Source organism: Trinickia violacea (assembly GCF_005280735.1).
Lineage (GTDB): Bacteria > Pseudomonadota > Gammaproteobacteria > Burkholderiales > Burkholderiaceae > Trinickia_A > Trinickia_A violacea.
Genome location: NZ_CP040077.1, coordinates 3,487,104 through 3,543,117 on the forward strand (window position 1 = coordinate 3,487,104; position 56,014 = coordinate 3,543,117).

Here is a 56,014-nt window from a genome sequence, read left to right on the forward strand (position 1 = left end):
GCGAACATGCCGACCAGATGCCACTGGATGATCTCGGCGCCTTGGCCGATCGTGTGGCCGCATGCGACGGCGGCGATCGGCGTCGCCGTCATCACGAACATCATCACCGCGTAGCCGAGCGCGTTGTTCGCCAGCGCGGCGGCGAAGATCGGCTGGCGCACGATTTGCGCGAGCGGACGCGCGGCGGCCGTCTCCGCACTCGCCACGTGTGACGACGGCCCGTGGCTCCCGCCGGGCGCCGCGCCGTCGCGATACACCATCAGCAACAGCGCCAGCGACGCCAGCCCGAACACCGTCACGACCGCATATGACCCGGCAAACGCGACGGGCGCGAACCAGTCCCGGCTCCACGCCGCGATCGCCGGACCGAGCACCGCCGCGACGACACCGCCCGCGAGCACCGTCGAAATCGCGCGGCTCTTGGCCGCGAAGCCGACCGCGTCCGCCGCGGCGAGGCGGTAGTACTGCGCGAACGCCTGGAACACGCCGACAGTTGCGGTGCCGCAGCAGAACGCGATAAAGCTGTGATGGAAGATGGCCCAGACCGAGATCGCGCCGCCCGCCGCGCCGACGGTCGCGCCGATCACAAAGCCGAGGCGCCGGCCGATTTTCGCCATCAGGAACGAGGCGAAGACCGTCGTCAGCGCGGCGGCGACCGTGATCAGCGAAAACGGCAGCGTGGCAAAGGCTTTGTCGCTCGCGAGCGTGTAGCCGACGATGCCGGTGAGCGTCAGGTCGATCGATACCGACGAGGTGTAGAGCGCCTGGCACAGCGCGAGCACGCGCGTATTGCGCCGGCCGAGGCCGGCTGCGTCGGATGATGATGAGGAGGAGGATTGAGCGAAAGGCGGCATCGACGGCCTCGGAGCGGATGGACGGTATTCGGATCGTCCCACGCTCGTGATTGGCAGAAATGCCAATGATGCATCAATTGCTGCCAGAGCATCGCGCGCAGCCGAGAGCGGACGATGCGAACAGCCCTCGCCCGCGACGCGTTACTTATGGAAGGTGATGCCTTCGTCGATGGTGCCGTACATCTCGATGCTGCCCGAGCCGGCGCTCGGCCCCGGGCCGCCGCCCGCGCAGGCGCTGCAGAGCAAAGCGGCCAGCATCGCCGCCAGGAACACTTTCATGACTGCCCTTTGGTTCGTCGCGTTGCGCGAAGGAAGAAATCGATTCTAGCGCAGCGGCGCACGCGCACTCATGATCCGGGCCGGGCTGTGGCGCGTCAGACCATGTTCCGTCTCCATCCCGAAGCCGCATTCGACATTTCGATTTAGCCTGAAACATCGAATGCAGCGCGGCGGTAGAGTATCGACATGCGCCCTTCCTCGCGGTGGCGGCCACCTCGAACCATCAGACCGGCCGCGCGGCACCGCCCCTCGTCCCTACGGAGATCCGCCATGCCCGCCCCGCTGCCCGACCACAACGAAGGCCATTTCCCCGGCTTGAGCCGCATCGGCTCGCTGCTCGCCGATCCCGGCCGCGCCGCCATGCTCTGGGCGCTGATGGACGGCAGCGCGCGCCCCGCCGGCGAACTGCAATTGATCGCGGGGCTGTCGCCGTCGGCGGCGAGCGGCCATCTCGCGCGGCTCACCGAAGGCGGCCTGCTCGCGCTCGACGTGCGCGGACGCCACCGCTACTACCGGATCGCGACGCCCGACATCGCGGCGTCCATCGAAGCGCTCGCCAACCTCGCGCAAGCGAGCGCGCCGCAGCGCGCCGCGCCGCGTCCCGCGCGCACGGTGCCGCTCGAGATGCGCTACGCCCGCACCTGCTACGACCACATGGCGGGCGAACTCGCGGTGCGCGTCTTCGAGAAGATGATCGGCGAGCGCTGGCTCGTCCAGGACGGCGACGCGATCGAAGCGACCGACGCCGGCGCCGCGAAGCTCGCGAGCTTGGGCGTCGACGTGGGCATCGAACGCGGACGCCGCCGCCGCTTCGCCTGCAGCTGCCTCGACTGGAGCGAACGGCGCGCCCACCTCGGCGGCGCGTTGGGCGCCGCGCTGCTGGAAAGCTGGTCGGAGCAAGGCTGGGTCGAGCGCGCGGAAAAGCCGCGCGTGCTGCGCATCACACCCGCCGGACACCGCCAATTCGACGCCATTCTTTCGACTTGAAAGCCGTTGAATTACGGCCGGCTTCGCGGCGAATTACGAATTTAGGGCACGGACATTCTTTGTTACAGACGACGATGGGAGACTTACAAAACACAGCGCTTTGATACAGGGACGAAGGCTAGAGTGATCTCATGGAATGCCGTAGCATCCCACCCGTCTCGGACCACGGACCATCATGAAAACGCCAACCACATCGCCTCGACTAACCCTCCGTCGCTTGACGGGTTACGTGCTGCTCGCCACCGCGCCGTTCGCGCTGGCGTCGCACGCGGCCTTCGCACAAACCGAGCCGCCGCAGGACATGCCGCCGCAAACCGCACCGGCCGCACAGCAAGTCGATCCGCCCTCGCGCGTCGCACGCCTGAACTACATGTCGGGCGCCGTGACGACCGAGCCGGCCGGCGCAACCGACTGGTCGTACGCGACGCTCAACCGTCCGCTCACGACCGGCGATCAACTGTGGAACGACACGAACGCCCGCTCCGAGATGCATATCGGCTCGACGGCCGTGCGTCTCGGCGCCTCGACGAGCCTCGACGTCCTCAATCTCGACGACACCAACGCGCAGCTCAAGGTCGCGCAAGGCACGCTGTCGACGCACGTGCGCGAACTCGCGCCCGGTTCGTCGTATGAAATCGACACGCCGAACGTCGCGGTCGGCGTGACCGGCCCGGGCGACTATCGCGTCGACGCCGCGCCCGACGGCAGCACGACGACGGTGACGGTCCGCGAGGGCTCAGTCACCGTCTACGGAGACGGCGGCCAAGTGCCGATGCAGGCCGGTCAGCAGATCACGTTCTCCGGCACGAATCTGCAGCAGGTGGCCAGCAACGGCACGCCCCCGCCCGACGCGTTCGATCACTGGGCGATGGGCCGCGATCAGGCCGAGGACCGCTCGATCTCCGCACGCTATGTATCGCGCGACATCCCCGGCTACCAGGATCTCGACGCGAACGGCACGTGGAGCAACAGCCCGCAGTACGGCGCCGTGTGGGTACCGAATTCGACGCCGGCGGGCTGGGCGCCGTACCACGAAGGCCACTGGGTCTGGCAAGCGCCGTGGGGCTGGACCTGGGTCGATGACGCACCGTGGGGCTTCGCGCCCTACCACTACGGCCGCTGGGCGTACGACGACGATCGTTGGGCGTGGGTGCCGGGTCCGCTCGTCGAAAGCGCGCCGCCCGTCTATGCGCCGGCGCTCGTCGCGTTCGTCGGCGGCGGAGACGGCGGTGTCGACTGGGGCGTGAACCTCACGATCGGCGGCGTCGCCACGGCGGGCTGCGCGTGGTTCCCACTCGGCCCGGGCGAAGTGTGGCACCCGAGGGAGGGCGGCTGGAGCCCGCGCTACTACGAGCGCGTGAACCAGACGGTGATCGTCAACAACCGCAACGTGAACATCACCAATATCAACAACATCCACAACACGTACATCAACTATCGCGCTCCGGGCGCGGTGACGGCAGTGCCGGCGACGGCGTTCGTCCACGGCCAGCCCGTCATGCGCTTCGCGCAGAAGGTCGATCCGCAGCAATGGCATAACGCGCGGATCGCCGCGGGTGCGCCGGGCATCGCGCCGGTACGCGAGAGCTTCGGGCCGGGACTGCGTCAGGCGAACTATCGGCCGCCGCAAGCCGCGATGGGCCGGCAGATCGTCGCGACACGCAACCCGGTCGTGCCGGCTGCGTTCAACGATCACCTCGCGCAGCGGTTCGCGCAAGGCGGCCAGGTGCCGGGCGCCGGCGCCCCGGTCGTGCGCAGCGCGCCGCCGGCCGCGTTCCGCGAACAGGGTGCGCAGCAGGCGCACGGCGCGCCCGGCGGTGCGCCGGCACGCGACGTGCGGCTCGTCAACACGCGCTCGCCGGTGATGGCGCCGATGCACGGTCCGGCACAGGCGGCCGAGCGTCCGGCTCCGGGGGCGCCTAGCGGCGCGCGTCCGGAATTCGGGCAGCAATCCGCGCCGCACGCGCCGATGGCCGCCGAGCATGGTCAGCCGGGCAACGGCGTGCCGCGTCCGCCGCAATTGATGGGCAACGCGAATAGTCCGCAGCATGCGCCGGGGCCGATGGAGCAACGCCAGCCGATGGCGCAGCAGCGCGGCGAGCCGGGTGCCGCTCCGGGCCGCGAGGCACAGCCGCAAGTGCCGCATCCGGAAGCGCGTGCCCCGCAGGCGCCGCAAGGTGGCGAACCGCGTCAAGAAGCCCGCATGCCGCAAGCACCGCAGGGCGGCGCGCCGCGTCAAGAGGCCCGTATGCCGCAAGCACCGCAAGGTGGCGCGCCGCGTCAAGAGGCCCGTATGCCGCAAGCACCGCAGGGCGGTGAGCCGCGTCAAGAAGCCCGTATGCCGCAAGCACCGCAGAGCGGCGCGCCGCGTCAAGAGGCCCGTATGCCGCAAGCACCGCAAGGTGGCGCGCCGCGTCCGGAGTTCCAGCAGCGCGAAGCGCAGCAGCCACGTCCTGAGCAGCATGCCGCGCAGCAGCCGCAGGCTCGTCCGCAGCCGGCACGCCCGGAACCGCAACCGGTTCAGCGCGCTGAGCCGCGCCCGCAGCCGCAACCGCAGGTGCATCAAGAGCCGCGTCCGCAGCCCCAACCGCAGGCGCATGCGGAACCGCGCCCACAACCGCAGCCGCAGCCGCAGCCGCAGGCCCGCGCCGAGCCGCGTCCGGAGCCGGCACGCCCGCAACCGCAGCAGCAGCCGCACCCGGAACAGCACGCCGAGCAGCACAGCGGCGGCGGTCAAAACGAGCACAAAAAGGAATGACCGGCACGCTGTAAACGACAAAGCCCGCGGCATGGTCCGCGGGCTTTTTTACATCCGACGAATCAGCGATGACGGCAGGATCGCGGTACGGCGGCCAACGTCCGCCGCCCCCGCGCCCAATTTCGACAACGCGACGCGCCTTCAGACCGCCATCGGCGCCGTCAACGGATCGTGGTGCCGGTAGCCGGCCAGCGAGAAATCGGCCGGTTCGACCTTCTCCAGCCACTCGGGCTCGTAGACGCCCGTTTCCGCATAGCTCGGCACGCGCTCGGAAATCGTGAGCGTCGGGCTCTCGTACGGTTCGCGCTCGAGCTGCTTCTTGAGCATATCGAGCTGGTTCTCGTAGATGTGCGCATCGCCGATGAAATACGTGAACCAGCGCGGCGTATAGCCCGTCAGCCGCCCGACGAGCGACAGCAGCGCCGCGCCTTCGGTCAGATTGAACGGTGTGCCGAGGCCGACGTCGTTGCTGCGGATATAGAGGCACAGCGAAATCTCGCGGCGCGTCGCGTTCGGCAGGAACTGATACAGCAGATGGCACGCGGGCAGCGCAATCTGATCGAGCAGCGCCGGATTCCATCCGTGAAACAAAATGCGGCGGTCGCCGGGGTTCTGCATGATCGTATCGAGGCACTGGCGCAGTTGATCGACGGCCTTGTAGAGCAGGACCTTACCCTGCCCGTCTTCCTCGAACTGCGTGACGATGCGATAGCCGCGCCCGGTCGCATCGGCGATCTGCGCGGACGCATCCGCGTTCAGCAGCTTGTATGCGGGCCACTTGCGCCACTGCACGCCGTACACGTCGCCGAGGTCGTCGGGGCCTTCGCGGTAGGGGTTCGCGAGCCACTGCGGGTTGTCGTTCGCGTTCGCATCCCACACTTTGCAACCGAGATCGCGGAAATCGGCCGCGCTCCTCGAGGCGCGCAAAAAGCCGACCATCTCGCCGATCGCCGATTTGAACGCGAGCTTCTTCGTCGTCACAGCCGGAAAGCCCTGCTGCAGATCGAAGCGCATCATGGCGCCGGGGATGCTGATGGTGCGGATGCCTGTGCGGTTTTCCTGCCAGGTGCCGGTATCGAGGATCGTGCGGACGAGGTCCAGGTATTGTTTCATTCGGGGTTTCCTTCGGCGCGGCGGGAAGCCGCGGAGGTGGCGGTCTGCGGCAGCCGTGTGCCGCAGCTTTTTAGCGATAACCCCGATTCTAGCAAGCGGCGTTGCACCGCTCACGGCGCGCGCCCGGCGAGACACCGGGCGCCCATGTCATCGCTGTTGCCACGCGCTAGCAGCCCGACGCCGTCTCGGCTTCCATGTGACGCATGCCGTGCGCGCACAGCAAGCGATACAGCGTCACGCGCGAAATGCCGAGTTCCTGCGCCGCATCGCCGAGGCGTCCGCGATGGCGCAACAGCGCGAGCTCGATCGCCTGCCGCTCCGCCGCTTCGCGCGCCTGCGCGAGCGAGACCGGCACGATCTCGACGTACTCCGCGAGCTCCAGATCGCGCGCCGTGATCGAACGCCCTTCCGACATCACGATTGCGCGCCGCACGCGGTTGATCAGTTCGCGCACATTGCCGGGCCAGCCGTAGTTGTGGAGCGCAGCGATCGCATCGGGCGAAAAGCCGCGCAGACGCCTGCTCGCATCTTTCTTGAAGCGGTCGAGCATGTGTTTCGCGAGCAGCTCGATATCCTTGCCGCGCGCGCGCAGCGGCGGCTCGTCGATCTGCAGCACGCACAGGCGGTGATAGAGGTCCGCGCGAAATCGCCCTTCGAGCATCGCCTGATGCATGTCGACATGGGTCGCCGAAATGATGCGCACGTCGACCGGCACCGCCGCATGACCGCCGAGCCGCTCGACCGTGCGCTCCTGGAGAAAGCGCAACAGGCTCGCCTGGCTTTCGAGCGGCAGGTCGCCGATTTCATCGAGAAACAGCGTGCCCCCGTTAGCCGCTTCGACGCGCCCGATCTTGCGCTGATTCGCGCCGGTAAACGCGCCGCGTTCGTAGCCGAAGAGTTCCGATTGCAAGAGGTGCGGCGGAATCGCGCCGCAATTGATCGCGACGAACGGCGCCTCGCGCCGCGACGAGCGCTCGTGAATCGCGACCGCCGTCAGTTCCTTGCCCGTGCCGGATTCACCCGAGATGAACACCGGCGCATCGGTCATCGCGACTTTGCGGATCGAGCGGAAGAGCGCCATCATCGCGTCGCACGATCCCACCATCTCGCCTTCGCCGACATGCTCGCGTTCATTGGACGCCGCATCCGAATCGTCGAGCGACACCATGCCGTACGCGTGGCCGACCGAATCGACGATGCGGGTCTCCGCATAGGGCATCGTCACGTAATCGAAACAGTAGTCGCGTATCAAGCGGCGCACCGCGGCGTCCTGCAACTGGCCGGGCGACGTGGTCGCGACCCAGCCGACGTTCGGCATCGTGAGACACGACTCGAACGCCACGATCTCGTGTTGCTGAAAATGGCTCGACAGATCGAGCAGACCGCCCGCCGCCATATCGCTTTTTACGGCGCGGCGAACGTCGCGCGCGCACCCGACGACATCGACATGCCAGCCGCGTTGGTGGAACTCCGAATTCAGCTGTGCGCTGGGTTCCCGAGTAACGTAGATCAATTGCCGCAGTGCGGATTCCATTCTTCAGATCCTCTCGTCAACAAACGCCAAGGATGACGACGTGCTCGAATCACCTGTAGCGCGAGCCCGCTGGATCACCTCGATATTCGTATATCAAATACGATTACCGAACGGCCATTCCATTCCGTGTGGACAGCGGATCCCCGATATGCGGCGCGTGAAACGCTTATGACCGTGGCAATGGTCTTATTTTGAAGGCTGAAGCTGTTTTGAGAGCTTACTATACCGCCGGGTCTGCGAACACAATTATGCGAAGAAAATAATCGGAAACAGCCTTCCACAAGGGCCTTCGCGTAAAACCCTTCATTCTTCATACAACTAATAAAAGCATTTCTTCCCGATATTTCGGAGTCCGCTGAAGCCATTTCGAAAGCCCTTCCCAACACGAAATTCCGCTGCATTTCGACCCCCGTTTCAGCGCTGAAACACTTTCCCTGGATTTCGCGCATTCCGCATTGCGACATTTTTAAGCCCGCCAATTACGGCAATGGTTTCCGGGCGATGGCATAGCTCTCGCTAAATATCCAGCACACCGGAGACAACCTCATGTCACTCGCTTCCTTTTCTCCTACGCGCAAGCGTCCGCTTCTGGCCACGCTGTTCGCCGTGCTCGTCTCGCTTGCGCTACCGGTCGCAGCCAGCGCGCAGGAAGCCGCCGATGCGAACCCGCTGCAGATGGCGAATCTCGTCGTAGCCGAAACCTGGCCGACGCTCGCGCCGCTGCCGCAAAGCCTCATCGCGACGCGCGCCGTGCTCGAGTTCAACGCGGCGCCGGCAGCCGGCAACGACGCGCTGGATGCCGGCGACGACGCCTTGCCCGTCAACGCGCCGCCGCTCGACGACCAGGTGCTTTCGCGGCAGCGCGGCGGACGTGAGGGCATGGTGATGCTCGCCGCGACCCCGCAGCTCATGAAAGGCGGCAACGCCGTCACGCTGTGGGACGAAATCGCACCGCCCGCCCCGCTGCCCGTTCCCGTCGACTCGGGACGCGCCGCGCAAGGCAACGTCGCGAGCTACACGCGACAGTAAGTAAGCGCCGAAGGCCGCTGTCAGTAAGAAACGGAAAGTAACCAAACGAATTCGCGGGACCGATTTTTCAACGGCAGTCAATGCAATGCCGGGAAGGCCGGTCTTTCGCGGGGGAACTTCGATGACCGCCACACTCTTCGCCAAGCGCGTGCAGCGTGCGCTCGCGCTGATCCCGGCTTTCGCCGGCGCGTTGCTGATCGGCGCGGTCGGCATAGGTGCCGCCGGCAACGCCAACGCCCAGCAAAACGGCAACCCCGGCAACATCATCGTCGAGAGCACGGTCACGCCGCGCGACGCGTTCAATCCCGTGCCCAAGAGCGCGGACCCCGTCGCGGTCAGCGCTACGACGTTCCCGGCCACCACCTTCAATCCGACGATGGCCACGGTCGTCTCCGATCTCGACCTGACCGATGCGCACGGCTCGAACGGCGTGTCGACGGCCGGCATGAACGGCAGCGAAGCGGGCTTGCAGGCCGTCACGAAGATTCTTTCGGGCACGACGACGGGCAAGAACGTCGCCGTGGGCGCGAACGCGCTGCCGCAGCAAGGGGTGGGCGTGGGCGGCCAGATCTCGATGTCGGTGACGGGCGCGCTCGCGCCGCTCGGCTCCGTACTGGGAGCGCTGAAATGAACTCGCCACTTCACGCACAACGCCCGCGCTGTGCGCTCACCGCTTTCGCGGGGCTGACGACGACCTTGCTCGCGCTCGCCGCGCCCGCCAGCGTCTTCGCCCAAGAGGCCGTGGTCACCGGAAACGCGACGATCGCGACCGGTGCGCTCAACGGCTCGAATGGCGCGCTCACGGTCAACCAGACCGCGGGCTTGAACAACGTGCAAAGCAATCAAGCGGCAATCGTGAGCGGCACGGCCAACGGCGCCGCCTACAACGCCGGCTCGCAAAGCGCGAGCGCGATGGCGCGCGTGCCGAGCGCGAGCGCCAGCATCGAAGGCAACGCCTTTTCGAATACGTCCGGAGCGGTGATGGTGAACCAGTCTGCGGGCGCAGCGAATCTCCAGCGCAACAGCGTCGGCCTAGGCGCTGCGGCGACAGGAGTGGAGACCGTCTCGGATAGCGAACTATCCGCGACGGCCCCCAAGCAAGGAGGTTTGGGGCAACAAGCGGGAGCCCACGACGCACGCCAGGCGGTCATCAGCAACGACGCCTTCAAAAACGTCAACGGGGTCGTGCAAGTCAACCAGACGGCCGGCGCCGGTAATGCCACGGCGAACAGTTTTGTGCTCCGTCCCCCGGCGGGCACTTTTTTTTAACTTAGTCGTATCGGAGCGTAATCATGAAGCGCACTCTCATTGCAGTCGCAGTCCTTGCCGCCGTATCGAGCAGCGCATTCGCGCATGATCGTGACAAGGACTCGTTCGTCTTCAACTACACCGCGGTCGGCGAAAAGGTCGGCGTGGAAGGCTTGGTCGCGCTGTTCGGCTGCGTGCACGTGTCGGGCACCGCGGGCGCCGTCGTGCAGAACAACCAGAACGTCTGGGCCAACGTCGATCTCGACCCGATGCCGGGCTCCTATACGAGGGGCACGATCACGACCAAGATCGACAACAGCAAGTTCTCGATCACCGGCAGCGGCTCACAGTCCAAGTCGTCGTGGAGCAGCAGCGTCTCCGCGTCGGCCATGGCTCAGGGCTATGAAAGTGCATCAGCCTACGCCTACTCGGAAAAGAACAAGTCGGCTTCGAGCAGCGGCTACAAGTACAGCGACCAAAGCGCGTCGCTCGGCGGCTCGTTCCAGCATGACCAGCAAAGCTCGGGAGGCCATATCTCGGCAGGCGGCTCGATCGGCGGCAGCGTCTCCTACTCGTCCGACAACGATCGCAATCATGGCCACGACAGCTTCCACGCTCAAGGCGGCCTCTCGGCCGGCTATAAAGCGTCGAGCTATCAGAACGCCTCGAGCGTCGGCGGCAAGTTCAGCGTCGACGAAGGCTCCGGCCAAAGCGCGAAGTGGAGCTCCAACAGCAAGAGCGGCTCGGGCAGCCGCGCGTATGGCGAGGAATCCGCCGGCTACAGGATCGAAGCCTCGGCGTCGAAATCGAGCGAAGGCTCGAAGTGGAACTTCAGCGCGAACGTCGACAAGACGGATGTCTCCACCTATGGCTCGATCACGCAGCACATCGATACGCAGAAGCCCACCGTGATGGACGCCACCTCCGGCTCGGACGCAGGCAGCGGCATCTCGGGCAACGTCGGCATCAACATCACCGAAGGCGTCGACAACGCGCAAAGCAACGACGTGTCGCTCGCTTCCGTCGATGTAGGCAATGTGTTCGGCAACGCACAGATCTTCAACAACCAGAGCAGCGGCGGCGACGCTCACGTGAAGAACTACACGTTCAACGCATCGATCGGCGACCACTCGCTGGGTCAAGTGTCGGGCAACGTGGGCGTGAACGTGGCTTCGGGCGTGGGCAACGCGCAGAACAACAGCCTCGCCGCATCGACCTCGCTCGTGAGCCCGGGTAGCGCTTCGGCAGTCGCCATGGTCGCCACCGACGACAACGACCAGAGCGCCGGCATGAACTTCCACGGCTCGATGAACGGCACGGCGATGCTCGGCGCCAACTCGCTGCAAGGCTCGCAAGGCAACATCGGCGTGAACATCGCCGGTGGCGTCGGCAACGTCCAGCACAACGGACTCGCCATCGCTGCATCGAGCATCGGCCACTAAGCCGCGCGGCCAGCACCGAAGTAAGCAGTGAAATAAGCCGTTGGGAGTTCGCGCCGGCCTTCGTTATGAGGGCCGGCGCACATAGCTCTGCATGGGACCAGAGTAAGCGCTGAAGCGCTAACTCTGGTCGACAGGAGATCCAGTATGCCCGGGTTTGACCGGTTCTCGGCATGGCGGCTCACCGTGACGATCGCTTGCTGCACCGTGTGTGCGGCAAGCCACTCACAGTCCACCATCGATACGACTAATCTTGCAGGGGTGCCCTTTACCAAAACGGTGCGCTCGATGCGGGAGATTCGTTATAGCCATATCGTCAGCCAACAGTTCGACTTTAGCTGCGGCGCGGCTGCGCTTGCGACGCTGCTCAAGTTCGGCTATGGAATCGATATTCCGGAGACCGAACTGATTCGCCGCATGATGGCGTTCTCGAAGCCCGAGGTCGTCGTCAAGAACGGCTTCTCGATGCTCGACATGAAGAAGTTCGTCGAGACGATCGGGCTGCGCGGGCGCGGTTTCCGGGTCAACTCCGACGCGCTGTATCACTTGCAGATTCCCGTCTTGGTGCTGATGAACATCGACGGCTACGAACACTTCGTGATCGTCAAGCATGCCGAGGAAGGCCGCATCTTCATCGCGGACCCCGCGCTCGGCAACCGCATCGTCATGGAAGAGGACTTCGTGAAGAGCTGGAACGGGCTCGTGTTCGCGGTCCTCGGCAAACCGTTCAGGGAGGACTCCCCGCTGTTGCAGGGCAACGAGTCGCTGGCCTTGAAGCTGCGCGAGCGCGCACTTGACGCCAGCACGGCCGCGACTCCTTTTGTCGATTTCGGATTGTCCAAGGCAGACTGGTTCTGAATGACCATGAAGCTCCCACTTTCCCCTCTTAGCCTCGCGCTTTGCCTGACGGCGTGCGGCGTCGCAAGCGGTGTGATGGCATCGGAGAACACCGCCGCGGTGGCCACACCCGCGACGCCAGGCTTTCTTTCGACGAGCGCAGCCGCAACGCATGCCGTCAAATGGCAAGCGGTCGGCGACGACGTGCTCGCAGACCAGACCGGCAAACATGCCGGCGGCTCGATGATTTCCGGGTTCGTCCTGAACCTGCTTTCTCAATGGCAATTGCCAGACGGCGCGGCGGCAGTCGCGCAAGGCTCGCTCGCCGTCACCACGAACGGCAACGAGCAGATGTCGACGCAAGTGAGCACGTCGGCTCGCGTCTTCGACAAGAAGAAAGACCGCTCGGACGGCGCCAATCCCAATGCGATCGCGACCGGCGGCCAGAACCTCTCGGTCAACGGCGTTTCGCAGGTGACTCAAGTGGCAGGCAACGGCAACGTCGGCTCGAACTCGGCGACCATCGATTTCAGTAACGCATCGATTCCGTCGATCCCAGGCAGCACGAACTCGCCAACCGCAAGCGCGAGCAACGCATCGGGCAGCGTCAAGGCCGGCATCGCGTTCGGCAACGGCGGCGTGACGGTTGCGCTGCAGACGCGGGCCGGTCTCGCCACCCAGAGCATTGCCCCGAACAACACACAACAAGCCGGGGCGATCGCGCAACTGCTGCAGATTGCGGGCAACAACCAAGCCGTCGCCAATCAACTGCAACTGCATCTGCAGACCCAGCAGCTATCGGGCAACTTGCTGCGCCAGCTCGGCGTGATGCAAGCCATGCAGAACCGCGGCGGCATGCCGGGGCGATGACGTAACGCGGCGGGCGCAGCCCGCCACTTGCAGCGAACGAAGGACCGGGCAGCAGGAAGGACCGACAGCAGGACCCTCAGCAAGGCACCAAGCAGGACCGGACAGTACGGCGGCAACAAGAAGTTGAATGCGACGGCGCGCATGGGAGGAGACAAAGCGGCGCGCCGCCGCGGGGACCGGGGGAACACAATGACCAGGAAGTCAGCAAGGGGGGCGCCGTTGACGGCGCTCGCGGCGATACCTGCCGCAGTGCTGCTGTTTGCACTCTCACAGGGCGCACACGGACAGGAGCTTGCCAGTCAATCGCTCGATGAACGGCTCAACACACTAATGCGAGTCGTCGACGAGCAGCAACGGCAGATCCAGTCGCTCCAAAAGCAGGTGACCGAATTGGAAATGTCGCAACGGGGACGCGGCCTCACGGGCGGCGCCGCAGACGAGAATGCAGCCGTGGCTCAGCCGCCCGGCACGGACAACTTGCCCGTGCCGCTGCCGCCCTTGTCGCAGCTCGCGCAGACGACGCCGGGCGCGCCCGGGCCGAGCGGCGGCACGAGCACCGCAACCGGCGTGCAGACCAACCCGCCCGTGCCGCAATCGGCCGGCGCGTCCGGAAGCAGCCCGGGCGCCGCGGGCGACGGCACGATCGGCACCACGCAGAAAGCCGCGGAGCCGCAGCGAACCGAGGCGGAGAACGCTGTCGTGCAGCGTGAGCACGCGCCGCTCTTCGACCACAAGCTCACGATGGACTGGGGCATCAGCGACACCTACTACGACCGCCGCCAATTGCAGTTGTCGGGCTTCCTCGCGCTCGATGCGATCTTCCTCGGCAACATCAATCTCGGCGAGACGAAAGCGCATCAGGTGATGGCCGACCTCGACACGCGCTACGGCCTCACCGACCGCACGAGCGTCGACGTCGACGTGCCCTACATCTACCGTCACAGCAATTTCATCGTCGGCGGCGCGGGCGGCGCGGCGAGCCAATTGTCTGATGCATCCGCGAATTCGAGCGATATCGGAGATGTCAACTTCGGCATCTATTATCAGTTCCTGAAGGAGACCAACAGCCTTCCGGATGTGGTCGGCAGCTTGCGCGTGAAGGCGCCGACGGGCAGCTCGCCGTTCGGCATCAAGCTCGTGCAGGTCGACCCGAACAACACGAGCCTCGTCGTGCCGTCCAAGCTGCCGACCGGCACCGGCTTCTGGAACATCACGGCCGGTGTGTCGGTGTTGAAGACCTACGACCCGGTCGTGCTGTTCGGCAGCCTGTCGTACACGTATAACGTCGCGCGCTCGTTCTCCGACATCTCGGCCGTGCAGGGTCAGGTCGAGCCCGCGAAGGTGAAGCTCGGCGACATCATCCAGTGGGGCGGCGGCGTCGCCATCGCCTTCTCGGAGAAGGATTCGGCGAGCATCTCCTACACCATGGCGCTGGAGCCCGAGAGCGAGACGCAGGCGCCGGGCCAAGGATGGCAAAAGGTGCCGGGCAGCGAGACGGTCGCAGCGGCGTTGAATTTCGGTTTGAACCACGTGGTGAACAAGCACTTGACGATCGAAGGATCGGTGTCCGTGGGCCTTACGCCCGACGCGCCCAACTTCGTGGTCGGCGTGCGGTTCCCCTACACATTTTGATGTCTGACGAATACGGGGCCATCGTGCGCGAATCACCACACTTGACATCGGTAGCGCCATTAGCGGGGGCAGCCTCTCACCTGTCGATTGCGCATCCCAAGGAAGTCCCGACCGTGAATGGGCAATCCGAGCGGGCGCTGATCTACGTGGCGCGCGTGCCCGACGAGGCGCTCGTCGAACATATGAAGGCGCGCGGCTGGCATGTGTCGGTGGCTCGCACGGCCGCAGACGCGGTGCGCCTCATTCGCCCGGACACGCCCTATGCGGGCATCGTCGACATGACGCGCTTCGCTGCCCGTGAGCTCGCTTGCCTCGAAGCGAGCCTGCGACAGCAGCAGATCGGCTGGATCGCGCTCGCGAGCCCCGAGCAGCTCGAAGACCCCGAGGTGCGCCGCATCATCCGCCACTACTGCTTCGACTACGTGAAGCTGCCGGCCGCGGGCCAAACGATCGACTATCTCGTCGGCCACGCATGGGGCATGGTGACGCTGTGCGATCTCGACTTCGTCGCCGGCGTGGCGGCGGCGGGCGACGACGAGATGGTCGGCACCTGCGAGGCGATGCAGCAGCTCTTCCGCACGATTCGCAAGGTCGCGAATACCGATGCAACCGTGTTCATCTCCGGCGAATCCGGCACCGGCAAGGAACTGACCGCGGTCGCGATTCACGAGCGCTCGCCGAGGCGCAAAGCCCCGTTCATGGCGATCAATTGCGGCGCGATTCCGCACCACCTGCTCCAATCGGAGTTGTTCGGCTACGAGCGCGGCGCGTTCACGGGCGCCCACCAGCGCAAGATCGGCCGCGTCGAAGCCGCCGACGGCGGCACGCTCTTTCTCGACGAAATCGGCGACCTGCCGCTCGAAAGCCAGGCGAGCCTCCTGCGTTTCCTGCAGGAAGGCAAGATCGAGCGGCTCGGCGGCCGCGAATCGACTCCCGTGGACGTGCGCGTGATCTCGGCGACGCACGTCGACCTCGACGTCGCCATGCGCGAGGGACGCTTCCGCGCCGACCTGTTCCACCGCCTGTGCGTGCTGCGCGTCGACGAGCCGCCGCTGCGCGCGCGCGGCAAGGACATCGAAATCCTCGCGCATCACATCCTGCACAAGTTCAAGACGGACGGCTCGCGCAAGATCCGCGGCTTCACGCCCTCGGCGATCGAGGCCATGCACAACTACAGCTGGCCCGGCAACGTGCGCGAGCTGATCAACCGCGTGCGGCGCGCGATCGTGATGGCGGAGAGCAAGCTGATCTCGGCCGAGGACCTCGACCTCGAGCACTTCACCGCGCAAGAGGCGCTGACGCTCGCGCAAGCGCGCGAGGCCGCCGAGAAGCGGGCGATCGAAGCGGCGCTCCTGCGGCACCGGCACCGGCTCAACGAGGCCGCGCAGGATCTCGGCATCTCGCGCGTCACGCTGTACCGGCTGATGGGCGCGCATGGGCTGCGCGAAGTGACGGCGGCGGACGACAAGCCGTTCGCCGCAAGCGACGCCGATGGCGAGAGCGGCGTTCCGAACGGACCAAGCGGACCAAACGGCCACGGGCCAAAGTGAAGCGGGAGGGGCGGCAGCCCGCCCTGCCTGTACCTGTGCCACGCGGGACCGGCCCCCGCCTGGGCTCGGGTAGAATCGGAAGGATTGCCGCTCCCTCTCCTCACGATGACGACACTGACCCTGATCGTCGCTCGCGCCAGCAACGGCGTGATCGGCCGCGACAACCAGCTGCCCTGGCATTTGCCCGAAGACCTCAAGCACTTCAAGCGCACGACGATGGGCGCGCCCATCATCATGGGACGCAAGACGCACGAATCGATCGGCAGGCCGCTGCCGGGGCGGCGCAACGTCGTCGTGACGCGCGACGCGTCGCGGCGCTTCAACGGTTGCGATACGGTCACGGATTTGCCGGCGGCGCTCGCGCTCGCGGCGCAAGACCAGGCGCCCGAGGCGTTCCTGATCGGCGGCGCCCAGCTCTACGCCAAAGGCATGGACTTAGCGGACAAGCTGGTCGTCACCGAGATCATGGCGGACTACGAAGGCGATGCGACCTTTCCCGAACTCGATCCGAACGAGTGGGAAGAAGTCTCGCGCGAAGCGCATCACGCCAACGCGCCGAATGACTTCGATTACGCGTTCGTCGTTTATCAGCGTAAGAATCACGCGTAAAACCCAGGCGCAGCGTTGCACAGGCCCTGAGCAAGCGCTGAAGCGCAAACAGCTCTGCATGGGACCGGACTAGGCGCTAAAGCGCCAAGTCCGGATCGACAAAAAAAGACGGCTCGCAGTGAGCCGTCTTTTTGCTTTCAGTCCGCGGCGCGCTTACTGCCCCGCCACCGTCATCCGCTCGATCAGCACCGAACCGGTCTGCTTGGTGCCGCGCACGATCGTGTCGGCGCCGATCGCGACGACATGCCGGAACATCTCCTGGAGCGTGCTCGCGACCGTGATCTCCTCGACCGGATACTGGATCTTGCCGTTCTCGACCCAGAATCCCGACGCGCCGCGCGAATAATCGCCCGTCACGTAGTTGACGCCCTGCCCCATCAACTCGGTCAGCAACAGACCCGTGCCGAGCTTCTTGAGCATCGCTTCGAAATCGTCTTCGGGACGCGTTTGCGAACTCAAGAGCGAGAGGTTGTGCGAGCCGCCCGCATTGCCCGTCGTCTGCATGCCGAGCTTGCGCGCCGAGTACGTCGACAGGAAGTAGCCTTCGACCACGCCGTCCTTCACCACGGCGCGCTCTCTCGTGCGCACGCCTTCTTCGTCGAACGGCGCGCTGCCCATCGCGCGCGGCACGTGCGGGTCTTCGACGATCTGCACGTGCGGCGCGAACACCGGCTTGCCGAGGCTGTCGACGAGAAACGACGTCTTGCGGTAGAGCGCGCCGCCGCTCGTCGCCTGCACGAACGCACCGAGCAGGCCGGCGGCGAGCGGCGCTTCAAAGAGCACCGGCACCTTGCGCGTATCGAGACCCTTGGCGCCAATCCGCGCGAGCGCGCGCTCGGCCGCATAGCGTCCCACGGCCTCCGGCGCCGCGAGTTCGGCTGCGCTGCGCTTGGACGAATACCAGTCGTCGCGCTGCATGTTGCGCCCGCTGCCCGCGATCGGCGCGCACGCCACGTAGTGACGCGAGTACGGATAGCCGTGCAGGAAGCCGCGCGTCGTCGCGAGCACGAACTGCGAATGCTGCGCGGAAACGCTCGCGCCTTCCGAGTTGCGGATCTGCGGATCGGTCGCGAAGGCGGCGTCTTCGGCGCGGCGGGCCAGCTCGACCGCGTCGTCGGCCGACAAATGCCAGGGATGATACAAATCGAGATCGCGCGGCGCCGTCTCCAGCAGCTCGGTTTCGGCAAGACCCGCGCAGTTGTCCTCGGCGGTGAAGCGCGCGATGTTATAGGCCGCCGCGACCGTGTCGCGCAGCGCTTCCGGAGAAAAGTCCGAGGTGCTCGCATTGCCGCGCTTCGCCCCGATGAAGACGGTCACGCCGACCATCTTGTCGCGGTTGTGCTCGATCGTCTCGACCTCGCCGCGCCGCACCGACACCGACAAGCCATCGCCTTCGGAGATTTCGGTCGCGGCGTCCGTCGCGCCGAGCGACTTCGCGTGACGAAGAATGTCTGACGCGATCTCTTTCAGTTCGTCCTGGGTATGCGGAAAAAATCGCTGCTTGGCGTCCATGTCTGCTGCCATCGTTGTAGCCATCCGGTATTGCGCTGCTTATTGAGCTCTCGTTGAGCTATTGCCGGGCGGTGCCGCCGGGCCTCGAAAGGGGCCGCCGCTGCGCCCATCGGTGTTGCGTTGCGCGGTACGTCACGCATCCCGCGATCATAGCAAGGTCCGCGCCGGTTCACCTGCGATTCAATAGAGCGGTAAACCCGGTTCGCGGCGGCAGGCAGGGCCTTGGCCGAATGGCCGACGCCGCGGTCCGTCCGCGCGTCGACGGGCAAAAGACGCCGCGCGGCACGCTACAATGCGGGGATGACACGCAAAACCCGCATTCAACCCATCCATTCCGGCGACGCCGACGTCACGGATGACAACGGCTACGATCGCCCCAGCAAATCCCAGCTCAAGCGCGAAATGCACGCGCTGCAGGAGCTGGGCCTGGCGCTCGTTGAACTGCCCAAAGACGCGCTCAAGCGCATGCCGATGCCGGAGAGCCTCGCCGACGCCGTGCTCGAAGCGCGCCGCATCACCGATCACGAAGGCAGGCGCCGGCAGATCCAGTACGTCGGCCGCGTGATGCGCTCGCTGAACGAAGACGAAACCGCAGCCTTGCGCCAGGCACTCGACACCTACAACGGTGTCAACAAGGCCGAAACGGCCAAGCTGCACTGGATCGAGCGCACGCGCGACGCGCTCATCGCGAGCGACGACGCGTTGACCGCTTTCCTGAACCAGCACCCGGCCGCGGATGCCCAAGAAGGCCGCACATTGATTCGCAACGCGCGCAAAGAGGCGCAGCAAGGCAAGCCGCCGCGCTATTTCCGCGAACTGTTCCAATGGATCAAGACGGTCAGCGCCGCCGATGGCGACGCCGCTGACGATGACATCGACGACACCGCCGCCGAGGACGACGATGACGACTTCCGCGCGTAACCCCGTGCGAAATCGGGTGCGTAATCACCCCGACGAAATCCTGATCGGCCTCGTGTCGATCAGCGACCGGGCGTCGAGCGGCGTCTACGAGGACAAGGGGATTCCGTCGCTGGAAACATGGCTCGCCGGCGCGCTCAAGTCGCCCTGGCGCGGAGAAACGCGCCTGATCCAAGACGACGCCGCCACGATCACCGCCACCCTGATCGAACTCGTCGACGAAGCGGGGTGCGACCTCGTGCTGACGACCGGCGGCACCGGCCCCGCGCGGCGCGACGTCACGCCCGAGGCCACGCTGGCGGCGGGAACGAAGGAAATGCCCGGTTTCGGCGAACAAATGCGGCAGATCAGCCTGAATTTCGTGCCCACCGCGATCCTCTCGCGGCAGGTCGCGGTGATTCGCGAAACGCCCGATCACGCGGCGCTGATCGTGAACCTGCCGGGTCAGCCGAAATCGATTCAGGAAACGCTGGAAGGGTTGCGCGACGCGTCGGGCGCGGTGAAAGTGCCGGGCATCTTCGCCGCGGTGCCCTATTGCATCGATTTGATCGGCGGCCCGTACGTCGAGACGAATGACGATGTCGTGGCCGCATTCCGGCCGAAAAGCGCGCGTCGCGAAGCGAAGTAACCGGCGGGCCGCCCATTGTCCGAGCCGCCCGCCTTTTTCATCGAATGACCTCTTACGCGCCTTCAGACGGCTCGCTCGGCGCACTCGCTGCCGGAATCAAAAAGTGCTCGCGGTAATACTTGAGTTCGTCGATCGACTCGTGGATATCGGCGAGCGCGGTATGCATCGCCCGCTTCTGAAAACCCTTGTAGATCGCCGGCTGCCAGCGGCGGCAGAGTTCCTTGAGCGTGCTCACGTCGAGGTTGCGATAGTGAAAGAAGCGCTCGAGTTCCGGCATCCAGCGCGCCATGAAGCGGCGGTCCTGGCAAATCGAATTGCCGCACATCGGCGACTTGCCGGGCGGCACGTACGCTCCGAGAAACGCGCGGATCTGCTCGGCCGCATCGTCCTCGGTCACCGTGGATGCGCGCACGCGCTCGATCAGGCCCGAGCGGCCGTGCGTGTTCTTGTTCCACTCGTCCATCTTGCCGAGCGTTTCGTCGCTCTGGTGGATGGCCAGCACCGGGCCTTCGACGGCCACGTCGAGCGTCGAATTGGTCACGACCACGGCGATCTCGATGATGCGGTCGGTGTCGGGCTCGAGACCCGTCATTTCCATGTCGAGCCAGACGAGGTTCATCTCGCTGCGAACGAGCGTCGGCTCGCCGACGGATTCGAGAATGTCAGTCATGAATTGCAACCTTGTTTGATGAAGCGCTGTCGCGGCGACGGGGCAGAGCATGACCCGCGCCGGCCGATGTCCGCGAACCGCCGACCTGCCGCGATTCGGGTGCAAAAGCGCTCGCCGGATCGGCAAGCCCCTATAATTCTCGCATAGATACAACAGGTTCCCTCGATGTCCACTCTCGCCTTCACCATCCTGTTCGCGGCCGCCGTGCTGGCAATGGTCGGCACGAAGCTCTGGCTCGCATCGCGCCAGATCCGCTTCGTCGCGGCGCACCGCGGCCAGGTCCCCGAGCAATTTGCCGGCACGATCGCGCTCGCCGCGCACCAGCGCGCCGCCGACTACACGATCGAGCGCACGCGGCTCACGATGCTCGAAGTGATCGTCAGCGCCGCCGTGCTGATCGCGCTCACGCTGCTCGGCGGCGTCGCGGCGATCAACAGCTTGGTTTCGAACTGGCTCGGCGAGGGCTACCTAGGGCAGATCGGGCTCGTCGCGGTCGTCATTGCGATTACGAGCGCGATCGACCTGCCGTTCGACTACTACCGCCAGTTCGTCGTCGAGGAACGCTTCGGCTTCAATCGGATGACGAAGCGCATTTTCTTCACCGATCTCGCCAAGGGCATCCTGCTCGGCGCGGCGCTCGGCCTGCCGCTTCTGTTCGTCTTGCTGTGGCTCATGAACCAGGCGGGCAGCCTGTGGTGGCTGTGGGCGTGGGTCGTGCTCGTCGCGTTCCAGATGCTGGTGCTCGTGCTCTATCCGACGTTCATCGCCCCGCTCTTCAACAAGTTCGAGCCGCTGACCGACGATGCCCTGAAAAGCCGCATCGAAGCGCTCATGAAGCGCTGCGGCTTCGCTGCGAAGGGTCTCTTCGTGATGGACGGCAGCCGCCGCTCCGCGCACGGCAACGCGTACTTCACGGGCTTCGGCGCCGCCAAGCGGATCGTGTTCTTCGATACGCTGCTCGCGCGGCTCTCGGGCAGCGAGATCGAAGCGGTGCTCGCGCATGAGCTCGGCCACTTCAAGCGCCGCCACGTGATCAAGCGCATGATCGTCACGTTCGCGATCAGCCTCGCGATGCTCGCGCTGCTCGGCTGGCTCACCCAGCGCGTCTGGTTCTACGAGGGGCTCGGCGTGCAGCCGTCGATGACGGGCAGCAACAGCGGCCTCGCCCTCGTGCTGTTCTTCCTCGCGCTGCCGGTATTCATGTTCTTCGTGACGCCGCTTGGCAGCCTGAGCTCGCGCAAGCACGAATTCGAGGCCGACGCGTTCGCGGCAAGCCAGACCGGCGCGCAAGACCTGGTCAATGCGCTCGTCAAGCTGTATGAAGACAACGCGTCGACGCTCACGCCCGACCCGCTCTACACCGCGTTCTACTATTCGCATCCGCCGGCCTCGCAGCGGATCGACCGACTGTTGCGGCACGCATGAGCGGCCGCCCCGCGAAAACCGCGCGCAGCACGAACGCCGCTGCGCGCGCCGAAGGACTTGTCATCGCCGCACACGGACGCCACTACGTCGTCGCACCCGACGGCGACGGCGCGCTTCTGCAATGCTTCCCGCGCGGCAAGAAAAGCGAGGTTGCGGTCGGCGATCGCGTCGTCTACGAGTTGACGTCGGTGGATCAAGGCGTAATCGTCGAGATCGGCGAGCGCCGCAACCTGCTGTATCGCTCGGATCAATACAAGTCGAAGCTCTTCGCCGCGAATCTCGATCAGTTGCTGATCGTGCTCGCCACCGAGCCGCATTTCAGCGAAGACCTGCTCGGCCGCGCGCTGATCGCCGCCGAGGCCAATACGCTCAAGCCCCTGATCGTGCTCAACAAGACCGATGTCGAGGCCGCCCTGCCGGCGGCGCGCGCACGGCTCGAGCCGTATCGCGCGCTCGGCTACGAGGTACTGGAACTGTCGATCAAGACACAGCCCGACGCGGCTCGTGAAATCCTGGCCGAGCATCTGCACGATCACGCGACGCTGCTGCTCGGCCAATCGGGCATGGGCAAGTCGACGCTCGTGAACCTGCTCGTGCCCGACGCCGATGTGGCAACGCGCGAAATTTCGACCGCGCTCAACAGCGGCCGCCACACGACGACCTTCACCCGCCTCTACCCGATGTCCACGGGCGGCGCGCTGATCGATTCGCCGGGCTTCCAGGAGTTCGGCCTTTACCACCTGACCGAAGGCCGCCTGGAGCGCGCGTTTCCCGAGTTTCGGCCGCTCCTCGCGCACTGCCGCTTCTACAACTGCCACCACCTGCACGAGCCGGGCTGCGCGATACTGGAAGCGATCGCGGACGGTCGCGTCTCGCCCGAGCGGCATGCGCTCTACGCGCAACTGGTGCACGAGGCGAGCCAGATCGTTCGCTGAGTCCAGACGTAAGCGCTCGCCGCTTAGCTTCCCCAGCCCTTCGACAAAAGGCCCTCGCCCCCACCATGCTGCGATTGATGCACGCCCCCAATCCGGTCATCGGCCAGCACTGGGTCAACGTGCTGGCGGCCGCGGGAATCCCATGCGAGCTGCACAACCGCTATTTGAACGGCGCCATGGGCGAGATCCCGGCAGATCAGTGCGCGCCGGAACTGTGGCTCGTCGACGAGCGTGACGAGGCGCTGGCAAGAAGGCTGATCGAAGCGGCTTTAAAAGGGCCGCCGGCCGGTGCGGCGACTTGGCGATGCCACGCATGTGGCGAGACGCTCGAAGCGCAATTCACGCAATGCTGGCAGTGTGGAGCAACACGCGATCCGCGAGAGGAGTGAGAAACGATGTGCCGCCCCCTCTCGGCCGGCACATCGGTATGGAGCGTTCTCGACGGCTTACGACACCCAGACGGCGATCGTCAGCATCAGCAACAGAATCATCCAGAGGATGACCGCACGCCACACGAGCCCGACGGCCGATTGCAGCGTGCGCGGCGTGCAATCGTCGCCGACCGACATCGGGCCACCATCGCCGACCGCCAGCGCATCGAGGCTCGACGGCTCCGCAAGCGGTCCGGCGAGCCGTGCGCCTAGCGCCCCGCTGCCTGCAGCAAGCAGCACGCCGTCGTTCACATCCGGCCACTGGCGCGAATGATTGCGCCAGGCGTAAATCGCGTCTTCAAAATTGCCGACGATCGCAAAACCGAGCGACGTGAGCCGCGCCGGCACCCAATCGATCACAAAGAACGCGCGCTGGGCAAAGTTCGAAAACGCCACGGTACGCTCGTCCGTCGGCGCAGACCACGAACGCGCGAGATATTCGGCGATCCGGTACAGCACGGCGCCAGCCGGCCCGATCGGCACCAAAAACCAGAAGAACACGCCGAACACGTGCCGGTGCGATGCGACAACCGCATGAATCAGCGTATGCCGGACAATTTCGCCGACCGGCATATCGACGGTATCCATGCCGGTCCATTCGTTGAGAATTTCCCGCGCGCGCGGCACGTCGTCGTTATTTAACGCGAGGTGAATATCGGTGAAGTAATGGCTGAATTGCCGAAACCCGAGCGTGAAATAAACAATCACGACGTTCCAGAGAAACGCCAGGACGAAATTGATGTGATAAAGGACGTAATAGACGAGCGCGACAGCAAGCGTCCACGGCAGCACGACGACAAGCCACGCCAGAATCCCATGCTTTTTCTTGCCGGCGTCGAAGCCGTGCGCCGCCGACTCCGCATGATATTGAAGCAGCGCGAACACCGGATTGTTCGGCGACAGCGCACGCATCTGTTCGATTATTAGAGCCAGCAATACGGAGAAAAAAGTCATGCGAAGCGCCGTGCTATTTCGGGTTTTTGCGGTTGTCGTGTAACGATATCACAGGGTCAGAGCATTGGAACGAACGGCGCCGCGCGACCTCGGCGAATACGGCCGGCTCAAGTCGATTCAAGCGGCGAGAAACCGATAGAAATTGCGCAACATGCCGGCAGTTGCTCCCCAAATGAAATAGTCCCCGCCCACTTCGCCGCGCGGATAAGGCATTGCAAAAAAACGACGCTCGCCGCCGTCCCAGCGCACGAGGCGCACTTCGTGATGGGCAGGGTTCATCAGGAACGCGAGCGGCACCTCGAAGATTTCGGCGACTTCGAAAGTATCGGGGTGCAAGGTGAACGGCGTATGCACGAGCCCGACGACAGGCGTCACGCTAAACCCGGTGCCCGTCAAATAGTCGGGCAGCGCCCCCAGGACCTCGACTCGCTCCGGCGCCAGCCCCACTTCTTCCTGCGCCTCCCGCAACGCGGTGTCCGCAGCGCTGGTGTCCTCCGGCTCGCGCCGGCCGCCCGGAAAACTCACTTGACCGGCATGATCGTTTAGATGATCGGCGCGCTGCGTGAGCAGCACAGTCAACCCCGATTCGCGCACGACGATTGGCACGAGCACCGCCGCTTCGCGCGGGTCGCCGTCTTCCGGCAGCCAGCGCACTTCCCTCGGTTCCGGCTCCCAGTCGAGTGGCGCGTGAAAGCGCGCACGCAACCAGTCCGCGGTCAGGCGCTCAGACGCGAGAGCCGGCAAATCGGCGCCGGTGGATTCGATGGACTGGATTTCGGGATTAAAAATGGGGCGCGGACGAATCAACGGCGGTCTCGTGACGATCGTTTGGGATAGTGGCTATTGTGACCCACCAACAAAAAAAGCACCCGGGACGGGTGCTTTTTCTTACAGCTTTTACGCTCAGGACGCTTCGCGGTCTTTCGACACCAGCTTTTCCTTGATCCGGGCCGACTTGCCCGAACGCTCGCGCAGGTAGTACAGCTTCGCGCGACGGACGTCGCCGCGACGCTTCACAACGATGCTTGCCAACAGCGGCGAGTACGTCTGGAACGTACGCTCGACGCCTTCGCCCGACGAAATCTTGCGGACGATGAACGACGAGTTGAGACCGCGGTTACGCTTCGCGATCACGACGCCTTCGTAGGCCTGAACACGCTTACGGGTACCTTCAACCACGTTCACGTTCACGATCACCGTATCGCCAGGGGCGAATTCGGGGATGGTCTTGCCTGCGAGCGAACGCTCGATTTCTTCCTGCTCGAGTTTTGCAATCAGATTCATCACTGACTCCTAATGCCATCTTGTCGGCGTTCGTACCTGCCTTGCACCAAGTCCAGCCAGCGCGCGGCACGGCCCCGATAGAGGATGGGTTCACATCTGGCACCGCACACGCATGTGCGGCACCGCCTATGTCTTGCGAACGAGTGCCGAAGGGGTCAAGCCTTCGGTGCCTCTTTCGCCAGACTTGCGAGCCATGCCTCATCGGCACGGCTCAACATCTTGTTGCGCCTCGCGCGCTCGATCAAATCGGGCCGCTTGGCAAACGTATTTCTGAGCGCCTCGCGCCGGCGCCACTGCTCGATCTCCGCGTGATGGCCGCCAAGCAGTACATCCGGCACGCGCATCCCGTCGTATTCCTCGGGCCGCGTATAGTGCGGACAGTCGAGCAAGCCGTCGACGAAGCTGTCCTGCACCGCCGATTGCGCATCGTTGAGCACGCCGGGCAGCTGCCTCACAACAGCATCCATCAGCGCCATCGCGGGCAGTTCGCCGCCCGAGAGCACGAAGTCGCCAAGACTCACTTCTTCGTCGACGCAACGATCGAGCAAGCGCTGGTCGATCGCCTCATAGCGCCCGCACAGCAACACCAGCCCGGGCTCTTGCGCAAAACGCATCACGCGATCGTGATCGAGCCGCGCGCCTTGCGGCGACATCATGACGACACGCGTACCGGCGATGCCCTGCTCCGCTTGCGCCGCCTTCGCGGCACCGATCGCCGCTTCGAGCGGCTTGGCCAACATCACCATGCCCGGACCACCGCCGTATGGGCGATCGTCGACCGTACGGTAGTTGTCGGTCGTGAAATCGCGCGGATTCCACGTACGCAACCCGAAACGACCCTGCTTTGCTGCGCGGCTGGTGATACCCCAGTCGGTCAGCGCGCGAAACATATCGGGAAAGAGCGTAACGACATCGAACTGCACCGCTCTCTCCGTTGGTTCAATCGTGTTCAATAATCGGCTTCCCAGTCGACGACGATTTGCTTCGCCGCCCGATCTACCGTTTTGACGTACACACCGACGAACGGAATCAGGCGTTCGCCCTTTACCTCGCGGCCATCCTTGGCCGTCGTCGGATACTCGATGCGCAAAACCGAATGCACGCCGTTGTCGATCATGCCGACGACTTCACCCAGCGCTACGCCCGCCTCGTTGACGACACTCAGGCCGAGCAAATCGACCCAGTAATACTCGTCGGCACCCAGCGCCGGAAAATCGCTGCGCCGTACGTGCACGCTGCAACCGCGCAATGCGAGTGCGGCATCGCGATCGGCAGGGCCGCCCAGATGAGCGACGATGCTGTCGCTGTGCGTCTTCGACTGCAGCACCGCAGCCGATTTGCGCTCACGGCCCTTCACGAGCCACCAGCGCTTAGCGCTCAAGAGCGCATCGCCGCCTTGCCCGGCGTCCGCATGCGCGGCCACCTTGACCCACCCCTTCAGACCGTACGCATCGACGATCGCGCCGACTTCGACCGCGTCGTCAGGCCAGGTTTCTGCCGATTCGACGCGAATCTGCGCCGCTTCGGATTCCGCACCGGACACACTGCTTGCGGCTGGCGTAGGGGCGGCCGGCTTGCGGGCGACAGGCTGCCGGACGAACGCACCAAACGATGCTTGCGTGCGAGCCCCGCCTTTCGCGCGGCTTGAACCGCCAGATTCACGGTCAGACATCAGTCAACCTCGCGCCCAGCGCCAATACAACGACCTGCCGAAACGAAAGCAGCGCATCTGGCATGCCGAGCGATTTGCTCAGACGCATGGCAGATGCGCGCATTGAGTAGCCGAAGCCGAACAACACAGGCCTTGCGGCCCCAACTGCCATTAAGCAGCCGGCTGCGCCTTTTGCGCTTGCTTCACGAGACGCTCGACGGTCGGCGACAGTTGCGCGCCAACGCCTTGCCAGTACGTGAGGCGGTCTTGAGCGATACGCAGCGACTCACCCTTCGTAGCGACCGGGTTGTAGAAGCCAACGCGTTCGATGAAGCGGCCGTCACGACGGTTGCGCGAATCGGTTGCGACGATGTTGTAGAACGGGCGCTTCTTCGAGCCGCCACGAGCCAAGCGGATGATGACCATACTAGAATCCTTGAAAACCGGGGTTCGGAACCACGAAACACGCGATTATAGCGGGAAACCGAAGCCATAACAAACACTTACCTGAAAAACTGGAAGCACGGGTGGTGCGATACCGACACACCCCTTGATCAGGGGGCGGGGGAATAGCCTGCAAATCGTGCGGAAAGGCATATAAATGCTCGCTTTCCTCCGATCAAACGGTGCGAACTGCCGGCGGTAGAACCGGACGTATCCTGGGCACTCGCCCGTCGAAACCGTCACAAGAGCCCGCAATATCATCACGCCTCTCCTGAAGCTGCGGCTCGCCACATGCTCCCGCACGCCGGCTCGGCGTAGAATGCGCGCTCGGCAGCGGCGCGCCTGGTTTTGCGTCGCCGCCCGTCATTCGTTCCGTCGCCCGCCTCTTGCAAGACGCCTATGTCCGCCAACGTTTCGTCCGCCTCACCCCGCTTTCGCTCGAAGACCCTCACCGCCGCGCTCGCCTTCCTTTTCGGCAGCCTCGGCGCACATCGCTTCTATCTGTACGGCTTTCGCGACGTGTTTGGCTGGGCACATCTGGTTGGCACGATCATCGGCATTCCGGGCGTCCTGCTGCTCGCCGCGACCCAGCGCGCCGCCACGATCGGCTGGTGGCTCGCGGTTCCCGGCGCGGTTTCGCTCTTTGCGGCGTTCCTCGCCGCGATCGTCTACGGCCTGCGCCCCGATCAGAAATGGGATGCGCAATTCAACGCGCAAACCGGCAAACACAGCCGCTCTGGCTGGACGGTCATCTTCGTCGTCATCTTTTCGCTGTTTTTTGGTGCCTTCCTGCTAATGAGCGGACTCGCGCTTTCTTTCCAAACCTACTTCGAATCGCAAGTCGAGGCGGCGAAGTCGCTTTCGCAATAACAATCTCAATCGCGGCGGGCCGGCGCAGGCCATGTGCCGGCCCATCAGAAGAGGCTCAACTGCGGATTGTCCTGGGGTGGCTCGGACGGCCGCGTTCCGGCTAACAACTGCGTGCGGAACTGAGAGATATCGAGAATTCCGCGCCTGCGCTCATTGAGACCCAGCCGGCGCACCGCGTTGTGAAAGCGCTGCTTCAGCAGTTCCGCCCACAAGCCCTCCCCCTTCATCCGCTGCGCGAACGACGCGTCGTAGTCCTTGCCGCCCCGCATGTCGCGCACTCGCGCCATCACGCGCTCGGCGCGGTCGGGGAAATGCGCGGTGAGCCAATCCTTGAACAGCGGCGCCACTTCCCACGGCAAGCGCAGGATGATGTAGCTCGCACTCGACGCCCCCGCCTCGGCGCATGCTTCGAGCACGCGCTCCATGTCCGGCTCCGTGACGAACGGGATCACGGGCGCGATGCTCACGCCAACGGGAATGCCTGCCTCGCTCAAGGCGCGGATCGTGCGCAGCCGGCGCGACGGCGTCGCGGCGCGCGGCTCGAGCGTGCGGGCGATATCGGCATCGAGCGTCGTGATGGTCACTGCGGCCATGACTTGATTGCGCGCCGCCATCGGAGCGAGCAGATCGATATCGCGCTCGATCAGCGATGACTTCGTAATGGCCGCAAAAGGATGACCTCGTGCGTGTAGCACCTCGATCACGCGCCTCGTGATGCGCAATTCGCGCTCCGCAGGCTGATACGCGTCTGTGTTGACGCCGAGCGCGATCGGCTCCGGCACATAGGTCTTCTTCGACAACTCGCGTTCGAGCAACTCCGCGGCGTTCACCTTCGCGTAAATGCGGCTTTCGAAATCGAGCCCAGGCGACAGGCCGAGATAGCTGTGCGTCGGCCGCGCAAAACAATAGATGCAGCCGTGCTCGCAGCCGCGATACGGATTCAACGAAACGCTGAAGGGAATATCGGGCGAGGTGTTGCGCGTCAGGATGCTTTTCGCGCGCTCCTCGAAGACCTGCGTACGCAGCGCGGGCGCTTCGCTTTCGTCGTCCTCGGATCTCACCCAGCCGTCGTCGACCTTCTCGCGCTGGTCGACTTCGTAGCGGCCCTGCAGATTCGTGACGGCCCCGCGCCCCTTGCGAGGCACGGGCAAGGCAATCGGAAACTCGGAATCGTCCATGGCTCGAGCTTGGGTGGGGCATATACTGTATAAATATACAGTATCGCCTTGCATCATGCCAAGCCGCTCGCCGGGTTTGCGAGGCCGTCTCCATCGGCCTCAGCGTCCCTACTCGCCCACAGCGATCGTCAGCGACTCCTTGATTTCCTCCATCACGACATAGCTCTTCGACTGCACGGCCCCCGGCAACTGCAGCAGGATGTCGCCGAGCAGCTTGCGGTAGTCGGCCATCTCACCGATGCGAGCCTTGATCAGATAATCGAAATCGCCCGATACGAGGTGGCATTCGAGCACTTCGGGAATCTTCTGCACCTCGCGGCGAAACTGGTCGAACATGTTGCCGCTCTTGTGATCGAGCGTGATCTCGACGAATACGAGCAGCGCCGCCCCGAGCTCCACCGGATTGACGCGCGCGTAGTAGCCCGTGATCACGCCATCGCGCTCCATGCGCTTCACCCGCTCGATACACGGCGTAACGGTCAGCCCGACCTGCTCCGCCAGATCCTTCATGGCCATCCGGCCATCCGCCTGAAGTAATTTCAGGATCTTGTGATCGAGCTTATCGAGTGTGCGAACCGGCTGGCGTTGCGTTCTCATGGGCTTTTACCAAAAACGTAAAAAATACGATAACAAAAACTAGAGATACCTCAATAGTATAGCGATTAACACTAGACCAACCGGGCTCACCAGGGTTATTAACCGCCTCGGCCCGAACAGCAGAAAAAACCTACTGGGAGCAGCTATGCGAGTCGTCGTTTTGGGGAGCGGGGTCGTCGGGACGACGACTGCTTATTATCTAGCGCGTGCGGGGCACGAAGTCACCGTGATCGATCGCGAGACCGGCCCGGCGCTGGAAACCAGCTTTGCCAATGCCGGCCAGATCTCGCCGGGCTACGCCGCGCCGTGGGCTGCGCCGGGCGTGCCGCTCAAGGCCGTCAAGTGGATGTTCCAGAAGCACGCGCCGCTCGCCATCCGGCTCGACGGCACGCAATTCCAACTGCGCTGGATGTGGCAGATGCTGCAGAACTGCACCGCCGAGCGCTATGCCGTCAACAAGGGCCGCATGGTCCGGCTCGCCGAGTACAGCCGCGACTGCCTCCAAGTGCTGCGCGCCGACACCGGCATTCAGTATGAAGGCCGCACGGGCGGCACGCTCCAGCTTTTCCGCACGCAGCAACAGCTCGATGGCGCCGCGAAGGACATCGCCGTGCTCAAGGACGCCAACGTGCCGTTCGAGTTGCTGAGCCCGAGCGAGCTGGCCCGCGCCGAACCGGCGCTCGCGGCCACGTCGCACAAGCTGACCGGCGGCTTGCGCCTGCCCGGCGACGAAACCGGCGACTGCCAGCTGTTCACGACGCGCCTCGCCGCGCTCGCCGAACAACTCGGCGTCAAGTTCCGCTTCAACACGCCGATCGACGCGCTCGCGATGTCCGGCGACCGAATCGCCGGCGTGCAGTGCGGCGCCGAAATGGTCCGCGCCGACGCCTATGTCGTCGCACTCGGCTCGTATTCGACGCAGTTCCTCACGGGCATCGTGAAGATTCCGGTCTACCCGTTGAAGGGCTATTCGATCACGGCGCCGATCGTGGACGCATCGGCGGCGCCGGTGTCGACGGTGCTCGACGAAACGTACAAGATCGCGATCACGCGCTTTGACGACCGGATTCGCGTCGGCGGCATGGCGGAGATCGTCGGCTTCGACAAGACGCTGCGCCAGGCGCGCCGCGAAACGCTCGAAATGTGCGTGAACGACCTGTTCCCGGGCGGCGGCGATACGACGCAGGCCACGTTCTGGACCGGCCTGCGTCCGATGACGCCGGACGGCACGCCGATCGTCGGCCGCACGCCGGTGTCGAACCTGTTCACGAACACGGGCCACGGCACGCTTGGGTGGACGATGTCCTGCGGCTCGGGCCAACTGCTCGCCGACTTGATCTCGGGCAAGCAGCCGGCGATTCAATCGGGCGATCTGTCGGTGCATCGCTATCTCGGCGACACCGGCGGCACGGGTCGTCCGGCTTACGCTTGATACGGCTTTAGCCAGCGAATTTCGCTACTTTTCGCTGCTACAAGGCTGCTGGCTCGACGGCATGAAAGCACAAAGGGCGCCTGATCCGACGATCAGGCGCCCTTTGCGATGAGCTAGCTACGTGACGCGTACCGTCAGAACTGATCCTCGGCCAGCGCAAGCACGCCTTCCCCGCCCTTCGCGCTGACGATCGACGCTTCGAACGCGCCCGCCTGCGGCAACACATGCTCGGCATAGAAGCGCGCGGTCGCCATCTTCGCGCTATAGAACGACGGGTCGCTCGCCTCGTTCGCTTCGGCCGCCAGAAGCGCACGCGCCATCTGCCAGCCGCACAGCACGACGCCCGCGAGCTTCAGATACGGCACGCTGCCGGCAAAGACCGCATTCGGATCGCTCTTCGCATTGGCGAGCACGTAGTCGACGGCCGCGCCCAGCGCACGATGCCCGTTCGCGAGCTGCTCGCGCATCGAAGCGAATGCCGCGCCTTGGTGAGCCGCGAGCGCTTCAACGGTCTGTGCGACGTCCGCGAGCAGCTTCTTCGCGATCGCACCGCCGTCGCGCAGCGTCTTGCGGCCGATCAGATCGTTGGCCTGAATCGCGGTCGTGCCTTCGTAGATCGTCAGGATGCGCGCATCGCGATAGAACTGCGCCGCGCCCGTCTCTTCGATGAAGCCCATCCCGCCGTGCACCTGCACACCGAGACTCGCGACATCGATCGACATCTCCGTGCTCCAGCCCTTTACGACCGGCACGAGATATTCGTAGATCGCCTGATGCTCGGTGCGCACCGCTTCATCGGCGTGGCGATGCGCGATATCGCAGTGCGCGGCGGCCACATAGGCGAGCGCGCGAGCGCCTTCGGTCAGCGCACGCATCGACGCGAGCATGCGGCGCACGTCGGGATGATGGATGATCGTGACCGGTTGCTTAGCCGTTCCGTCGACCGGACGGCTCTGCACACGCTCCTTCGCGTAGGCCACGGCCTTCTGATAAGCGCGGTCCGCGATGCCGATGCCCTGCATGCCGACGGCGAAGCGCGCCGCGTTCATCATGATGAACATGTACTCGAGGCCGCGATTTTCCTCGCCGACGAGATAGCCGATCGCGCCGCCATGGTCACCGAATTGCAGCACTGCGGTCGGGCTCGCCTTGATGCCGAGCTTGTGCTCGATCGACACGCAATGCACGTCGTTGCGCGCGCCGAGCGTGCCGTCGTCGTCGATCATGAACTTCGGCACGATGAAGAGCGAAATGCCCTTCACGCCTTCGGGCGCATCCAGCAGGCGCGCGAGAACGAGGTGGACGATGTTGTCCGCCATGTCGTGCTCGCCCCACGTGATGAAAATTTTCGTGCCGAAGACGCGGTACGTGCCGTCGCCTTGCGGTTCGGCGCGCGTGCGCACCAACGCGAGATCGGAACCGGCCTGCGGCTCCGTAAGGTTCATCGTGCCGGTCCACTCGCCGGAGATCAGCTTCGGTACATAGCGCTGCTTTTGCTCTTCGGTGCCGGCGGTCAACAGCGCTTCGATCGCGCCGTCGGTCAGAAGCGGACACAGCGCAAACGACAAGTTCGACGCATTGAGCATCTCGACGCACGGGGTCCCGATCAGCTTCGGCAAGCCCTGCCCCTCGTATTCCGTCGGGTGCTGCACGCCCTGCCAGCCGCCTTCGGCGAACTGCCGGAACGCGTCCTTGAAGCCGGGGGACGCCGACACCACGCCGTCCTTCCAGCTGCTCGGGTTGCGGTCGCCTTCGACGTTCAGCGGCGCCAACACCTCGCCGCACAGCTTCGCGGCTTCGTCCAGCACGGCTTGAGCCGTCTCCGATGTGGCGTCCTCGAAACCCGGCAACGCTGCGACGTCATCGAGGCCCGCCAGGTCCTTCATCACGAACAGCATGTCCTTGATGGGCGCGGTGTAGCTCATTGTGTCCTCCAGTGGATAGCCTTGTATGGGACCCGAGTCAGTGCTCTCTCGGGCCGAGCGCTGTGGGCCTGGAGTAAATGCTGAAGCACTAACTCCAGGCCCACACCATGGGCCCCGAGTAAGCGCTGAAGCGCTAACTCGGGCCGACAAAAAAGGGGCGCGTACTGCGCCCCTTCGCTTGATTAGTCTTATATTTCCGGACGCCGCATGAGACGGCGCTGCCCTCGATCAGCCGAGTTCGCTGACGAGTTCCGGCACGACCGTGAACAGATCGCCAACGAGGCCATAATCAGCCACGCTGAAAATCGGTGCTTCCGGGTCCTTGTTGATCGCCACAATCACCTTCGAGTCTTTCATGCCAGCCAAGTGCTGGATCGCGCCCGAGATGCCGACCGCCACGTACAGCTGCGGCGCAACGATCTTGCCCGTCTGGCCCACTTGGTAGTCGTTCGGCACATAGCCCGCATCGACCGCCGCGCGCGACGCGCCCAGCGCCGCGTTCAGCTTGTCCGCCAGCGGCTCGAGCACCTTCGTATAGTTCTCGCCGCTGCCCAAGCCGCGCCCGCCCGACACGACGATGTGCGCGCTCGTCAATTCGGGGCGGTCCATCTTCGTCACTTCACGGTTCACGAACTGCGAAATGCCTGCGTCGGCTGCGGCTTCGATCTTCTCGACGGCTGCGCTGCCGCCTTCGGCTGCCACCGCGTCAAAGCCCGTCGCGCGCACCGTGATCACCTTGATCGGATCGCTCGATTGCACCGTCGCGATCGCGTTGCCCGCGTAGATCGGACGCTCGAACGTGTCCGCCGAATCGACGGCCGTGATTTCGCTGATCTGCGCCACGTCGAGCTTCGCTGCCACGCGCGGGGCGATGTTCTTGCCGTAGGCCGTCGCCGGCGCCAGGATGTGCGAGTAGTTCTTCGCGATGTTCAGCACCGTCGCTTCGACGTTTTCCGCCAGGCCCTCGGCCAGTTGCGGCGCGTCGGCGAGCAGCACTTTGCTGACGCCCGCGATCTTCGAAGCGGCATCCGCCGCGGCTTGCGCATTGTGGCCCGCCACCAGCAGGTGAATGTCGCCGCCAATCTTCTGTGCGGCCGCGACCGTGTTCAGCGTCGCGCCCTTGATCGACGCGTTGTCGTGTTCGGCAATTACCAGAATCGTCATCTCTATCGTCTCCGCGTCCGTCTCACAGTACCTTGGCTTCGGTCTTCAGCTTCTCGACCAGCGTCTTCACGTCCGGCACCATCACGCCGGCGCTGCGCTTGGGCGGCTCCGTGACTTTCAGCGTCTTCAGGCGCGACGCGACGTCCACCCCAAGGTCTTCGGGCTTCAACGTTTCGAGCGGCTTCTTCTTCGCCTTCATGATGTTCGGCAGCGTCACGTAACGCGGCTCGTTCAGGCGCAGATCGGTGGTGACCACTGCGGGGAGCTTCAGCGACAGGGTTTCCGCACCGCCGTCGACTTCACGCGTGACGGTCGCCTTGTCATCAGCGATCACGACCTTCGACGCAAACGTCGCTTGCGGCAGGCTCGCCAGCGCGGCAAGCATCTGGCCGGTTTGGTTGCTGTCGTCGTCGATCGCTTGCTTGCCGAGGATCACCAGCTGCGGCTGTTCTTTGTCGACCACTGCCTTGAGCAGCTTCGCGACCGCCAGCGGCTGCAGGTCTTCGTTCGATTCGATCAGGATCGCGCGATCCGCGCCGATCGCCAGCGCCGTGCGCAGCGTCTCCTGACATTGCGCCACACCCGCCGACACCGCGATCACTTCCGTCGCCACGCCGGCTTCCTTCAGGCGCACCGCCTCTTCCACCGCGATTTCGTCGAACGGATTCATCGACATCTTCACGTTCGCGATGTCCACACCCGTGTTGTCCGACTTCACGCGGACCTTCACGTTGTAGTCGACTACGCGCTTGACTGGCACCAAGATTTTCATGCACACGCTCCAAAGTTACGAATACGTCAACCCAGCGGCCATTATAGCGATAGCTAACGCGCCAGCCGCACCAGGGTTGCATGTATCGAGTATTTCGCTCCGGGCTGCGCACCGGAATTAACGAACGGTCGTGCTATTTTAATCTCAAAAAAACCCGGACGCCAAGTCCGGGTTTTCGATAGCCAACTCTAAACACGCGGGTTCGCACCCCAAATCGCCGCGATCACCACGCCGCAATCACCGCGCCGCCGTATTTCGCTTCGATGAACTGCTTCACTTCCGGCGAGCGATAGGCCGCGATGAGCTTCGCGACCCACGGCTTGTTCTTGTCCGCCTCGCGGATCGCCAGGATGTTCACATAGGGCCCGTTCGGGTCTTCGATCGCGATCGCCTCCTGCTTCGGCTTCAAACCCGCTTCCATCGCATAGTTCGTGTTGATCGCGGCGGCGTCGACGTCGTCGAGCGAGCGCGGGATCTGTGCGGCGTCAAGCTCGACGATCTTCAGCTTCTTCGGGTTGTCGACGATGTCGAGCGGCGTCGCCTTCAGACCCACGTTCGCGCGCAGCTTCAAGATGCCTTGCTTCTGCAGCAGCAACAGCGCGCGGCCGCCGTTGGTCGGATCGTTCGGCACCGCGATGCGCGCGTCCGTCTTCAAGTCGGCGAGCGACTTGATCTTCTTCGAATAGATACCCATCGGGAACGTGACCGTGTCCGCGACGCGGATGATCTTGTAGCCGCGATCCTTCACTTGCGCCTGCAGATACGGGTCGTGCTGATAGCTGTTCGCGTCGAGGTCGCCGGAGGCGAGCGCGGCGTTCGGCTGCACGTAGTCGGCGAACTCGATGATCTTGATGTTCAAGCCGTTCTTCGCGGCGACTTGCTTCACGACCTCCATCACTTGGGCGTGCGGGCCGCCGGTGACGCCGACTTTGATCGTGTCGTCGGCGTGCGCGGCAGCGCTGAAAATCGACGCGGCGCCGAACACTGCCGCGAGCTTGAGAATGAAACGACGTTGCATGATCCGCCTTTTTGTTGCTTGTTAGGCGGCGGATTCAAGGTCCGCCGCGGGTGACTCTCACTTGTGGCTCAAGCGCCGCACCAGCCAATCGCCGAACGATTGCGCGAGTTGCACGAACACGATCAGGATGGCGACGACCACCCACATCACCGTCGGCTCGTAACGCTGATATCCGTAGCGGATGCCGAGGTCGCCGAGCCCGCCGCCGCCGATCGCACCGGCCATCGCCGAATAGCCGACCAGCGAGACAAACGTGATCGTGAGCCCCGCGACCACGCCCGGCAGCGCTTCCGGCAGCAGCACCTTGAAGACGATCTGCCCCGTCGTGGCGCCCATCGCCTGCGCGGCTTCGATGAGGCCGCGGTCGACTTCGCGCAGCGCCGTCTCGACGAGCCGCGCGATGAACGGCGCCGAGGCGAGCGTGAGCGGCACGACCGCCGCAGCGGTGCCGATCGACGACCCCACGATGAGCCGCGTGAACGGAATCACGAGCACCAGCAGGATGATGAACGGCGTCGAGCGCACCGCATTGACGATCGTCCCGACGACGCGATTCAGGGCGACGTTCTGCAGCACGCCCTGACGGTCGGTCAGATGCAGCAGCACGCCGAGCGGCAGCCCGATCAGCGCGCCGACCGCGCCGGAAATGCCCACCATGATGAGCGTCTCCCAGAACGACTGCACGAACATATCCAACATTTCACTCAACATACGACAGCTCCTCCACGACGACGCCTTGGGTACGCAGGTACGCCATCGCATCAGCAACCTTTGCGGGCTCGCCGCCCGCCAGCACCGCGAGCGAACCGAACGCCTGCCCCTGGATCTCGTCGATCTGGCCGTGCAGGATATTGAAGTCCAGCTCGTAGCGGCGGATCGTCTCCGAGAGAATCGGCTGGTCGACGCCCGAGCCGGTGAACGCGAGCCGCAGCAGGTGGCGGCTGCCCGTCTTCAGGCGCTCGGCGACGCGCGCCTTCATCGCCGGCGGCAGTTCCTGTGCGATCACGTCGCCGATCAGCGCGCGCGTCACTTCGTGATGCGGCTGCAGGAAGACGTCGATGACATTGCCCGTCTCGACGACACGCCCCGCGTCGAGCACCGCGACGCGGTCGCACACCTGCTTGATGACTTCCATCTGGTGCGTGATCAACACGATCGTGAGCCCTAGTTCGCGATTGATGCGCTTGAGCAAATCGAGAATCGCGCGCGTGGTTTCAGGGTCGAGCGCGGAGGTCGCTTCGTCGGAAAGCAGCACCTTCGGCTTGCTCGCGAGCGCACGCGCAATGCCGACGCGCTGCTTCTGCCCGCCGCTGATCTGCGACGGATAGCGGTCCTTTTGCGCTGACAACCCGACGAGATCGAGCAGCGGCAGCACAGCCGCTTCGATCTCGGCGCGCTTCATGCCCGCAAGCTCGAGCGGCAGCGCGACGTTGTCGAACACCGTGCGCGAGCTAAGGAGGTTGAAATGCTGGAAGATCATCCCGATCTCGCGGCGCGCTTCGCGCAGCTCGCGCGCGGGCAACGCCGTGAGGTCCCGCCCGCCGACGACGACATTGCCTTCGGTCGGCCGCGTCAGCAGGTTGATCGTGCGCACGAGCGTACTCTTGCCCGCCCCGCTGCGCCCGATGATGCCGAAGATTTCCCCCGCCGGAATCGTCAAATTGACGTTGTGCAGCGCTTCGACCCAACCCCGGGGGCTCTCGAAGCGTTGCGATAAGTTGCGTATTTCGATCATGAAAACGAAAACGGCGGATGGCTGCTGAGGCGCGTGTCTCCGCGTGACTCAACAGTTGCCCGCCGTTGCTCTTATGAATTGAATTAGGTGGCCGATTTTACCGCATCGTGCAATGGGGGCCTAACAATCGATAGTGAACACTTAATAACCAAATGGAATTAGAGGTCAGTAACGCCCGTGCGCATTGATGAACGACGGGCGACTGCGTCTATGATCGAGCGGACCGCCCCCCACAAGAAAATCACGGAGACAATGCGACGATGGCGACGAACCTATCCGTCCGAACCACGGAACCCGTACCGAAGATGACGCGTCCGCCGCTCATCGACACCGCCGGCACCCACGACGGCGTCGACCTCGTGTCCTACCGCTGGCCCTCCGCCAGCGAGCCGCGCGCGACCGTCGCGCTGGTCCATGGGCTCGCCGAGCACGCGGGCCGCTATCAGGCGCTCGCCGCCTGCCTCAATGCCGCGGGAATCGAAGTCGTGGCGGTCGATCTGCGCGGACACGGCCGCTCACCGGGTGAGCGCGCCTGGGTCGAACGCTTCGATCGTTATCTGCTCGATGCGGACGCCCTCGTCGAACTCGCCGCACGCGAGCACACGCCGCTTTTCCTGATGGGGCACAGCATGGGCGGCACGATTGCCGCGCTGCATGCGCTCGAGCGACAGAGGCCGGACGGACCTGCGCTCGCGGGCTTGATCCTGTCGAGCCCCGCGCTCGCCCCGGGCCGCGACGTGCCGCGCTGGATGATCGCCGCGAGCCGTTTCATGAGCCGCGTCTGGCCGCGCTTTCCCGCGATGAAGATCGACGCCGCCCTGCTCGCGCGCGACCCGGCCGTCGTCGCGGCCAATCGCGCGGATACGCTCGTGCATCACGGGTCAGTGCCGGCACGCACCGGTGCGGAAATACTCGAGGCGATGACGCGCATCGAGAATCGCCGGGCGACTCTCTCAGTCCCCGTGCTCGTCTTTCATGGAACCGTGGATAAGCTCACCGAACCCGACGGCAGCCGCGATTTCGCCGCGCATGTCGGCTCGGCGGACCGCACGCTTACGCTTTACGAAGGCAGCTACCACGAGACGATGAACGATCTCGACCGCGAGCGCGTCATCGGGGCTTTGATTGAATGGATCGACGCGCACGTCTGAGGCGCAATGGGCTCGTCCAGCACGCGCCACCCGGCACGATACGGCGCGGCCGGCGCGCCGGCGCGAGTCGATCGCGCTCCAAGCGCGTTCATCGCGGCCAGTTCGGCGCGCGCTTCTCGATAAACGCCTGCACGCCTTCGAGCGCCGACGCCTCCATCATGTTGCAGGCCATCGTCTGGCCCGCAAGCTGGTACGCCGCTTCGACACCCATCTCGAGCTGCCGGTAAAACAGCGCCTTGCCCGCGCTCACCGCTTCCACCGGTTTCGCGCAGATGCTCGACGCCAGCTCGGCGATTTCCTTGTCGATCGCATCGAGCGGCACGACGCGATTGACGAGCCCAAGCTGACGCGCCTTGGTCGCATCGATGAAATCGCCGGTCAGCAGCATTTCGAGCGCGGCCTTGCGCGACAGATTGCGCGACAGCGGCACGCTCGGCGTCGCGCAGAAGAGGCCGAGATTGACGCCCGACACCGCAAATCTCGCGACATCGGCGGCGACCGCGAGATCGCACATCGCGACGAGCTGGCACCCGGCCGCCGTCGCCAGGCCATGCACGCGCGCGATCACCGGCTGCGGCATGTGCTGGATTGTCATCATCAATCGCGAACAGCGCGCGAACAGCATCTTGTAGTAATCGAGCGACGGCGCCGCGCGCATTTCCTTCAGGTCGTGTCCCGCGCAAAACGCGCGCCCCGCCCCGCCGATCACGACAACGCGCGCGTCCGATTGCGCGATCCCTGTCAGCGTCCTGTGCAGCTCGTCGAGCAGCGCCTCCGATAACGCATTGAACGCATCGGGCCGATTCAGCGTGAGGCGCACAACACCGCGCACGCCATACGCGTCGCGCTCGATTTCGAGCAAACCCGCTCCGGCTTGCTCGGACTGAAGTGAAGCGTTCGAGTCCATGACCACTCCTGCAGGAATGCCGGCATACCGACGTCATAGCTCCGCGAGCGCGCGCACGTGCGCGACGACGCTGCGCCCAAGCGCCGACAAGTTATAGCCGCCCTCCAGACAACTGACGATGCGCCCGCGCGCGTAGCGCTTGGCGATTTCGCGGATCTGCTCGGTCATCCACGCGTAGTCGTCTTCGACGAGGCCCAGGTTGCCGAGATCGTCCTCGCGATGGGCGTCGAAGCCCGCCGACACGAAGATCATTTCCGGCTTGAATTCGTGGAGCCGCGGCAGCCACATCATGTCCACCAGCTCGCGGATCGCCATGCCCTTCGTGCGCGCGGCCACCGGCACGTTGACCATGTTCGGCGCCGCATTTTCCGCGCCGCTGTACGGATAGAACGGGTGCTGAAAGAAGCTGCACATCAGCACGCGCTCCTCGCCGGCGAACGCCGCTTCGGTGCCGTTGCCGTGGTGGACGTCGAAATCGACGATCGCCACGCGCGCGAGCCCGTGCACTTCCAGCGCGTGCCGCGCAGCGATCGCGACATTGTTGAAGAAGCAAAAGCCCATCGCGCGCGCCGGCTCGGCATGATGCCCCGGCGGGCGCACGCTGCAAAACGCGTTGTCGTAGCGGCCCGCGATCACGGCGTCGGTCGCCGCGACCGCCGCGCCCGCCGAGCGCAGCGCCGCCTGCCACGTATGCGGATTCATCGAGGTGTCGGGATCGATCTGCGCGTAGCCTTCGGTCGGCGACTGGCTCTTGATGTAGTCGATATGGGCTTGCGTGTGCACGCGCGCCAGCGCGGACATCTCGGCGAGGGGCGCCGACTCGCGCTCGATCAGCGGATCGATGCGGCTCGCAATGAGCTGATCCTCGATTGCCTGGAGACGCGCCGGGCATTCCGGATGCCACTGTCCCATCTCATGCAGCAGACAATCGGCGTGCGAATAAAAGCCTGTCGCCATAGTGATTCGCTTCTGCCGCGCGGCATCGGACGGCGCGCGGCAGGTCTCCTTCGGTATGTTCGGTATGGGCGCAAAGCGCGTCGCGCCGGAGTTGATCGGACTACGTTACCACATCGAGTCGGTCCCCGGACTCGGGCGCCGCCCGCGTGCGGCATGCTTTGCCGCATTGATCGGATCGAACGCCGGTTTGGCCGGTAGCGTCGGTTATACTGCGCCGAGTCCTTTTGGCACCGCCCTCTCTCGTCCGCTCTCGTCTGTTTTGTCCGCCATGACCGTCCAAGTTGCTCCGTCCGCAGGAAACCGGCTTCGCGCCACTAGCGTGGCAATCGCAGTGTCCCTCTCGCTCGGCATCTCCTTCGGCAGCTCGACGGCGGCGGCGCAAACCGCGCCCGCCAAGCGTCCTCCCGTCCTCGCGCAAGGTCAGCCGCAACAGCCGGCGCCCGCGGGCCAGACGTTCGAAGAAGAGATCATTCCGCAGCGCTACGCGAACAATCCGAACGTCGATGCGTTCATCAACGACATGGTCGCGCGCTACGATTTCGATCCGACGACGCTTCATACGCTCTTCGCCAGCGTGAACTACTCGGCGACGGCGGTGAAGCTCGTGACGCCGGCACCGTCGCCGTCGGTCAAGAACTGGAAGGTCTACCAGTCGCGTTTCCTGGACCCCGTGCGCATCAACGCGGGCGTGCGCTTCTGGAAGCAGAATCAGGCGACGCTGCAGCGCGCCTATGAAGAGTTCGGCGTGCCGCCGGAAGTCATCGTCGGCATCATCGGCGTCGAGACGATCTACGGCCGCTACATGGGCAACTTCCGCGTGCTCGATGCGCTGACGACGCTCACGTTCGACTATCCGAATACGCCCAATCGCGAAGACCGGATGGCGACGTTCCGCAAGAATCTCGAAGACTACCTGGTCTGGACCCGCGATACGCAGATCGATCCCACCTCGGTGCTCGGCTCCTATACCGGCGCAATCGGCATTCCGCAGTTCCTGCCGAGCAGCATCGTGCAGTATGCGGTCGACTATGAAGGCGACAAGCACATCGACTTGCGCTCGAGCCAGGCCGATGCGATCGGCAGCGTCGCGAACTATCTGAAGGAAAACGGCTGGGAAAACGGCCGGCCGGTGGTCTGGAAGATTGCGCAGGACCCGGGCACCCTGGGTATCGCGCAAGCGGCCGCCGACGGCCAGCCTGAGCCGCATTGGCCGCTTTCGCAACTGTTGCGCGCGGGAATGCTGCTCAACGAGCCCGGTCTCGACATGGCGGCCGAAGGCGGCACGCCGGTGGCGATCGTCGATCTGCCGAGCCCGGCGCTGCCGACCGAATATGTGCTTGGCCTCAAGAATTTCTACGTGCTGACGCGCTATAACCGCAGCTTCTTCTATGCGCTTGCCGTGTATCAGCTTGGCGAACGAGTGAAGGCGCGGATGGCCATGGAGGATTTCAACGCGGCCGGCTCAGGTGCGGCCGGCTCGGGCGCTACCGGCGCCGGCGCGGTCAGCCCAAGCGCTACCGGCGCAGGCGGTTCAGGTTCAGCCAGCCCTGGCACGGTCATTCCTGGCGCGGGCGGTTCGGGTAGTTCAGGCGGCGCGGACGCGCCGAGCCCCGCATCGCAATGACGTAATCACGCCGCAAAGCCGCCGCCGAGTGGCTAGTGATAGTAAAAAAGCGCCGGCATGCGGCGCTTTTTTCGTTGATGATCTTCTGCCGATCAGGCGGGAAAGACACCCGTCGACAGATACCGGTCCCCGCGGTCGCAAACCACGAACACGATCGTCGCGTTCTCGACCTGCCGCGCCACGCGCAACGCCACTTCACACGCGCCCGCCGACGAAATCCCGCAGAAGATCCCCTCCACCGCCGCCAAGCGACGAGCCATCGCTTCAGCCGCCGCTTGCGAGACGTTCTCCGTGCGATCGACGCGGCTTCGATCGAAAATCTTCGGCAGATACGCTTCCGGCCACTTGCGAATGCCCGGAATGCGCGAGCCCTCTTCGGGCTGCGCGCCAATGATCTCGATCGCGCTGTTCTGCTCTTTCAGGTATTGGGACACGCCCATGATCGTGCCCGTCGTGCCCATCGCCGACACGAAATGCGTGATGCGGCCTTCGGTGTCGCGCCAGATTTCGGGACCGGTCGCCTCATAGTGGGCAACTGGATTGTCGGGGTTCGCGAACTGATCGAGGATGATGCCCTTGCCGTCGCGCTGCACCTGGTCCGCGAGGTCGCGCGCGTACTCCATGCCGCCCTTCACGGGCGTAAGCATGATTTCCGCGCCATACGCGGCCATGCTTTGACGGCGCTCCACCGACAGATCCTCCGGCATGATCAGCACCATCTTGTAGCCGCGAATCGCCGCGGCCATCGCGAGCGCGATGCCGGTATTGCCGCTCGTCGCCTCGATCAGCGTATCGCCGGGTTTGATGCGGCCGCGCGCTTCGGCTTTCTTGATCATCGACAGCGCCGGCCGGTCCTTCACCGAGCCCGCCGGGTTGTTGCCTTCCAGCTTGCCGAGAATCACATTGTTCCGGCTGCGGATTTCGTCGTCCGGCAAGCGAACGAGTTGCACGAGGGGCGTATTGCCGATCGTGTCTTCAATAGTCTTATAAGCCATGAGCGTTGCGCGATGAGAGGAACGCACCCGGCCTGCCGCGTCGCGACTGTCCCGTGAAGAACAGAAACATCTGCGGCGGCCCTGCGTTTGATGTAAGTGATGTCAGGAATCCGTCGATTGTAATGCACGCGGAATCGGCTCGCTGAGCGACCCTATCGGGCAAAGGGATCGAGGCCCGGCTGTGCCCTCCCCCACGCAAAAAACCCGCGGAGGGGAAGACCGCGGGGCAGCCAGTCATCTGAACGACGGCTGAAGGAGACGGACACTGTTTATTGCGTTGCGCTCACTTCTTTACGACCACCGGGGCGCCGTTCTTCTGCGCACCTGTTGCCGCGGGCGCCGCCTTGGCCTGGGCGCCGGCCGCACCGGTGTTGGCCGGCCCGATTGCGAGCCCCTCGCCTTGCAGCTTTTCGACCGTATGGCCGCCGAGGCCCTTGACGCGCTTCGAAAGATCCGAGGCGTCCTTGAATGGGCCATGTGCCGTGCGTTCGTCGAGAATCGCCTTGGCCTTCGCAGGGCCGATGCCCTTGATGCCGCGCAGCGCGTCTTCGTTGGCGGTGTTGACGTCGACAGCGGCGAAGGCGTGACTGAACACGGCAATGAACGCTGCCGCGGCGCAAAACTTGGCGAGAAATGTCTTGAACATAGGGGTCTCCGTGAAAGAGGCCGGCAACGATCGCCGACCGGGAGACCCCAGTCTAAAGAGGTGTCCGAACGATTTATAGCTGGCCGAACAGCCAACGCACGTAGCGATCGACGCCTTCCTGCACCGTCAGGAACGGCGCGTCGTAGCCGGCCGCGCGCAGGCGCGTCAGATCGGCTTGCGTGTAGCACTGGTACTTGCCGCGCAGCGCATCGGGGAACGGCACGTACTCGATGAGCCCGCGCTGCACCTGCTCGGCGAGCGAAAGCGCCGGCTGGTTGTCGAGCGCGCGCAGCGTATTGACGACGGACGTCGCGATATCGTTGAACGGTTGTGCGCGGCCGGTGCCGAGATTGAAGATGCCCGACTTCTCCGGGTGATCGAAGAAGAACAGGTTGACCTTCACGACGTCCTCGACCGACACGAAATCGCGCGTCTGCTCGCCCGCCGCATAGCCGTTGTACTCGCCGAAGAGCTTGACCTTGCCCTCGGCGCGGAACTGGTTGAAGTTGTGGAACGCCACCGACGCCATGCGCCCCTTGTGCGTTTCACGCTCGCCGTAGACGTTGAAATAGCGAAAGCCGGCGATCTGGCTCTTCGCTTGCGGCAGCACGCGCCGGATGATCTGGTCGAACAGGAACTTCGAATAGCCGTAGACGTTGAGCGGCGCTTCCACTTCGCGGTCTTCCACGAAGCGGCTCGACCCGCCGTAGATCGCCGCCGACGACGCGTACAGGAACTGCGCGCCCTGCGCGAGACACGCATCGAGCACCGCGCGGCTGTAGCGGAAGTTGTTGTCCATCATGTAGCGGCCGTTGTGCTCCATCGTGTCCGAGCACGCCCCTTCATGGAACACCGCACGCACCTTGCCGAAGTCGCCGCGCGCGAAGCGCTCGACGAATTCGGTCTTGTCGAGATAATCGTCGATCTCGCAGTCGACGAGGTTCTTGAATTTGTCCGCGCGCGTCAGGTTGTCGACGGCGACGATGCGTGTCTCGCCGCGATCGTTGAGCGCCTTGACGAGATTGGCGCCGATAAAGCCGGCGGCGCCGGTGACGATGATGGTCATGGTCGTCCTGCGATATGAGGTGAATGGCGGGAATCCGCGCCGAGCCGAAGCGCGCCGCGCGGCGATACGCTCGACGCGGCATGCCCGGCGCGGATTCGCATCATGGAAAGAGTTCGTCGTAGTCGACGGTGGCCGTGCCGAGCTTGCCGACGACGATGCCGGCCGCGCGATTCGCGAGCGACACCGCTTCGACGAGCGGCAAACCCGCGCCCAGCATGACGGCGAGCGTCGCAATCACGGTGTCTCCCGCGCCCGACACATCATACACTTCGCGTGCGACGGCCGATGCGTGGCGCTCGCCTCCGTCGGCTGTGAAGAGCGTCATGCCCTCCTCGGAGCGCGTGAGCAGCAACGCCTCGATCCCGAGCGAGGTGCGCAGCGCCGTCACGCGAGCGCGCAGATCGTCCTCCGACTTCCACTGCCCGACCACTTCGCGCAGCTCGGCGCGATTCGGCGTGATCAGCGTCGCGCCGCGATAGCGCTCCCAGTCATCGCCCTTCGGATCGACGAGCACAGGTTTGCCCGCTGCGCGCGCCTTCGCGATCATTGTCGTCACGTGCGTGAGGCCGCCCTTCGCGTAGTCGGACAGCAGGATCACGTCGTGCTTCGACAACTGCTCGTCGAAACGCGCAAGACCGGCGAGCAGCGCTTCGTGCGCGGGCGTGTTCTCGAAATCCACGCGCAGCAACTGCTGCTGGCGCGACAACACGCGCAGCTTGATGGTCGTCAGCAGCTCGGGATCGCGCTCGAGGTGCGGCACGACACCGCTGTCCTTGAGCAACTCGACGATCCGCTCGCCAGGCTCATCGTGCCCGACCACGCACAAGAGTCCCGCCTGCGCGCCCAGCGCGGCCGCGTTGCGCGCGACGTTCGCCGCACCGCCCAGGCGGTCCTCTTGCTTCTGCACATGCACGACGGGCACCGGCGCTTCCGGCGAAATCCGGTTCACGTCGCCGAACCAGTAGCGGTCGAGCATCACGTCGCCGACCACCAGAACGCGCGCCGCAGCAAGACGTGCGCGCGGCACGACGCCCGCTTCAGGCACAAGCGAGACGTTGGATTCAGGCGCGTGCATTGGCTTCAGCGGTGAGTTCGACACGGGGACGTCCGATCGCGTAATAGTCGATGCCGAGTTCGGCCATCGCGTCGGGTTCATACAGGTTGCGCCCGTCGAAAATGATGGGTGACTTGAGCACCGACTTCATGTGATTGAAGTCCGGGCTCTTGAACTCCTTCCATTCGGTCACGATCACGAGTGCATCGGCGCCGGCGAGCGTTTCGTCCTGCGTGTTCGTGAAGTGCAGCCGCGCGTGCTGCTCGGGAACGTCATGCAGGTCCAGCGCGAACACGCGGCGCGCTTCGTGCAGCGCGACCGGGTCATACGCGCGCACGCTCGCCCCGCGCGCGAGCAGTGCCGCAATCAGGCGCCGGCTCGGGGCCTCGCGCATGTCGTCGGTGTTCGGCTTGAATGCCAGGCCCCAGACGGCAAACGTGCGGCCCGTCAGGTCTTCGCCGAGCGTCGACGTGATCTTGCGCACGAGTACCGCTTTCTGCTCGTGGTTCACCTCTTCGACCGCTTCGAGAATGCGCAGCCGCTGCTCGTTCTCGCCGCCTGTGCGGATCAGCGCCTGCACGTCCTTCGGAAAGCACGAGCCGCCGTAGCCGACGCCGGCATACAGGAAGTGATAGCCGATGCGCGGATCGGAGCCGATGCCGCGCCGCACCGCCTCGATATCGGCGCCGACGCGGTCGGCCAGATTCGACATCTCGTTCATGAACGAGATGCGCGTGGCGAGCATCGCGTTGGCCGCGTACTTCGTGAACTCGGCAGAGCGCACGTCCATGTAGAGCGTGCGCTCATGATTGCGGTTGAACGGCATGTAGAGCCGCTTCATCTTCTCGCGTGCGAGCTGTCCGGCTTCGTCGTCGTCGATGCCGATCACGATGCGATCGGGCCGCATGCAGTCTTCGACCGCCGCGCCTTCTTTCAGGAACTCGGGGTTCGACACGACCGAGAAGCGGTGCTGCGCACTACCCGACAAGCCGCGCGCGGCAAGTTCCGCTTCCACGACCGCGCTCACCTTCTGTGCGGTGCCGACCGGCACCGTCGACTTATCGACGATCACCTTGAAGCCGTTCGAATAGCGGCCGATGTTGCGCGCCGCTTCGAGCACGTACTGCAGATCGGCGGAGCCGTCTTCGTCGGGCGGCGTGCCGACTGCGATGAACTGGATTTCGCCGTGCGCGACGCTCGCCTCGACATCGGTCGAGAACGTGATGCGGCCGGCCGCGCGAGTGCGCGTAATGATCTCGAGCAAGCCCGGCTCGTGGATCGGCACGCCGCCGCTGTTGAGGATTTCGATCTTGCGCGGGTCGACGTCGAGGCAAAAGACGTCATGGCCGATTTCAGCGAGACACGCGCCCGTGACGAGGCCAACGTAACCCGTGCCGATGATGGTGATTTTCATACGCGTTCTGGTGGTTGATCCCGGTCGTTAACTGGCTGCCGGCGTGCCGCCGATCAATGGCAGCGTTCGTACAGCCGCTTCTACTCCTGTCGAATCGCTCGCCCTGATGGACCACGGGGGCACCAAGGGGCGGCGATCTCAATTCGATGCCGCAATCGGCTCGACACGGCGCGGCGCGTAGGTTTCCCAGCCGCTGCAGCCCGGGCACTGCCAATAGAACAGGCGCGCCCGGAAACCGCAATTTTGACACGTGTACCGTGGCAGATTTTTGGTGCGCTGCTTGATCAGCGTGCGCATCAGCTCCAGCTCGCCGCGCCGCGGCTCATCGGCCGCCGCGATCTGCGCTTCGAGCAAGCGCGTCATGCCGGCCAGATTCGGCGACTTCTGCATCTGCGTACGAGCAAGCGTATGCGCGGCGTCGCCTCCCCGCAGGTCGGCTACGTGCTGATAGGCGACGTCGAGCAAATCGTTCGACGGATAGCGGTCGACGTAGCTCGTCAGCAAATCCGCCCCTTCCGCGGCGCGGCCCAGAGCGGCGTACGCCTTCATCAACTTTTCGGCGACGAGCGGCAGATAGGACGAATTCTGCTCCTCGACACGCTGCCATTCGGCGATCGCCCCGGCGTGATCGCCGCCAGCCGCTTTCACGTCGCCGGCGAGGATCGTCGCACGCACGTTCTGCGGATTCGCTTTCAGCGCGAGCTCGAGCTGCTCGGCCGCGTCGGCCGGTTTCTTCTGCTGCAGCGCCTCCTGCGCGAGCTCGCAATGAAATTGCGCGATTTCCTTGTCGAGCGGTTCTGCACCCATCGTTTCGAGCCGCTGCGCGGTCTCGATCGACTTGCTCCAATCCTTCTCGATTTCGTAAATGGTCAGCAGCGCACGCTGCGCACCAAGCGCATAGTCGCCGCTCTCGAGCCTGCCGAACGTCTCTTCGGCACGGTCCAGCAAGCCGGCCTTCAGAAAGTCCTGTCCAAGCTCGAAGAGCGCGTGGTCCCGCTCGCTGACCGGCAGATCGGCGCGGCCGAGCAGGTTCTGATGCACACGGATCGCACGGTCCGTCTCGCCGCGGCGCCTGAACAGATTGCCGAGCGCGAAGTGCAATTCGATCGTCTCGGGATCGAGCTTGACGACCTCGATGAACGCGTCGATCGCCTGGTCGGGCTGTTCGTTCAGCAGGAAGTTGAGGCCGCGGAAATAAGAGCGGGGCAGATTGGAGCTTTCGGAAAGCAGCGTCTTCAAGTCATAGCGAGCCGCGATCCAGCCGAAGGCGAACGCGACCGGGATGATGAGCAGCCACCAGAAATCGAGATCCATGCGAATGATCGGAAGTGCGAAACACAAATTCCGCGCACCGGGCGGCGCGCGGCACAAAGGCGGTTCAGATCAGCGGCGGCAGCGGCGGCTCTTCGACGACCGGCGGGGTTTCGCGGGCGACGCGCAGATCGCGCTTCAAGCGGCCGTTTTCAAGCCGCAAGCGGATCATCGCCGGAAATGAGGAAATGAGCCCCGCAAGCAAACCGACACCGAAAAAAGCGAGTCCGATCAGAATGAGCGGCGCCTGCCACGCATAGCCGGCCAGGAAATTCAGCGTTGCAGATTGCGTGTTGGCGAGCGCAAGCACGAGCAGCAGCACGAACACCAGCACACGGATCAACCAGACGATAAATCTCATAAAGGCTCTCTAGACTGCGGTTGCGTAATCGACACGGGCTTGGCGGTACATCACGCCGCTTTGCTGCCGCGCAAAAGTGACCCGTATTGTAAAGGAAGCCTTACGCGGCGGGCGAAACCGGCAATGCGCGGTGTGACATGGGCCAAATGGGCGCACGCAAACCTCCCTCCGCACGCCACGCCTTCAACGGGGCTTTGCATGGGACCCAAGTAAGCTCTAAAGCGCTAACAAAAAAAGCGCCCGAAGGCGCTTTTTTTGGGTCTTTGCCGGTCCGGCTAGAGCCATCGACGGCTATCCGCGGAAATCACAGATCGTCGTCGGGCTCTTCGGCTTTCATCGGCTCGCCCGCGCGGCCATCCACTCGCTCGCGCAATTCCTTGCCAGGCTTGAAGTGCGGCACATGCTTTTCAGGCACCAGCACTTTTTCACCCGACTTCGGATTGCGCCCGACACGAGAGGGACGCCGGTTCAGGCCGAAGCTGCCAAAGCCACGAATTTCGATGCGATGGCCATTGGCCAGCGCCTCCGACATCGCATCGAGCATCGTCTTCACCGCGAAATCCGCATCCTTGAGGACAAGTTGCGGAAATCGCGTTGCCAGCTGGGCGACCAATTCCGATTTGGTCATACTGCGGCAGACCTCTTAAGGCTTACTGGTTCTGACCGTCGAGCTTGGCCTTCAGCAGCGCGCCGAGGTTCGTCGTGCCGCTCGCTGCCGAGCTCGTATCGGCTTGCAGGCCGCGGATGGCTTCCTGCTGCTCGGCCGAATCCTTCGCCTTAATCGACAGGTTGATGCCACGCGACTTGCGGTCGATGTTGATGATCATCGCATTGACCTTGTCGCCTTCCTTCAGCACGTTGCGAGCATCTTCCACGCGGTCTTGCGCGATTTCCGAAGCACGCAGGTAGCCTTCGACTTCAGCGGACAGCGCAACCACGGCGCCCTTCGCATCCACCGTCTTGACCACGCCGTCGACGATCGAACCCTTGTCGTTCATCGCAACGAAGTTGCTGAACGGGTCGCCTTCGAGCTGCTTGATACCCAGCGAAATGCGTTCCTTCTCGACGTCGATGCCGAGCACGACCGCTTCCACTTCGTCGCCCTTCTTGTACTTGCGGACGGCTTCTTCGCCGGTTTCGCTCCACGACAGATCCGACAGGTGAACCAGACCGTCGATGCCGCCGGGCAGGCCGATGAACACGCCGAAGTCGGTGATCGACTTGATCGCGCCTTGCAGCTTGTCGCCCTTCTTGAAGTTGCGGCTGAAGTCATCCCACGGATTCGGCTTGCACTGCTTCATGCCGAGGCTGATACGGCGGCGGTCTTCGTCGATTTCGAGAACCATGACTTCGACTTCGTCGCCCAGCTGGACAACCTTCGACGGCGCAACGTTCTTGTTGGTCCAGTCCATTTCCGACACGTGGACGAGGCCTTCGATGCCCGATTCGACTTCGACGAACGCGCCGTAGTCGGTGATGTTCGTGACCTTGCCGAACAGGCGCGTGCCCGACGGGTAGCGGCGCGAGATGCCTTCCCACGGATCGTCGCCCAGTTGCTTGATGCCGAGCGAAACGCGGTTCTTCTCTTGGTCGAACTTGAGGATCTTCGCGGTCACTTCTTGGCCGACCGACAGAACTTCGCTCGGGTGACGCACGCGGCGCCATGCGATGTCGGTGATGTGCAGCAGGCCGTCGATGCCGCCGAGGTCCACGAACGCGCCGTAGTCGGTGATGTTCTTGACCACGCCTTCGACGATCGCGCCTTCCTTGAGCGTTTCGAGCAGCTTCGCGCGCTCTTCGCCTTGGGTCGCTTCGATCACGGCGCGGCGCGACAGCACGACGTTGTTACGCTTGCGGTCGAGCTTGATGACGCGGAATTCGAGGGTCTTGCCTTCGTACGGGGTCGTGTCCTTGACCGGACGCGTGTCGACGAGCGAACCCGGCAGGAACGCGCGGATGCCGTTGACCATGACGGTCATGCCGCCCTTGACCTTGCCCGTGATCGTGCCGGTCACGAGTTCGTTGTTGTCGAGGGCCTTTTCCAGCGACAGCCACGAAGCCAGACGCTTCGCCTTGTCGCGCGACAGGATCGTGTCGCCGTAGCCGTTTTCCAGCGCGTCGATCGCGACGGAAACGAAGTCGCCCGCCTGCACTTCTACCTCGCCCGCGTCATTCAGGAACTCTTCGAGCGGGATGTAGGCTTCGGACTTGAGACCAGCGTTGACGACCACGAAGTTGTGGTCGACGCGCACGACTTCGGCGGAGATCACTTCGCCGGCGCGCATGTCTTGCTTGGTCAGCGACTCTTCGAACAGAGCCGCAAAGGATTCGGTATTCGGGGTGGAAGTTTGCAGGTCGGACATAAAAATCGAAATTTGCATGGTTTTTCGCATTGCCTGCCCGGCGGTTAAAGGACCGGGTACTGCGGCGCTACAGCGAAAGCCATACGGGGTTAAGGGTTAAAACACGCTCCGCGCCAATCGCGGAACACCTACTGCCAGCCGCGGCGCGCGACCGATACGGATCACGCGCGCGATTGAGGCGCCTGGTACCACCGCACCACTTGTTCGACCGCTTGGTCGATCGAGAGAGCCGAGGTATCGAGCAGCTTCGCATCTGCCGCAGGCTTGAGCGGCGCGGCGACGCGCTGACTGTCGCGCTCGTCGCGTTCACGCAAATCCCGAAGCAAGTCATCTATGTTAGCAGAAAATCCTTTTTGGATCAATTGCTTATGCCGTCTCGCGGCGCGAGCCTCGACACTGGCCGTCAGGAACACCTTCAGCCCCGCATCGGGAAAGATCACGGTGCCCATGTCGCGACCGTCCGCGACCAGCCCCGGTTCCTTGCGGAACGCCCGCTGACGCGCCACCAGCGCGGCTCTCACCGGCGCGTGCACGGCGATGGCCGACGCCCGGTTGCCGATCGCCTCCGCGCGAATTTCGGTCGAAACGTCCACGCCGTCGAGCTGCGCCAGACCCTCGCGGAACGTGATATGGAGATCGCCGACCAGCTTCGCAAGCTCGTCCGGCGCGTCGGGCGGCACGTCGTAGTGCACGCTCGCCAGCGCGGCCAGCCGGTACAGCGCCCCGCTATCGAGCAGGTGAAAGCCCAAATGGGCGGCGACCAGCGTGGCCACCGTGCCTTTGCCGGAGGCCGTCGGGCCGTCGATCGCGATGACGGGCGTCTGGTGAAAGGGGCGAGTCGATTTCATCGATAAAAACGTCGGTCAGGTCGCGGCGAGCGTCTTGAAGCGCTCGAAATAATCGGGGAAGGTCTTGCCGACGCACTTCGGATCGTTGATCCGCACCGGCACGCCGCCCAGCGAGACGAGCGAGAAGCACATCGCCATGCGGTGGTCGTCGTAGGTGTCGATGGCGGCGTTCGGGGTCAGCTGAGCGGGGGGCGTCACGATCAAGTAGTCGGCGCCCTCTTCGATCGTCGCACCAACCTTGCGCAGCTCGGTCGCCATCGCGGCAATCCGGTCGGTTTCCTTCACGCGCCAGCTCGCGATGTTGCGCAGCGCGGTCGGGCCGTCGGCGAACAACGCGGCGACCGCGATCGTCATCGCAGCGTCGGGAATCAGATTGAAGTCCATGTCGATCGCTTCGAGCTTGCCGTGGTCGTGGCCGACGCCGCGCACTTCGATCCAGTCGTCGCCCATCGTCACGTTCGCGCCCATCTTCATCAGCGCGGTCGCAAAGCCCACGTCGCCCTGGATGCTCGCGCGCCCCACGCCCTCGACGCGGATCGGCCCGCCGCCCAGCGCACCGGCCGCGAGGAAGTACGACGCCGACGACGCGTCGCCCTCGACCATGATCGAGCCCGGCGACTGGTAGCGCACGCCGGCCGGCACGGTGAAGCGTTGCCAGCCTTCACGCTCGACGGTCACGCCGAAGCGTTCCATCAGCTTGATCGTGATCTCGATGTACGGCTTCGAGATCAGCTCGCCCTCGACCTCGATCACGATCGAGCCGCTTTGCGAACGCACGAGCGGCAGCGTCATCAGGAGTGCAGTCAGGAACTGGCTCGACACGTCGCCGCGCACGCGGATCGGCGCGTCGACCGAGACCCGCGCCGCGTGGATCTTGAGCGGCGGGTAGCCCTCGTTCAGCTCGTAGTCGATCTTCGCGCCGATTTGACGCAGCCCGTCGACGAGGTCGCCGATCGGCCGCTCGTGCATGCGCGGCACGCCGTGCACGCGGTATTCGCCGCCGTTGACGGCCAGCGCGGCGGTCAGCGGACGAATCGCCGTGCCCGCATTGCCCAGGAACAGATCGGCCTGTTGCGCGACGAACGCGCCGCGCGTGCCCGTTACGACGCACACGTCGCCATCGCGCTTGAATTGCACGCCGAGCTTTTCGAGCGCGTCGAGCATGACGCGCGTGTCGTCCGAATCGAGCAGGTTCGTGATCGTCGTTTCGCCTTCCGCAAGCGCCGCGAGCAGCAGCACGCGGTTCGAGATGCTCTTCGAGCCGGGTAGCCGGACGGTGCCGGACGCACGGGAGAACGGTCCGAGGTCGAGATATTCCATGGTCAGTCCTGTTATTTCGAGGGGCTGGCGCCGGCAGCGGCCTTGCCGCCGCGCTCCTGCCATTCAGTGCGGGCCTTGCGCGAACGTGCGAACGCGGCTTCGAGCGCTGCGCCGTCGCCGGCTTCGATCGCCGCGCGCAAGCGCGCGAGCACGGCCGTGTAGGCGTCGAGCTCTTCCAGCAGCGCTGCGCGATTGGCGACGCAAATGTCGCGCCACATTTCCGGGCTTGACGCGGCGATCCGCGTGAAATCGCGGAACCCGCCGGCGGCAAACGAAAACTTCAGATCGGCGTCCGGCGCTTCGAGAATCTGCTCGACGAGCGCAAACGACAGCACATGCGGCAAATGGCTCACCGACGCCAGGACGCGATCGTGCTGCTCCACGCTCATCTGCCGGACCACGGCGCCAGTCGCAAGCCACATCGCCTCGATGCGCGCGACATCGGCAGGCGAATTTTCGGGCAACGGGCACAGTACGACATTGCGCCCGGCGTACAGCTCGGGGAGCGCCGCCTCGACACCGCTCGATTCGCGTCCGGCGATCGGATGGCCCGGCACGAACTGGTTGATACGAGGCCCAAGCGCCGCACGTGCGGCAGTGACGACGTCGGACTTGGTGCTGCCCGCGTCGGTGACGATGGTCGCATCGTCGAGAAACGGTGCGATTCGCGTGAGCAACGGCTGCGTCTGCGCGACCGGCGCCGCGAGCAGAACGATATCGGCGCCCGCCAGCGCGTCGCGCAACTGCGCGTCGTCGCCGATTGCAGCGAAACTGTCGATGACGCCCAACTCACGCGCCCGCTCGACCGACGACACCGAGCGGCCAACGCCGATCACCGTGCCGCGCTGCCCCGCCTGCTCCGGCTGACGCTCGCGCAACGCGCGCGCGAGCGATCCGCCGATCAGCCCGACACCGAAAATCACCAGTTTGTTGAATGAAAACGCGGTCACGACGGACAGACTAAAAAAGCGCGCGACGAGCCCAAGCTCGCGCGCGCGGAATGAAAACCAACCGCCCGGGCCTGCCGGTCAGGCAGGCGCAAGCGCCTTTTCGAGCGCGGCGATGAACGCCTCGTTTTCTTCCGGCAAGCCGATCGTCACGCGCAGCCACTGCGGCAACCCATAGTTGCCGACCGGCCGCACGATCACGCCCTGCTTCAAGAGCGCCAGATTCACACGCGCACCGGCGCCGTCGTCGTTACCGACGCGCACCAGCACGAAGTTGCCGTACGACGGCACGTATTCGAGATCGAGCTTGTCGAACGCCTCCGTCAGCCGGCGGTAGCCCGCCGCGTTGAGCGCCGCGCTCTTTTCGAGGAACGCTCGGTCGTTCAGCGCCGCGACGGCCGCAGCTTGCGCGAGCGTGTTCACGTTGAACGGCTGGCGCAAGCGGTTCAGCAAATCGGTCAGCTCCGGCTGCGCGATCGCGAAACCGACGCGCAATCCCGCGAGACCGAACGCCTTCGAGAACGTGCGCGACACGAGCAGGTTCGGAAAACGTCGGGTCCAGGCGATCGAATCGTAGCGCTTGTCCGCGGCGAGATACTCGGTGTACGCCTCGTCGAGCACCACGACCACGTTCTTCGGCACCTTCTCGAGAAACGCTTCGAGCGCCGGGCCTTCGATGAACGTGCCGGTCGGGTTGTTCGGATTGGCGACGAACATGAGACGCGTGTCGGCATCGATCGCCTTCAGCATCGCATCGAGGTCATGGCC

Annotated in this window: 55 protein-coding genes (2 of these 55 only partly in view); 20 read left to right on the plus strand and 35 right to left on the minus strand. The window is 64.5% G+C overall.

All coding sequences use genetic code 11. The annotated features are described in order from the left end of the window. Together FAZ95_RS15960 and FAZ95_RS39350 are read right to left on the minus strand one after the other, a co-directional pair. A protein-coding gene (locus tag FAZ95_RS15960) for an MFS transporter (protein ID WP_137333332.1) crosses the window boundary here: on the minus strand, window positions 1-854 show its 5' portion. It extends 415 nt beyond the left edge of the window; 854 of the gene's 1,269 nt are visible here — the first part of the coding sequence; the start codon lies at window positions 852-854; its stop codon lies off the left edge, out of view. 141 nt (window positions 855-995) lie between these two features. Further along, entirely contained in the window at window positions 996-1,133 is a 138-nt protein-coding gene (locus FAZ95_RS39350; RefSeq protein WP_175425627.1) for a hypothetical protein, read from the minus strand. 270 nt (window positions 1,134-1,403) lie between these two features. On the opposite strand from FAZ95_RS39350, the gene FAZ95_RS15965 reads away from it, so the two are divergent. Together FAZ95_RS15965 and FAZ95_RS15970 are read left to right on the plus strand one after the other, a co-directional pair. Next, window positions 1,404-2,120, plus strand: coding sequence for an ArsR/SmtB family transcription factor (locus FAZ95_RS15965; RefSeq protein ID WP_137333333.1), 717 nt, complete (start codon window positions 1,404-1,406; stop codon window positions 2,118-2,120). 175 nt (window positions 2,121-2,295) lie between these two features. Then, window positions 2,296-4,878, plus strand: coding sequence for a DUF6600 domain-containing protein (locus tag FAZ95_RS15970; protein WP_137333334.1), 2,583 nt, complete (start codon window positions 2,296-2,298; stop codon window positions 4,876-4,878). A 141-nt stretch (window positions 4,879-5,019) separates the two neighbouring features. Here FAZ95_RS15970 and FAZ95_RS15975 read toward each other — a convergent pair whose 3' ends face one another. After that, entirely contained in the window at window positions 5,020-5,991 is a 972-nt protein-coding gene (locus FAZ95_RS15975) for a thymidylate synthase (protein WP_137333335.1), read from the minus strand. Between the two features lie 166 nt (window positions 5,992-6,157). Further along, the gene (locus FAZ95_RS15980; protein WP_137333336.1) at window positions 6,158-7,525 is read right to left on the minus strand and encodes a sigma-54 dependent transcriptional regulator; all 1,368 of its coding nucleotides are present in this window, start codon (window positions 7,523-7,525) and stop codon (window positions 6,158-6,160) included. 546 nt (window positions 7,526-8,071) lie between these two features. On the opposite strand from FAZ95_RS15980, the gene FAZ95_RS15985 reads away from it, so the two are divergent. From FAZ95_RS15985 to FAZ95_RS16025, 9 genes are all read left to right on the plus strand, one after another. Further along, complete coding sequence (locus FAZ95_RS15985) at window positions 8,072-8,554, plus strand: hypothetical protein (protein ID WP_137333337.1); 483 nt, start codon at window positions 8,072-8,074, stop codon at window positions 8,552-8,554. A gap of 121 nt (window positions 8,555-8,675) precedes the next feature. Then, a complete protein-coding gene (locus FAZ95_RS15990) occupies window positions 8,676-9,185 on the plus strand; it encodes a FapA family amyloid fibril periplasmic chaperone (protein WP_254699727.1) in 510 nt (169 codons plus the stop codon). Beyond that, window positions 9,182-9,823 (plus strand): FapB/FapC family functional amyloid domain-containing protein, encoded by a 642-nt coding sequence (locus FAZ95_RS15995; RefSeq protein WP_254699728.1) that lies wholly within the window; start codon window positions 9,182-9,184, stop codon window positions 9,821-9,823. The genes FAZ95_RS15990 and FAZ95_RS15995 overlap by 4 nt, the downstream gene beginning before the upstream one ends. A gap of 23 nt (window positions 9,824-9,846) precedes the next feature. After that, on the plus strand, window positions 9,847-11,244 hold the full coding sequence (locus tag FAZ95_RS16000) for a FapB/FapC family functional amyloid domain-containing protein (RefSeq protein ID WP_137333338.1): 1,398 nt from the start codon (window positions 9,847-9,849) through the stop codon (window positions 11,242-11,244). Between the two features lie 144 nt (window positions 11,245-11,388). Then, the gene (locus FAZ95_RS16005; protein WP_137333339.1) at window positions 11,389-12,099 is read left to right on the plus strand and encodes a C39 family peptidase; all 711 of its coding nucleotides are present in this window, start codon (window positions 11,389-11,391) and stop codon (window positions 12,097-12,099) included. A 6-nt stretch (window positions 12,100-12,105) separates the two neighbouring features. After that, window positions 12,106-12,948, plus strand: coding sequence for a peptidase C39 (locus FAZ95_RS16010; RefSeq protein WP_137333340.1), 843 nt, complete (start codon window positions 12,106-12,108; stop codon window positions 12,946-12,948). A 189-nt stretch (window positions 12,949-13,137) separates the two neighbouring features. After that, the gene (locus tag FAZ95_RS16015; protein WP_137333341.1) at window positions 13,138-14,580 is read left to right on the plus strand and encodes a hypothetical protein; all 1,443 of its coding nucleotides are present in this window, start codon (window positions 13,138-13,140) and stop codon (window positions 14,578-14,580) included. Continuing rightward, on the plus strand, window positions 14,580-16,130 hold the full coding sequence (locus tag FAZ95_RS16020) for a sigma-54 dependent transcriptional regulator (protein ID WP_137333342.1): 1,551 nt from the start codon (window positions 14,580-14,582) through the stop codon (window positions 16,128-16,130). Before FAZ95_RS16015 ends, FAZ95_RS16020 begins: the two co-directional genes overlap by 1 nt. 105 nt (window positions 16,131-16,235) lie before the next feature. Next, on the plus strand, window positions 16,236-16,739 hold the full coding sequence (locus tag FAZ95_RS16025) for a dihydrofolate reductase (RefSeq protein WP_137333343.1): 504 nt from the start codon (window positions 16,236-16,238) through the stop codon (window positions 16,737-16,739). Window positions 16,740-16,892: 153 nt separating this feature from the next. On the opposite strand, the gene pmbA is transcribed toward FAZ95_RS16025, so the two are convergent. After that, the gene (pmbA, locus tag FAZ95_RS16030; protein ID WP_137333344.1) at window positions 16,893-18,263 is read right to left on the minus strand and encodes a metalloprotease PmbA; all 1,371 of its coding nucleotides are present in this window, start codon (window positions 18,261-18,263) and stop codon (window positions 16,893-16,895) included. Between the two features lie 288 nt (window positions 18,264-18,551). Here pmbA and yjgA point away from each other — a divergent pair, with 288 nt between their 5' ends. Beyond that, window positions 18,552-19,172, plus strand: coding sequence for a ribosome biogenesis factor YjgA (gene yjgA / locus FAZ95_RS16035; protein WP_137333345.1), 621 nt, complete (start codon window positions 18,552-18,554; stop codon window positions 19,170-19,172). Further along, window positions 19,153-19,797 (plus strand): molybdopterin adenylyltransferase, encoded by a 645-nt coding sequence (gene mog / locus FAZ95_RS16040; protein WP_137333346.1) that lies wholly within the window; start codon window positions 19,153-19,155, stop codon window positions 19,795-19,797. The genes yjgA and mog overlap by 20 nt, the downstream gene beginning before the upstream one ends. Before the next feature lie 52 nt (window positions 19,798-19,849). Here mog and orn read toward each other — a convergent pair whose 3' ends face one another. Next, window positions 19,850-20,467 (minus strand): oligoribonuclease, encoded by a 618-nt coding sequence (orn, locus tag FAZ95_RS16045; protein ID WP_137333347.1) that lies wholly within the window; start codon window positions 20,465-20,467, stop codon window positions 19,850-19,852. Between the two features lie 165 nt (window positions 20,468-20,632). Here orn and FAZ95_RS16050 point away from each other — a divergent pair, with 165 nt between their 5' ends. The 3 genes from FAZ95_RS16050 (at window position 20,633) to FAZ95_RS16060 (ending at window position 23,216) form a co-directional block, all read left to right on the plus strand. Further along, on the plus strand, window positions 20,633-21,892 hold the full coding sequence (locus FAZ95_RS16050; RefSeq protein ID WP_137333348.1) for a M48 family metallopeptidase: 1,260 nt from the start codon (window positions 20,633-20,635) through the stop codon (window positions 21,890-21,892). Further along, entirely contained in the window at window positions 21,889-22,827 is a 939-nt protein-coding gene (gene rsgA / locus FAZ95_RS16055) for a ribosome small subunit-dependent GTPase A (RefSeq protein ID WP_137333349.1), read from the plus strand. The genes FAZ95_RS16050 and rsgA overlap by 4 nt, the downstream gene beginning before the upstream one ends. 68 nt (window positions 22,828-22,895) lie before the next feature. Next, window positions 22,896-23,216 (plus strand): putative signal transducing protein, encoded by a 321-nt coding sequence (locus tag FAZ95_RS16060; protein ID WP_137334587.1) that lies wholly within the window; start codon window positions 22,896-22,898, stop codon window positions 23,214-23,216. Window positions 23,217-23,273: 57 nt separating this feature from the next. Here FAZ95_RS16060 and FAZ95_RS16065 read toward each other — a convergent pair whose 3' ends face one another. The 6 genes from FAZ95_RS16065 to rpsP all read right to left on the minus strand — a co-directional run bounded on the left by FAZ95_RS16065 (window position 23,274) and on the right by rpsP (window position 27,573). Next, window positions 23,274-24,212: a CobD/CbiB family protein gene (locus FAZ95_RS16065; RefSeq protein WP_137333350.1), complete on the minus strand. Its 939-nt coding sequence runs from the start codon at window positions 24,210-24,212 to the stop codon at window positions 23,274-23,276. A 117-nt stretch (window positions 24,213-24,329) separates the two neighbouring features. Continuing rightward, complete coding sequence (locus FAZ95_RS16070; protein ID WP_175425695.1) at window positions 24,330-25,016, minus strand: CoA pyrophosphatase; 687 nt, start codon at window positions 25,014-25,016, stop codon at window positions 24,330-24,332. A 99-nt stretch (window positions 25,017-25,115) separates the two neighbouring features. Then, on the minus strand, window positions 25,116-25,496 hold the full coding sequence (gene rplS / locus FAZ95_RS16075; RefSeq protein ID WP_137333352.1) for a 50S ribosomal protein L19: 381 nt from the start codon (window positions 25,494-25,496) through the stop codon (window positions 25,116-25,118). 155 nt (window positions 25,497-25,651) lie between these two features. Then, window positions 25,652-26,386, minus strand: a complete 735-nt coding sequence (gene trmD / locus FAZ95_RS16080; protein ID WP_437437743.1) for a tRNA (guanosine(37)-N1)-methyltransferase TrmD — start codon at window positions 26,384-26,386, stop codon at window positions 25,652-25,654. Between the two features lie 59 nt (window positions 26,387-26,445). Next, entirely contained in the window at window positions 26,446-27,168 is a 723-nt protein-coding gene (rimM, locus tag FAZ95_RS16085; RefSeq protein ID WP_137333354.1) for a ribosome maturation factor RimM, read from the minus strand. 150 nt (window positions 27,169-27,318) lie between these two features. Beyond that, window positions 27,319-27,573, minus strand: a complete 255-nt coding sequence (gene rpsP / locus FAZ95_RS16090) for a 30S ribosomal protein S16 (RefSeq protein ID WP_010091769.1) — start codon at window positions 27,571-27,573, stop codon at window positions 27,319-27,321. A gap of 417 nt (window positions 27,574-27,990) precedes the next feature. Between rpsP and FAZ95_RS16095 the strand changes: the two genes are divergently transcribed. Further along, window positions 27,991-28,461 carry an NINE protein gene (locus FAZ95_RS16095; RefSeq protein ID WP_137333355.1) on the plus strand — a complete coding sequence of 157 codons (471 nt, stop codon included), beginning with the start codon at window positions 27,991-27,993 and terminating at the stop codon, window positions 28,459-28,461. A gap of 44 nt (window positions 28,462-28,505) precedes the next feature. On the opposite strand, the gene FAZ95_RS16100 is transcribed toward FAZ95_RS16095, so the two are convergent. Together FAZ95_RS16100 and FAZ95_RS16105 are read right to left on the minus strand one after the other, a co-directional pair. Beyond that, window positions 28,506-29,639, minus strand: a complete 1,134-nt coding sequence (locus FAZ95_RS16100; RefSeq protein ID WP_137333356.1) for a PA0069 family radical SAM protein — start codon at window positions 29,637-29,639, stop codon at window positions 28,506-28,508. A gap of 108 nt (window positions 29,640-29,747) precedes the next feature. After that, window positions 29,748-30,236 carry an Lrp/AsnC ligand binding domain-containing protein gene (locus FAZ95_RS16105; RefSeq protein WP_137333357.1) on the minus strand — a complete coding sequence of 163 codons (489 nt, stop codon included), beginning with the start codon at window positions 30,234-30,236 and terminating at the stop codon, window positions 29,748-29,750. Window positions 30,237-30,381: 145 nt separating this feature from the next. Here FAZ95_RS16105 and FAZ95_RS16110 point away from each other — a divergent pair, with 145 nt between their 5' ends. Next, a complete protein-coding gene (locus FAZ95_RS16110; RefSeq protein ID WP_137333358.1) occupies window positions 30,382-31,668 on the plus strand; it encodes a D-amino acid dehydrogenase in 1,287 nt (428 codons plus the stop codon). Between the two features lie 134 nt (window positions 31,669-31,802). On the opposite strand, the gene FAZ95_RS16115 is transcribed toward FAZ95_RS16110, so the two are convergent. The 6 genes from FAZ95_RS16115 to FAZ95_RS16140 form a co-directional block, all read right to left on the minus strand. Further along, window positions 31,803-33,593, minus strand: coding sequence for an acyl-CoA dehydrogenase (locus tag FAZ95_RS16115; protein WP_137333359.1), 1,791 nt, complete (start codon window positions 33,591-33,593; stop codon window positions 31,803-31,805). A 228-nt stretch (window positions 33,594-33,821) separates the two neighbouring features. After that, complete coding sequence (locus FAZ95_RS16120; RefSeq protein WP_137333360.1) at window positions 33,822-34,757, minus strand: electron transfer flavoprotein subunit alpha/FixB family protein; 936 nt, start codon at window positions 34,755-34,757, stop codon at window positions 33,822-33,824. A 22-nt stretch (window positions 34,758-34,779) separates the two neighbouring features. Beyond that, window positions 34,780-35,529, minus strand: a complete 750-nt coding sequence (locus tag FAZ95_RS16125) for an electron transfer flavoprotein subunit beta/FixA family protein (protein ID WP_137333361.1) — start codon at window positions 35,527-35,529, stop codon at window positions 34,780-34,782. Between the two features lie 223 nt (window positions 35,530-35,752). Then, window positions 35,753-36,547, minus strand: coding sequence for a MetQ/NlpA family ABC transporter substrate-binding protein (locus FAZ95_RS16130; RefSeq protein ID WP_137333362.1), 795 nt, complete (start codon window positions 36,545-36,547; stop codon window positions 35,753-35,755). A gap of 57 nt (window positions 36,548-36,604) precedes the next feature. Beyond that, the gene (locus tag FAZ95_RS16135) at window positions 36,605-37,258 is read right to left on the minus strand and encodes a methionine ABC transporter permease (RefSeq protein ID WP_137333363.1); all 654 of its coding nucleotides are present in this window, start codon (window positions 37,256-37,258) and stop codon (window positions 36,605-36,607) included. After that, window positions 37,248-38,282, minus strand: coding sequence for a methionine ABC transporter ATP-binding protein (locus tag FAZ95_RS16140; RefSeq protein ID WP_137333364.1), 1,035 nt, complete (start codon window positions 38,280-38,282; stop codon window positions 37,248-37,250). Before FAZ95_RS16140 ends, FAZ95_RS16135 begins: the two co-directional genes overlap by 11 nt. 305 nt (window positions 38,283-38,587) lie before the next feature. Here FAZ95_RS16140 and FAZ95_RS16145 point away from each other — a divergent pair, with 305 nt between their 5' ends. Next, window positions 38,588-39,433: an alpha/beta hydrolase gene (locus FAZ95_RS16145; protein WP_137334588.1), complete on the plus strand. Its 846-nt coding sequence runs from the start codon at window positions 38,588-38,590 to the stop codon at window positions 39,431-39,433. 88 nt (window positions 39,434-39,521) lie between these two features. Here FAZ95_RS16145 and FAZ95_RS16150 read toward each other — a convergent pair whose 3' ends face one another. Both FAZ95_RS16150 and FAZ95_RS16155 read right to left on the minus strand, forming a co-directional pair. Next, entirely contained in the window at window positions 39,522-40,340 is an 819-nt protein-coding gene (locus FAZ95_RS16150) for an enoyl-CoA hydratase (protein ID WP_137333365.1), read from the minus strand. A gap of 33 nt (window positions 40,341-40,373) precedes the next feature. After that, window positions 40,374-41,297, minus strand: coding sequence for a histone deacetylase family protein (locus tag FAZ95_RS16155; RefSeq protein WP_137333366.1), 924 nt, complete (start codon window positions 41,295-41,297; stop codon window positions 40,374-40,376). A gap of 268 nt (window positions 41,298-41,565) precedes the next feature. Here FAZ95_RS16155 and mltB point away from each other — a divergent pair, with 268 nt between their 5' ends. Next, window positions 41,566-42,921 (plus strand): lytic murein transglycosylase B, encoded by a 1,356-nt coding sequence (gene mltB, locus FAZ95_RS16160; protein ID WP_137333367.1) that lies wholly within the window; start codon window positions 41,566-41,568, stop codon window positions 42,919-42,921. 92 nt (window positions 42,922-43,013) lie between these two features. Here mltB and cysM read toward each other — a convergent pair whose 3' ends face one another. From cysM to hisC, 13 genes are all read right to left on the minus strand, one after another. After that, the gene (gene cysM, locus FAZ95_RS16165; protein WP_137333368.1) at window positions 43,014-43,916 is read right to left on the minus strand and encodes a cysteine synthase CysM; all 903 of its coding nucleotides are present in this window, start codon (window positions 43,914-43,916) and stop codon (window positions 43,014-43,016) included. 283 nt (window positions 43,917-44,199) lie between these two features. Continuing rightward, the gene (locus FAZ95_RS16170; protein WP_137333369.1) at window positions 44,200-44,562 is read right to left on the minus strand and encodes a ComEA family DNA-binding protein; all 363 of its coding nucleotides are present in this window, start codon (window positions 44,560-44,562) and stop codon (window positions 44,200-44,202) included. 73 nt (window positions 44,563-44,635) lie between these two features. Then, the gene (gene rfaD, locus FAZ95_RS16175; protein WP_137333370.1) at window positions 44,636-45,628 is read right to left on the minus strand and encodes an ADP-glyceromanno-heptose 6-epimerase; all 993 of its coding nucleotides are present in this window, start codon (window positions 45,626-45,628) and stop codon (window positions 44,636-44,638) included. Between the two features lie 100 nt (window positions 45,629-45,728). Further along, window positions 45,729-46,703: a D-glycero-beta-D-manno-heptose-7-phosphate kinase gene (gene rfaE1, locus FAZ95_RS16180; protein WP_175425696.1), complete on the minus strand. Its 975-nt coding sequence runs from the start codon at window positions 46,701-46,703 to the stop codon at window positions 45,729-45,731. After that, complete coding sequence (locus FAZ95_RS16185; protein WP_137333372.1) at window positions 46,690-48,096, minus strand: UDP-glucose dehydrogenase family protein; 1,407 nt, start codon at window positions 48,094-48,096, stop codon at window positions 46,690-46,692. The genes rfaE1 and FAZ95_RS16185 overlap by 14 nt, the downstream gene beginning before the upstream one ends. A 138-nt stretch (window positions 48,097-48,234) precedes the next feature. After that, on the minus strand, window positions 48,235-49,410 hold the full coding sequence (gene lapB / locus FAZ95_RS16190; protein ID WP_137333373.1) for a lipopolysaccharide assembly protein LapB: 1,176 nt from the start codon (window positions 49,408-49,410) through the stop codon (window positions 48,235-48,237). A gap of 64 nt (window positions 49,411-49,474) precedes the next feature. Then, window positions 49,475-49,768: a LapA family protein gene (locus tag FAZ95_RS16195; protein WP_137333374.1), complete on the minus strand. Its 294-nt coding sequence runs from the start codon at window positions 49,766-49,768 to the stop codon at window positions 49,475-49,477. 304 nt (window positions 49,769-50,072) lie between these two features. Then, the gene (locus FAZ95_RS16200) at window positions 50,073-50,396 is read right to left on the minus strand and encodes an integration host factor subunit beta (RefSeq protein ID WP_137333375.1); all 324 of its coding nucleotides are present in this window, start codon (window positions 50,394-50,396) and stop codon (window positions 50,073-50,075) included. 22 nt (window positions 50,397-50,418) lie between these two features. Then, a complete protein-coding gene (gene rpsA, locus FAZ95_RS16205; protein WP_137333376.1) occupies window positions 50,419-52,149 on the minus strand; it encodes a 30S ribosomal protein S1 in 1,731 nt (576 codons plus the stop codon). A gap of 143 nt (window positions 52,150-52,292) precedes the next feature. Next, the gene (cmk, locus tag FAZ95_RS16210; RefSeq protein WP_137333377.1) at window positions 52,293-52,979 is read right to left on the minus strand and encodes a (d)CMP kinase; all 687 of its coding nucleotides are present in this window, start codon (window positions 52,977-52,979) and stop codon (window positions 52,293-52,295) included. Window positions 52,980-52,994: 15 nt separating this feature from the next. Beyond that, window positions 52,995-54,299, minus strand: coding sequence for a 3-phosphoshikimate 1-carboxyvinyltransferase (gene aroA / locus FAZ95_RS16215; protein ID WP_137333378.1), 1,305 nt, complete (start codon window positions 54,297-54,299; stop codon window positions 52,995-52,997). An 11-nt stretch (window positions 54,300-54,310) separates the two neighbouring features. Beyond that, entirely contained in the window at window positions 54,311-55,249 is a 939-nt protein-coding gene (locus FAZ95_RS16220) for a prephenate dehydrogenase (protein WP_137333379.1), read from the minus strand. Between the two features lie 78 nt (window positions 55,250-55,327). After that, on the minus strand, window positions 55,328-56,014 hold the 3' portion of the coding sequence (hisC, locus tag FAZ95_RS16225) for a histidinol-phosphate transaminase (protein WP_137333380.1). 426 nt of this gene lie beyond the right edge of the window; only the last 687 of its 1,113 coding nucleotides appear in the window; its start codon lies off the right edge, out of view — the gene reads right to left on this strand; it ends in the stop codon at window positions 55,328-55,330.

Coding starts and splice junctions, on each gene's coding strand:
- FAZ95_RS15965 (WP_137333333.1), top strand. CDS start 1,404: ATGCCCGCCCCGCTGCCCGACCACAACGAAGGCCATTTCCCCGGCTTG.
- FAZ95_RS39350 (WP_175425627.1), bottom strand. CDS start 1,133: ATGAAAGTGTTCCTGGCGGCGATGCTGGCCGCTTTGCTCTGCAGCGCC.
- FAZ95_RS15970 (WP_137333334.1), top strand. CDS start 2,296: ATGAAAACGCCAACCACATCGCCTCGACTAACCCTCCGTCGCTTGACG.
- FAZ95_RS16145 (WP_137334588.1), top strand. CDS start 38,588: ATGACGCGTCCGCCGCTCATCGACACCGCCGGCACCCACGACGGCGTC.
- FAZ95_RS16195 (WP_137333374.1), bottom strand. CDS start 49,768: ATGAGATTTATCGTCTGGTTGATCCGTGTGCTGGTGTTCGTGCTGCTG.
- rpsA (WP_137333376.1), bottom strand. CDS start 52,149: ATGCAAATTTCGATTTTTATGTCCGACCTGCAAACTTCCACCCCGAAT.
- cysM (WP_137333368.1), bottom strand. CDS start 43,916: ATGGCTTATAAGACTATTGAAGACACGATCGGCAATACGCCCCTCGTG.
- FAZ95_RS16020 (WP_137333342.1), top strand. CDS start 14,580: ATGTCTGACGAATACGGGGCCATCGTGCGCGAATCACCACACTTGACA.
- cmk (WP_137333377.1), bottom strand. CDS start 52,979: ATGAAATCGACTCGCCCCTTTCACCAGACGCCCGTCATCGCGATCGAC.
- FAZ95_RS16125 (WP_137333361.1), bottom strand. CDS start 35,529: ATGAAAATCTTGGTGCCAGTCAAGCGCGTAGTCGACTACAACGTGAAG.
- FAZ95_RS16155 (WP_137333366.1), bottom strand. CDS start 41,297: ATGGCGACAGGCTTTTATTCGCACGCCGATTGTCTGCTGCATGAGATG.
- rplS (WP_137333352.1), bottom strand. CDS start 25,496: ATGAATCTGATTGCAAAACTCGAGCAGGAAGAAATCGAGCGTTCGCTC.
- FAZ95_RS16100 (WP_137333356.1), bottom strand. CDS start 29,639: ATGGACGATTCCGAGTTTCCGATTGCCTTGCCCGTGCCTCGCAAGGGG.
- FAZ95_RS15975 (WP_137333335.1), bottom strand. CDS start 5,991: ATGAAACAATACCTGGACCTCGTCCGCACGATCCTCGATACCGGCACC.
- mltB (WP_137333367.1), top strand. CDS start 41,566: ATGACCGTCCAAGTTGCTCCGTCCGCAGGAAACCGGCTTCGCGCCACT.
- FAZ95_RS16105 (WP_137333357.1), bottom strand. CDS start 30,236: ATGAGAACGCAACGCCAGCCGGTTCGCACACTCGATAAGCTCGATCAC.
- FAZ95_RS15990 (WP_254699727.1), top strand. CDS start 8,676: ATGACCGCCACACTCTTCGCCAAGCGCGTGCAGCGTGCGCTCGCGCTG.
- FAZ95_RS16065 (WP_137333350.1), bottom strand. CDS start 24,212: ATGACTTTTTTCTCCGTATTGCTGGCTCTAATAATCGAACAGATGCGT.
- FAZ95_RS16025 (WP_137333343.1), top strand. CDS start 16,236: ATGACGACACTGACCCTGATCGTCGCTCGCGCCAGCAACGGCGTGATC.
- rsgA (WP_137333349.1), top strand. CDS start 21,889: ATGAGCGGCCGCCCCGCGAAAACCGCGCGCAGCACGAACGCCGCTGCG.
- FAZ95_RS16130 (WP_137333362.1), bottom strand. CDS start 36,547: ATGCAACGTCGTTTCATTCTCAAGCTCGCGGCAGTGTTCGGCGCCGCG.
- FAZ95_RS15995 (WP_254699728.1), top strand. CDS start 9,182: ATGAACTCGCCACTTCACGCACAACGCCCGCGCTGTGCGCTCACCGCT.
- FAZ95_RS16110 (WP_137333358.1), top strand. CDS start 30,382: ATGCGAGTCGTCGTTTTGGGGAGCGGGGTCGTCGGGACGACGACTGCT.
- trmD (WP_437437743.1), bottom strand. CDS start 26,386: ATGTTTCGCGCGCTGACCGACTGGGGTATCACCAGCCGCGCAGCAAAG.
- rpsP (WP_010091769.1), bottom strand. CDS start 27,573: ATGGTCATCATCCGCTTGGCTCGTGGCGGCTCGAAGAAGCGCCCGTTC.
- FAZ95_RS16200 (WP_137333375.1), bottom strand. CDS start 50,396: ATGACCAAATCGGAATTGGTCGCCCAGCTGGCAACGCGATTTCCGCAA.
- FAZ95_RS16170 (WP_137333369.1), bottom strand. CDS start 44,562: ATGTTCAAGACATTTCTCGCCAAGTTTTGCGCCGCGGCAGCGTTCATT.
- FAZ95_RS16010 (WP_137333340.1), top strand. CDS start 12,106: ATGAAGCTCCCACTTTCCCCTCTTAGCCTCGCGCTTTGCCTGACGGCG.
- FAZ95_RS16095 (WP_137333355.1), top strand. CDS start 27,991: ATGTCCGCCAACGTTTCGTCCGCCTCACCCCGCTTTCGCTCGAAGACC.
- FAZ95_RS15980 (WP_137333336.1), bottom strand. CDS start 7,525: ATGGAATCCGCACTGCGGCAATTGATCTACGTTACTCGGGAACCCAGC.
- FAZ95_RS16150 (WP_137333365.1), bottom strand. CDS start 40,340: ATGGACTCGAACGCTTCACTTCAGTCCGAGCAAGCCGGAGCGGGTTTG.
- lapB (WP_137333373.1), bottom strand. CDS start 49,410: ATGGATCTCGATTTCTGGTGGCTGCTCATCATCCCGGTCGCGTTCGCC.
- orn (WP_137333347.1), bottom strand. CDS start 20,467: ATGACTGACATTCTCGAATCCGTCGGCGAGCCGACGCTCGTTCGCAGC.
- FAZ95_RS16050 (WP_137333348.1), top strand. CDS start 20,633: ATGTCCACTCTCGCCTTCACCATCCTGTTCGCGGCCGCCGTGCTGGCA.
- yjgA (WP_137333345.1), top strand. CDS start 18,552: ATGACACGCAAAACCCGCATTCAACCCATCCATTCCGGCGACGCCGAC.
- FAZ95_RS15985 (WP_137333337.1), top strand. CDS start 8,072: ATGTCACTCGCTTCCTTTTCTCCTACGCGCAAGCGTCCGCTTCTGGCC.
- FAZ95_RS16120 (WP_137333360.1), bottom strand. CDS start 34,757: ATGACGATTCTGGTAATTGCCGAACACGACAACGCGTCGATCAAGGGC.
- rimM (WP_137333354.1), bottom strand. CDS start 27,168: ATGTCTGACCGTGAATCTGGCGGTTCAAGCCGCGCGAAAGGCGGGGCT.
- rfaD (WP_137333370.1), bottom strand. CDS start 45,628: ATGACCATCATCGTCACCGGCGCCGCCGGCTTTATCGGCGCCAATCTC.
- FAZ95_RS16015 (WP_137333341.1), top strand. CDS start 13,138: ATGACCAGGAAGTCAGCAAGGGGGGCGCCGTTGACGGCGCTCGCGGCG.
- FAZ95_RS16005 (WP_137333339.1), top strand. CDS start 11,389: ATGCCCGGGTTTGACCGGTTCTCGGCATGGCGGCTCACCGTGACGATC.
- FAZ95_RS16000 (WP_137333338.1), top strand. CDS start 9,847: ATGAAGCGCACTCTCATTGCAGTCGCAGTCCTTGCCGCCGTATCGAGC.
- FAZ95_RS16115 (WP_137333359.1), bottom strand. CDS start 33,593: ATGAGCTACACCGCGCCCATCAAGGACATGCTGTTCGTGATGAAGGAC.
- FAZ95_RS16140 (WP_137333364.1), bottom strand. CDS start 38,282: ATGATCGAAATACGCAACTTATCGCAACGCTTCGAGAGCCCCCGGGGT.
- aroA (WP_137333378.1), bottom strand. CDS start 54,299: ATGGAATATCTCGACCTCGGACCGTTCTCCCGTGCGTCCGGCACCGTC.
- rfaE1 (WP_175425696.1), bottom strand. CDS start 46,703: ATGCACGCGCCTGAATCCAACGTCTCGCTTGTGCCTGAAGCGGGCGTC.
- FAZ95_RS16135 (WP_137333363.1), bottom strand. CDS start 37,258: ATGTTGAGTGAAATGTTGGATATGTTCGTGCAGTCGTTCTGGGAGACG.
- FAZ95_RS16185 (WP_137333372.1), bottom strand. CDS start 48,096: ATGAAAATCACCATCATCGGCACGGGTTACGTTGGCCTCGTCACGGGC.
- mog (WP_137333346.1), top strand. CDS start 19,153: ATGACGACTTCCGCGCGTAACCCCGTGCGAAATCGGGTGCGTAATCAC.
- pmbA (WP_137333344.1), bottom strand. CDS start 18,263: ATGGCAGCAGACATGGACGCCAAGCAGCGATTTTTTCCGCATACCCAG.